Source organism: Dyella japonica (assembly GCF_040545895.1).
GTDB classification, from domain to species: Bacteria; Pseudomonadota; Gammaproteobacteria; order Xanthomonadales; family Rhodanobacteraceae; genus Dyella; species Dyella japonica_D.
The window spans coordinates 57,672-102,477 of the sequence record NZ_JBEPMU010000009.1; the positions used below are offsets into that span (position 1 = coordinate 57,672).

Annotated in this window: 32 protein-coding genes and 3 pseudogenes (1 of these 35 running past the window's edge); 11 read left to right on the plus strand and 24 right to left on the minus strand. The window is 57.0% G+C overall.

The genetic code is table 11. The features are described 5' to 3' along the window. From ABIC75_RS22325 to ABIC75_RS22345, 5 genes are all read left to right on the plus strand, one after another. A protein-coding gene (locus ABIC75_RS22325) for a hypothetical protein (protein WP_354016134.1) crosses the window boundary here: on the plus strand, positions 1-1,535 show its 3' portion. It extends 541 nt beyond the left edge of the window; the window shows 1,535 of its 2,076 coding nt (coding positions 542-2,076); its start codon lies beyond the left edge, outside the window; the stop codon is at positions 1,533-1,535. A gap of 11 nt (positions 1,536-1,546) precedes the next feature. Then, the gene (locus tag ABIC75_RS22330; RefSeq protein WP_354016102.1) at positions 1,547-2,497 is read left to right on the plus strand and encodes a DUF6708 domain-containing protein; all 951 of its coding nucleotides are present in this window, start codon (positions 1,547-1,549) and stop codon (positions 2,495-2,497) included. Positions 2,498-2,965: 468 nt separating this feature from the next. Further along, entirely contained in the window at positions 2,966-3,598 is a 633-nt protein-coding gene (locus tag ABIC75_RS22335) for a DUF6708 domain-containing protein (RefSeq protein WP_354016103.1), read from the plus strand. A 287-nt stretch (positions 3,599-3,885) separates the two neighbouring features. Continuing rightward, the gene (locus ABIC75_RS22340; RefSeq protein WP_354016104.1) at positions 3,886-4,140 is read left to right on the plus strand and encodes a PAAR domain-containing protein; all 255 of its coding nucleotides are present in this window, start codon (positions 3,886-3,888) and stop codon (positions 4,138-4,140) included. Positions 4,141-5,188: 1,048 nt separating this feature from the next. Continuing rightward, positions 5,189-5,557, plus strand: a complete 369-nt coding sequence (locus ABIC75_RS22345; RefSeq protein WP_354016105.1) for a contractile injection system protein, VgrG/Pvc8 family — start codon at positions 5,189-5,191, stop codon at positions 5,555-5,557. A 1,395-nt stretch (positions 5,558-6,952) separates the two neighbouring features. Here ABIC75_RS22345 and ABIC75_RS22350 read toward each other — a convergent pair. Continuing rightward, on the minus strand, positions 6,953-7,771 hold the full coding sequence (locus tag ABIC75_RS22350; RefSeq protein WP_354016106.1) for an N-acetylmuramidase family protein: 819 nt from the start codon (positions 7,769-7,771) through the stop codon (positions 6,953-6,955). 59 nt (positions 7,772-7,830) lie between these two features. Beyond that, positions 7,831-8,517 carry a hypothetical protein gene (locus tag ABIC75_RS22355; RefSeq protein WP_354016107.1) on the minus strand — a complete coding sequence of 229 codons (687 nt, stop codon included), beginning with the start codon at positions 8,515-8,517 and terminating at the stop codon, positions 7,831-7,833. Positions 8,518-10,304: 1,787 nt separating this feature from the next. On the opposite strand from ABIC75_RS22355, the gene ABIC75_RS22360 reads away from it, so the two are divergent. Further along, positions 10,305-10,604 (plus strand): hypothetical protein, encoded by a 300-nt coding sequence (locus tag ABIC75_RS22360; RefSeq protein WP_354016108.1) that lies wholly within the window; start codon positions 10,305-10,307, stop codon positions 10,602-10,604. 547 nt (positions 10,605-11,151) lie between these two features. Here ABIC75_RS22360 and ABIC75_RS22365 read toward each other — a convergent pair. Continuing rightward, positions 11,152-11,898 carry a hypothetical protein gene (locus tag ABIC75_RS22365; RefSeq protein WP_354016109.1) on the minus strand — a complete coding sequence of 249 codons (747 nt, stop codon included), beginning with the start codon at positions 11,896-11,898 and terminating at the stop codon, positions 11,152-11,154. A 402-nt stretch (positions 11,899-12,300) separates the two neighbouring features. On the opposite strand from ABIC75_RS22365, the pseudogene ABIC75_RS22370 reads away from it, so the two are divergent. Continuing rightward, positions 12,301-12,516: pseudogene (locus tag ABIC75_RS22370) on the plus strand (IS3 family transposase); the annotation flags it as partial. 254 nt (positions 12,517-12,770) lie between these two features. Here ABIC75_RS22370 and ABIC75_RS22375 read toward each other — a convergent pair. Together ABIC75_RS22375 and ABIC75_RS22380 are read right to left on the minus strand one after the other, a co-directional pair. Beyond that, on the minus strand, positions 12,771-13,973 hold the full coding sequence (locus ABIC75_RS22375; RefSeq protein WP_354016110.1) for a cation:proton antiporter: 1,203 nt from the start codon (positions 13,971-13,973) through the stop codon (positions 12,771-12,773). 327 nt (positions 13,974-14,300) lie between these two features. Further along, entirely contained in the window at positions 14,301-14,591 is a 291-nt protein-coding gene (locus ABIC75_RS22380) for a hypothetical protein (RefSeq protein WP_354016111.1), read from the minus strand. A gap of 828 nt (positions 14,592-15,419) precedes the next feature. Here ABIC75_RS22380 and ABIC75_RS22385 point away from each other — a divergent pair. Then, positions 15,420-16,220, plus strand: a complete 801-nt coding sequence (locus ABIC75_RS22385) for a hypothetical protein (protein WP_354016112.1) — start codon at positions 15,420-15,422, stop codon at positions 16,218-16,220. A 186-nt stretch (positions 16,221-16,406) separates the two neighbouring features. Here ABIC75_RS22385 and ABIC75_RS22390 read toward each other — a convergent pair whose 3' ends face one another. The 4 genes and pseudogenes from ABIC75_RS22390 to ABIC75_RS22405 all read right to left on the minus strand — a co-directional run bounded on the left by ABIC75_RS22390 (position 16,407) and on the right by ABIC75_RS22405 (position 19,558). Next, on the minus strand, positions 16,407-17,033 hold the full coding sequence (locus tag ABIC75_RS22390) for a hypothetical protein (RefSeq protein ID WP_354016113.1): 627 nt from the start codon (positions 17,031-17,033) through the stop codon (positions 16,407-16,409). Between the two features lie 38 nt (positions 17,034-17,071). Then, a pseudogene (locus ABIC75_RS22395) lies at positions 17,072-17,903 on the minus strand (integrase core domain-containing protein); the annotation flags it as partial. Between the two features lie 295 nt (positions 17,904-18,198). Next, positions 18,199-18,468 (minus strand): transposase, encoded by a 270-nt coding sequence (locus tag ABIC75_RS22400; protein ID WP_354016132.1) that lies wholly within the window; start codon positions 18,466-18,468, stop codon positions 18,199-18,201. A gap of 379 nt (positions 18,469-18,847) precedes the next feature. After that, a complete protein-coding gene (locus ABIC75_RS22405; protein ID WP_354016114.1) occupies positions 18,848-19,558 on the minus strand; it encodes a response regulator transcription factor in 711 nt (236 codons plus the stop codon). Between the two features lie 112 nt (positions 19,559-19,670). Between ABIC75_RS22405 and ABIC75_RS22410 the strand changes: the two genes are divergently transcribed. Next, positions 19,671-20,345 (plus strand): response regulator transcription factor, encoded by a 675-nt coding sequence (locus ABIC75_RS22410; RefSeq protein WP_354016115.1) that lies wholly within the window; start codon positions 19,671-19,673, stop codon positions 20,343-20,345. Positions 20,346-20,691: 346 nt separating this feature from the next. Here the strand turns inward: ABIC75_RS22410 and ABIC75_RS22415 are convergent, their stop codons facing one another. The 12 genes from ABIC75_RS22415 to crp all read right to left on the minus strand — a co-directional run bounded on the left by ABIC75_RS22415 (position 20,692) and on the right by crp (position 39,319). Beyond that, positions 20,692-24,078 carry a hybrid sensor histidine kinase/response regulator gene (locus ABIC75_RS22415; protein ID WP_354016116.1) on the minus strand — a complete coding sequence of 1,129 codons (3,387 nt, stop codon included), beginning with the start codon at positions 24,076-24,078 and terminating at the stop codon, positions 20,692-20,694. A gap of 714 nt (positions 24,079-24,792) precedes the next feature. Beyond that, complete coding sequence (locus tag ABIC75_RS22420) at positions 24,793-25,320, minus strand: response regulator (protein ID WP_354016117.1); 528 nt, start codon at positions 25,318-25,320, stop codon at positions 24,793-24,795. Between the two features lie 83 nt (positions 25,321-25,403). Beyond that, on the minus strand, positions 25,404-26,282 hold the full coding sequence (locus ABIC75_RS22425) for an OmpA family protein (RefSeq protein WP_354016118.1): 879 nt from the start codon (positions 26,280-26,282) through the stop codon (positions 25,404-25,406). Between the two features lie 101 nt (positions 26,283-26,383). Next, the gene (locus ABIC75_RS22430) at positions 26,384-30,394 is read right to left on the minus strand and encodes a YadA-like family protein (RefSeq protein WP_354016119.1); all 4,011 of its coding nucleotides are present in this window, start codon (positions 30,392-30,394) and stop codon (positions 26,384-26,386) included. Between the two features lie 64 nt (positions 30,395-30,458). Further along, on the minus strand, positions 30,459-31,325 hold the full coding sequence (locus ABIC75_RS22435; protein ID WP_354016120.1) for a hypothetical protein: 867 nt from the start codon (positions 31,323-31,325) through the stop codon (positions 30,459-30,461). Between the two features lie 1,229 nt (positions 31,326-32,554). After that, entirely contained in the window at positions 32,555-33,145 is a 591-nt protein-coding gene (locus ABIC75_RS22440; protein ID WP_354016121.1) for a YSC84-related protein, read from the minus strand. 878 nt (positions 33,146-34,023) lie between these two features. Further along, positions 34,024-34,587: an OmpA/MotB family protein gene (locus ABIC75_RS22445; RefSeq protein ID WP_354016122.1), complete on the minus strand. Its 564-nt coding sequence runs from the start codon at positions 34,585-34,587 to the stop codon at positions 34,024-34,026. A gap of 1,693 nt (positions 34,588-36,280) precedes the next feature. Next, positions 36,281-36,538, minus strand: a complete 258-nt coding sequence (locus tag ABIC75_RS22450) for a TraB/GumN family protein (protein WP_354016123.1) — start codon at positions 36,536-36,538, stop codon at positions 36,281-36,283. 775 nt (positions 36,539-37,313) lie between these two features. Continuing rightward, positions 37,314-37,523, minus strand: coding sequence for a hypothetical protein (locus tag ABIC75_RS22455; protein ID WP_354016124.1), 210 nt, complete (start codon positions 37,521-37,523; stop codon positions 37,314-37,316). 100 nt (positions 37,524-37,623) lie between these two features. Further along, positions 37,624-37,992, minus strand: a complete 369-nt coding sequence (locus tag ABIC75_RS22460) for an HU family DNA-binding protein (RefSeq protein WP_354016133.1) — start codon at positions 37,990-37,992, stop codon at positions 37,624-37,626. Positions 37,993-38,044: 52 nt separating this feature from the next. Next, a complete protein-coding gene (locus ABIC75_RS22465; protein WP_354016125.1) occupies positions 38,045-38,290 on the minus strand; it encodes a carbon storage regulator in 246 nt (81 codons plus the stop codon). A 264-nt stretch (positions 38,291-38,554) separates the two neighbouring features. Further along, the gene (gene crp, locus ABIC75_RS22470; protein WP_354016126.1) at positions 38,555-39,319 is read right to left on the minus strand and encodes a cAMP-activated global transcriptional regulator CRP; all 765 of its coding nucleotides are present in this window, start codon (positions 39,317-39,319) and stop codon (positions 38,555-38,557) included. Positions 39,320-39,653: 334 nt separating this feature from the next. Here crp and ABIC75_RS22475 point away from each other — a divergent pair. After that, positions 39,654-39,918, plus strand: a pseudogene (locus ABIC75_RS22475) (IS5/IS1182 family transposase); the annotation flags it as partial. A 2,933-nt stretch (positions 39,919-42,851) separates the two neighbouring features. On the opposite strand, the gene ABIC75_RS22480 reads toward ABIC75_RS22475, so the two are convergent. Further along, on the minus strand, positions 42,852-43,061 hold the full coding sequence (locus ABIC75_RS22480; RefSeq protein WP_354016127.1) for a hypothetical protein: 210 nt from the start codon (positions 43,059-43,061) through the stop codon (positions 42,852-42,854). 438 nt (positions 43,062-43,499) lie between these two features. Then, complete coding sequence (locus ABIC75_RS22485; protein ID WP_354016128.1) at positions 43,500-43,640, minus strand: hypothetical protein; 141 nt, start codon at positions 43,638-43,640, stop codon at positions 43,500-43,502. A gap of 398 nt (positions 43,641-44,038) precedes the next feature. On the opposite strand from ABIC75_RS22485, the gene ABIC75_RS22490 reads away from it, so the two are divergent. After that, positions 44,039-44,227 carry a hypothetical protein gene (locus ABIC75_RS22490; protein WP_354016129.1) on the plus strand — a complete coding sequence of 63 codons (189 nt, stop codon included), beginning with the start codon at positions 44,039-44,041 and terminating at the stop codon, positions 44,225-44,227. Positions 44,228-44,416: 189 nt separating this feature from the next. Here ABIC75_RS22490 and ABIC75_RS22495 read toward each other — a convergent pair. Next, positions 44,417-44,806: autotransporter domain-containing protein (locus ABIC75_RS22495; RefSeq protein ID WP_354016130.1), on the minus strand; the 390-nt coding region annotated here is incomplete at its 5' end.

The following is a 44,806-nucleotide window of genomic DNA, read 5'->3' on the forward strand; positions in this document are numbered from 1 at the left end:
GCAATCTGATTGGCGCTACCGATGTCCTTATCGAAGAGCTCCACGGTCGCTTTCCCGCCAAAACCAACGCCACCGACCTGATTACCCAGGACGTGTCTACCGCCGTACTCAAGAAAATGAACGGCAAGACCCGATGGGATGCCAACAAAACCCTGCGACAGCAGGTGGCCGCCGCCGCCAAGGATGCCGAAGCAGAAAAAGTCATCGGGCTATTGAATGCACGTTATGGCATCACCAGAAAAATACCCGCCCCCAACACGCCGGAGGCCAAGTTTACCGATGAAGTGCAAGCCTTCATCCGCTCTGGCATGGCCGAGGTCAAGAAAAGCAGTACGATCGAAGTGGTCGGCACGCGTACCGTCACCGTGCTAGAGACCACCACGACGCGCGTGGTGCCCAGCATCAAGTCACTGGGCGTCACAACCGGAGGTGGCGCATTCAATGTCCTGATGTTGCACTACAACCTGATCAACTTGCAGTCGGCCTGGAACGATCTGCAAACGACTCCCGACACTCAGCGGAAGGCGAACTTCGGCTCGGCGATCTTTGGCATCATGGCCGCTATCGCTGCTACGGCGGTCAGTGCGCGCACACTGTATATCGCCGCTGCCGCGCGTATGGCGGTCAATCTGTCCGGCGCGAGTTTCGGTGTCGGTATAGCGGGCTTTCTGGCCAGCAAGTTGTTTGCGCGATCGCTCGGCTATCCAGGAATTCTCCTTGCAGTAGCCGCCGACGTGATTAAGGGTAATAAGCAGTCCGACGCAGGAAACGAGGAAGTTGGGGCCTATACAAGGAGGGGCGGAATCGCTATTGGCGTGGGTAGTGCTTTCATGCTTGAAGGTGGCATCGCACTCGGCACCGCCATGTCGACTGTCTTTGGTGCAGCCGCGGCCGAAGCCACCGTACCCGTGGTGGGCTGGCTCGGAGCGGTTGTCACCATCCTGGTGGGAATGGCGGTGGTGGGTGTGGGCGTCTGGCTGCAATCCAGGGCAGCAGAGCAAAAGCATTCACCGCTGGAACTGTGGGCCGCGCGCAGCCTGTTCGGCACCCGCCAGAATGACGGCGAAGACCATGCCGGCATCTCGCTCGATGCGCAGAAGCGCCTGCCCGGCTACTCGGGGCCACGCGACGAAGTGCAAGGTTGGTACGAAGGTTATTTCGCTCCACTGGCGCTGGACGCAGACCAAGCCAAGTCGATCGGCTTGCCAGGCATAACCACCGACTGGCATGGTCACTGGCTCGACGCAGACACGGTGGAATTTGCGGTATTGCTACCTGGGTTTGTCCTAGGTCAGAGCACATGGAGCGGTGGCCTTAGTAGTGTGGGGACGACCGTGCCCGGTGCATTGAGGCCCGTGATCGTCTACGCCAATAAGCCTACTTGCCACGTCACGCCGCAGGGTCTGGTGTTGCATGTGCGGCGCACGATCAATTCTGGCGATGAAAAGAACATGGCCTTCTACCTCACTTACTTCCCCAACCAGGGTTTCGATCCCGGCGCCAAGGTGGAAGCAAGCATTGAGCTGATAGGTTAAGGAGAGTCGCCATGCCCGCCATCGACATGATCTGGAAGGCCAGGGAGACATCGAAGACACCACCTTTGATTGGCGATCAGTACATCGCGATGGGTAAACAGGTGTTGTGCTTGCGCAATCCCATGCCGGCGGATTCGGCGTTTATGGGGAAGATGTACGTCGTATGCAACACAATGTTTGTTCTTTTTTTCATTTGCTACTTATGGCCAGAGCTACTTGGCGGAAAAGACTCGGCTTGGAGCACCTTGTGGGATGTTTTGGCCTTCTATTTCATCATGGGGCTATTTGTCGCCTGGCGCACCTACCTCATCCGCAGCCAGTCCAACTTTGTCTTCAATCGCGAAACGCAGAAGGTCTATTACCGCAAACGTAAACACCTTTACGTCGGCGAATGGCGCAATGTGCAAGCCGGTATGGTCACGCAAACGGAGTGGTCTGGCGCTTCGTTCAGCACATCGTATGGGCTGATCATCTGCGCCTTCGATAACACTCCAGACAACCCCAGTAAGTCCGACACGCTTCACAACAAGATCGTAGCGTTGCCGGTGCGCTCCATCGTGATCGACAGCAACGAGCCCAATGACCCGCGTGTGGACTTTGTGGGGCAGGTGTGGTCTTACATCCAGCACTTCATGGCGCACGGCCCCGAAGGGCTGCCGGTACCCCAGGAGCCTCACTGGTGGCACGTGCCACACAACCGCATCTGCCTGACGCCGGTCCAGGCCTGGCGTCACTACGCCCCATGGTGTAGTGGCGAGCCTGGCGAGCGGCAGGGCAAAAAGTGGTGGCTGCTGCCGTTTTGGCTGATCACCTTCCCATACAACCTGTTTGCCGCATTGTGCTGGTGGATCACCTGCAAACTATTCCGTGTAAAGCCGATGGCCATACCGCCGGAGGCGATGGAGGGTGAAACGGGGCCACTAGTGACGCTAGAGATGGCGAGTCAGGGTATCAAGCCATAAGCGGACACGTACTCAGAGGAAAGTAGGCATTCAACTGACCGACTAATATGTCATGGGCCAAAGCCAGGGGGATGGCAGGCTTGCCGTGCCACCTCGACCTGGCGAGCGCTTGCCCCTCGCCCAGTACGAGCCGACGGAGTTACGCGTCACTCCCTACGGCCTACTGCTGTACTACAACCAGACGATCCGCTTGGGCAGCAGCGTGACGTTGGATCTAACCTATCACCCTAATCAGGGTCTGGACGAGCAAGCGAAAGTCACCGCTAGCTTGAGTCTTTCTAGTTAGCAAGGAAGCACAAATGGCTGGAACGCGAGCACAAACAATTTGGACACTCGCATCACCCGTCACCGGGGTAACGCCATGTATCGGCAACCAGTTTATTTCTATGGGGCGAAAAGTTCTTGGCCTACGCCGACCTTATGTCGAGGTATCTGTGCTAACGGCACAGATGTATATGGTCACATTGATTGGCTTGGCGCTGTACTTCGCTGGGGACATATGGGCGACGGCTCCATTGCCCCCCGATTTCGCCCCCCCGAAACGATTGGCTGGATGCCCTCCCCGATTTATTTGGAATTGGTGGTATCTCTCTCCTCATTGCCATACGCCTACGCCGCCTGAAGATGTCGCACATCTACTTCAATCGGCACACGCAACACGTGTACAGCCAGGAAGGCGGCTATCTGTGGGAAGGCGATTGGCGAGGTGTACAGGCGAGCCCGACATCTTTCGTGGACGCCAGCAACGTCGGCGCCGTCATGCGCTTTAGCTTGAACGTGCTGGTGCCCAAGGTCGGCCCCATGCCACCGCATCGGTTCTGGCAGAAACGCCTGCCGCCCGGCATGTTCCAGGTACGCCTTATGAGCAACCAGCAAGTCGGTCCGCGCGCCGAGTACGTGGCGCAGGTGTGGGAGTACATCCGCACCTTCATGGCTCACGGGCCAGACAAGCTGCCCATGCCCGCAGAACCGAACTGGTGGATGCTACCGTTCTACCAAGTGGTGCTGACCCCGCGCCGAGCGCGGCAGCACTATGTGCCGTGGCGCACGGGCGAACCGGGCGAGCGGCAGGGCAAAAAGAACTGGCTATTGCCCCTATGAGCGGTGTTGTTTCCCCTCACCCTGTGGGTATCGCTGTGCTGGTGGGTGCTGTGTTGCCTATTGAACATCCACCCACCGGCACCGCCGGCGGAAGCACTGCAAGGCGAGACTGGCCCTATGGTCACCATCGAGATGGCGCAGAAGGGCATACGGCCCTAGCCACAAAATGGATGGCCGTACCCGATGACGCCAATCTCGCTGACGTATCGTGATTACAGAACTGACGCTGACGGGCAACTCGCCAATGAGGCACGTCTAGCGATGACATTTCCAAACTGGAGACTTTTATGCCTGCCATCGTTCTTGTCGGCCATCGCCATTCCTGCCCCATCCACGGCGACGGCACCGTCACCACCGGTATCAGCGGTGTCACGGTCAACGGGCGGGCTGCCGCGTGCATCGGCGACCACATCAGTTGCGGCGCCGTTATCACCACCGGCTCATCGTCCACGTTTGGTGGGCAAGGCATTGCGTATGTCGGATGCAAATCCAGCCACGGCGGCACGTTGGTGGAAGGCGATGAAAGCTGGCAGCTCGACTGATCGCACGTCATCGCAGGCACCGCGCCCAAGGTGCATGGGGTTCCTGGTGCACACGCCACGCAAGGGGGCGAAGGTAGTTGCGTGACCGAGCACCTAGGCGTTGTTGCGCCTCTATAGATAGCTGACGCCAATAACCGTTAGACCTCACACGAAAGGCAGCTCCCGCGCCACGCAACGCCTCCCGAGCTATGCGCGAGACGCCCCCGGACGGACATGGCATGCGCCGCATGCGAAGGTCCCACGTCGGCGGCTGCGAGCCATCCAATTCGTCCGCCGACGCCTTGCTTCATTGCAAGTGCAATGGCGCGCGCCGAAAGGGCGCCCACCCAGACGAACCGCTGACCACAACCAACGGCGGAAAGTTGATCATGGGTATGGTCGAGCATACGACGGCCGCACATCCTTCCGCGCCCAACGGCATCACCCATTCCACCAATCCACTCGGCCGTCCGCTCTGGACTCTCGCTGGCCAAGGACAGCGCCAAGTTCCGCTCCGCCCGCATCGCCGGGCTGTGCATGGGCATCCAGGCGGTGACGCGCATCCTGGCCAATAGCGACACCCTCCGCGTGATCCTGTCGAAATGCGACGAGATGGAACCCGGTAACGGTCCTTGGATAGCAAGGTCACCGAGGGCATGTTCGCCGCGCTCTATTTCCTCAGTGAACAAGCGGAACTCCCCTGCAAGTTGTCCTTGGACAAACTGGGCTTCGAATAGGATTGGATGCTTGCAAGAGAGTGAAGCTAGGATCGAGCCCGCATTGTCACGTACCTCCCTGATTTCTACCTCGCGCTGCTGCGTTCGAAATGATGAAAACCATCAGGCCATTGCACGCCAACGCGAAAAGACGCGGGCGGCTTGAGTCATTTCTCGCAAGCCGCCTACAGGGGTTGCGAAAAACTCAACCTGAGCCTGTTCTGCGCCTGTCGGGATCGACGGGCCGTGCTTGCGTCAGAAAGGATGCAGTTGCTCATGCCCCGCCAGTCCGATCTTCATTTCACCTTCGCCTCCGCCCCGGCGGCATCGCCCAGCCCCCTGCGTTCGATGTCGTGAGCTTCGAGTTGCGCGAAGCCCTCTCCGAACCGTTCGCGTTGTCGCTGGACTTAGCCAGCGCCGATCCAGCCATCGACTTCGGTGCCGTGCTCGACCAGCCCTACCTGTTCACCCTGTGGCGCGACGACGAAGCCGTGCGTTACGTGCACGGCGTGGTGTCGTCCTTCGAACAAGGCACCACCGGCCATCGCCGCACCCGCTACCGCGCCGTGGTGGAGCCCCTGCTGGCCCGCGCGGGCCTGCGCTCGGACTGGCGCATCTTCCAGCAACAGACCGTGCCGCAGGTCAGGAAGACATCGGGCTTCCGCCCGCTGGCCACCAACCAAGCTTGCTCAATTTTTCAATTATTATCATTGCGCGTGTAGCCGAGGTGTCGGATCAAGGCGCGTTCCGCGCCCCCCAACGCCTCTTTACAGGTGGTATCGGCCCATTCATAGGGCGCCTTCCAAGCCTTTCGGTAGGCATGCCATGTAACGCCTAAACTTCGAGCACGAGCCAAATCCGAAAGCGGCACCACTCCATCGCCATGGCACACGGGGCAAGTGACGTGGATGCGATGATTAGTATGCTGCCCCGACCCATGGCAGTGAGCGCAAATCGCAGGAGCGGTGATCTCACGAAGGACGCTGTGGACAAGATTTCGATACGTAGCGCGCGGGGATGGCCATTTACGTTCGTTGGCGAGCTCCATGGCAGCTCTGTATTGGGCCAACGCGAGCGTGACCGCTCTTGAATTGGCTCTTGCAGTGACAAGCTCCACCTCAGCCATCGTATACGCGAAGCGCGCACCGATAGCATTCATGGTACGGGCCTTGCACTCCTCCATGAGTCGATGAAGGACCCTCTGCTCGATGTCCTTGAACGAGGAGTCCGATTGATCCGGCCAATATAGGTAACAAAACAGCTCACGGGCGAACTTATCCTTGATCATGCCCAATGCAGCGGCTATGTCTTGAGGTGAGAACTCCGGCCGCACCTGAGCAACGATTCCCCACGAGATAGAGCGTGGTCCCAATCGGGCCATTAGTGTTCGACTGTCCATAGCCCCTGCCCATTAGCCTTGCGCAAATGATCAATGCGAAATCAAAGACTCGATAGCATGGGCAGGCGGTAGGCGCCCGGCCCTCCTGGTCCCAGAAGGCTCCGCATTACGGGTCAAATCCCCTTGCTATACGGCGCCATTGGAAGAGCGTTTATCTCGATATATATCGCGACTTTTTTTCAATCGCTTTGGAAGCGCTTTCAGCGAAACTTCGCCAATGCAGGACCGGCAAAGCCGACCAATCAAAAGGTCCCAATGGATTCAATATGCAGCGACACAAATTCGCAGCTTGCCGACTCTGACCTAGTTGACACGACACGCCAATTCTTTCCCCAGCGAGTCAAATAGACTCAACAACACAGACTTGGATCGACTTGAGACGAACACTGGACAACGCGCTTCGTACCCGCATTGGAAAATGCTAGCTGTATATCTTCGTACGCTTCCAGTACGAAATGGTGTTAATGAGCTCAACACTCGCTACAGCAGCTGACGCGTGGCATGCAGCTTGCCTAGTCACGTCAACTGCATCTTAATGAATCAGAGAAGCTGCCGATCAACGGCTTAGAGCTGACCCACTCGTCGTATGAATCTGCGGTTCGTCGGATATTGATGATATCGGCCTTGCGTTTGCCAAGTCGCCATGCCTCATATCGTTAGCGACCGGTGCCGTCGCGGATGAGATCAAGGCATGGCAGGAACAAGCGAAAGAGGAACGCTATGCGCCGGGCGATGCGACCAGCCGTGCGTAGGCAGCAGCAAGCTTGCTGTCGTAACGATTTTTTGCATATCCCGGTCCGTTATATGCGGAGGCGAAAGCTTGCCAATTCCGGGCCCGCAATGCTGCCAGAAAACGCGGCTGAGCGATGAACTGGGCAAACGCTGTCAACTGTGAATCGGCACCACTCTTATGTGCATCGACAAAGGCCTCGACATCGCTAAACCCACACAGCGCATGGTTGAATCCCATCAGTTGGAACATGCCCCAACTGGCCGACTGAAGCGCGACATCACGATCCAAAGCGATGGCGGTGTTCAGTCGTGTCCATTCGCCAACGGCAGATCCGGCGTACTTTGATTTATCCCAATGCGGATAGCTCACGTTGGGTGCAATGGCATCGAATCGGCCGTCGGTTTGACGATGAAAGATGTGCCCTTCAAACAGCACCTTGGGTAGATCCGAGGGCGGAGGGAGGAATCCCGCACCCGACGACTCCACCTCGGCAATCGCTTGCAAGCAAGCCACTTCCACTCCTAGGGTGGCGGCGGAATTGGCCCAAGCTTGATCAGAAATGGTGCGGTTCATGTCAGTCTCCAGAGTGTTGGCTATAAAACCGGCGTAGGTCTGCGCGCCCGTCCGACAATGCGCGGACGTGACGGGGAGAAAGAACGTGGTGGCCGTGACGATGTCGATGATTTTGATCAGCGACCGTTCCAGGGGGGCCTTCAGAGATGGATGGCTCCCAGCGATTCCGGCAAGAGCCGGTGAGTGGTCGGGTCGGTTGCTGGCAATAGTCACTGCCTTACCGATCAGCATGCGTTTCGCTCAGCGAAGCGTGACGTTTCGTCACCACTTCGCTGCGATTGCGTCTTCGACTATGGGATGTCGTCGGTCGCAGGGATCCTCGGAGTCCCTGACGTGCTCGTCGTTGCTGGTACAGCGGGAACGCGAGAGGTGCTTCCCGGGGATAGCGTGGTCGCCCCCGGGGGCGACAAAATGCTGAACTGGGCCGGCGGCAGATATACGGTCTTATCCGGCAAGTTGAATTGGTAGCGGTGAAATAGTGTCAAGCACATCAGCCCACATCCCAGCGCCGCGAGCACAATGCCAGGGGATGAGGTATTCAGGGCTAGCTTGATGCCATGACCTTCCCCGCTCAACGTCGACTCGGGTGTTCGCAGTTGTCCCAGCACGAAGATCGCACCAACCAGGCACAAGACCATGCCGGTCAGAAACCCCAAATGGAGCAATGAGGCTTGACGCAGAATCACCGCGTTCAAGCTCTTGGTTCGGTCGATGAGGGTTTCGTGCTCCAAAGCAAGGAGGCCGTCCCAATGCAGCGCATCCGCGCTTGCCGTAGAACTCGCCTTCTCGGAGGCCGCAATCATCGATGGACCAACGATCGGATCGACCTTAAGCTCAAGGTACATTAAATGAAGTTGCAGGAAGCTACTCACAAAGAAGAGAAAGCCCATCACGGCGATGGATCGCGTAATAAACGGAAGGAGCTTTAACTGCCAACTCAGATCAGGTTGTTCTGAGGGCACAGATAGCGCGTTCATGTCTTCCTCACAAATGAAAAGGTCGGTGCGCCACAGCGGCCTCGGCCATAGAGGTCACAGGCTGCTCGGGATACGAAGCCCGTTTTCGACGCCACTGGCGTCGCGACTAAATATTTTTCGGTCAAGGCTTCTAGCCACTTTTCTCAAGAAAACATCGTCGCCAAAGAGCGCCGCATAGTGCCGACTGAACCGACCCTTCGAAAGCTATGCGTCAGGATTAGCGGCGCTGCATCGACGATGCACAGCCCACGCATCTCACGGCATCTCTCTGTACAGGTGCTTCTGGTAATACGGCGTCCTACGGCCGTAGCACCATGCATCGAGTAAGGGCAAAGGCTGACCGTCCGGCGGGGATCATTGTCGTTGGCCATCATTACTGGGCAGGAACGCATCGCGAATAACGCGCCGCACGCGCAATCACGAGCCCGCTAGCGATCTCGCTTTCTCAGGAGGCACATGTGTGCGTGTTGTAGAACGGTGCGACGTCATGGTGCTTCGATGAAATCGGCGATGCATTGTCCGTTGCCTCTTTGACTCCCACGGTAGGAAATCTATCCTTGTAGACTCGTACGACTCAAGTACCAGCAAGTCCGTTGTGCTGACCCAGACGACACTCCACTGATAACCAGGTGCGCCTTTGATTCAATTAGGAACCCTGATAGGGAGGGTGCCGGAATCCCATAAAATTCCGACGTCGGCTCAGACGCTACCATCCAACGGCGACGCCCTCAACTTTCGAGCAGGACGTTGATTTGGAGTCCAATCTACCGTGACAGCTCACGGCTTTGACGTCGCCAGCAGCGTGCTCGTATGGCACACGGTCAAGAACACCAAAGGCACGATTACTTCGGTCAAACTCGTCGAACTAAACACGGCTCGCCGCCGGTGTGGAGATCGTGCCCACTCGCGATCATCCGCAGCTGATCGATGCGCCGGCGAAAAACTTGCGCGAAAAGCTCCTGAAACAGCTCCTTATCGTCGCTTTGGTCTCTTAGCTGAGCTTGTGGATTTGCGACATCACGGCGCGTAAGCTACTGACGAAGCGTTGTTCGATGGCCACTAGCGGTTCGAAGCAGCGATTCATGGTCACCGAGACCGACCACTGTAAACGCCGCCCATTGCCAGGCCACCTCGCGCCAAGCCAGGCGACGTCCAACCATAGTCATACGCAATAGCGAGAGCCACATCCACTGACCGAGGTGTGCGATGGCGAAGATCGTATGATCAATCACCCCTGCGAACGCTAATTAGAGGACGCGCGGCAAGCATGGCACTCTCACGGAGAAATCAGACCACGCTCCTCCCAGAGCCACTCGGTAAGCTGTGCCTTTCGCCACGCAAGTCGGCATATTTCGGAAAAAGGATCGCACAAGTAGCTCGCGACATCGGACACATTACAGTGCTTGTAAATCCCGAAAGTGAGGTCTTTGTTTTGGCGGATGCAGATGCTGTCCTAGCCGTTCGCGGATATACCGATTGGTTGGTGGGTTGTTATACGAGCGCCGTAGAAGCCGCTGAGATCACCGAAGACTTGCGCATGCGCTTGATTGAGCTTCGTAGACCCTCTGCATGAATTCGTCCAAGAGCGATGCTATGCACTCAATCTCATCGCCGAGGCAAAGCACAGGCTGACCTTAGGCGACTTGCTACTGGCCGAGGCGTCAGGTGCTCATCAGGGATCGATGTGTATAATTCATAGCTAGGTCGCCTTCAATCAGCGTCTTCATTGCGGTGTCTCACATGCCCATGATGCCGCCGTCCTATAGGCGCTCATCGGAGGGGTATGCATGCGGATCAGTCACGGTCAGGCATTTCCTTTCGGCCGCTATTGGATCGTGGTGGATGCCCAAACTGTGTCGCGGCCATCTATGACAGGCTGGATAGGTCGGTGGGAGGTGTATCGTGGCAGGCCTCACAGCAACAAGGTGCCCTTGCGCACCGGTGAAACGGATGTCGAGGCTAGCAAAGACCTCGCAGACATCCTTGGCAGAGCGTTCGCAATCATGATTACCGAGAGCATGGCGCCCTTCCATGCCAAGAAAAAAGCCTCTAATTCATTCGTCGAGCATACGGCGATACCGAAATGATTGCGGCTCATGTTGGCTGCCGACCAATTGTGCGAATGGGCTATCGTCGCCCCTTTCGACGATGGAAACTAATGATCCGTACCGTAGTGCTTCAGAAGCATTGGATGTCCACACACCCTTGCGACGTGCTCAACCTGTGCGACATTGAACAGCCGCTGGGAGATCTCAAGCGGACGCCGACCGCCGAAGCATATATTCAGATCGTGCTGACTCGACGCTACTCCCACCTTTGAGTAGCACAGCGATTTGGTGCCATCAAGAAACTGCCGTGAGAACGGATTTTCGAAAACACGTTTCATGGTGTCGCTTCGGGCAGTAACACTAACCAGAACGTTCAATAGAGGGAGCCAGCGAACGACGGATCCCTCCACCGATTGTCGACGCAGACTATGGGGCATCCGATCATCACAAAACCTGTTATTCCAAAGAATCGATGCAAGCGCTTAACTCTCAAGTTCGCCGTAGCCACCCTGGCGACATCGGTTCCGAGGCTTCAGGCCTCATAGCAAGGCTGGCTGATGTCCTAAATCCCAGAACACTCCACCGCTCACCAGTATGCTTTAAGCTGCACGCCAATCTGATCCACATTAGCTGTAGGTGAGTGACTGTCATACTGGCGAGAGACATATGGCTCAAGACGCCAGTGGCGCGTAGCCTCGATCTCTATACCTGCTGTGTATATCTGCCGATTCCATGCGTTATATCGCGTGTCATAGAGCGTTTCGGCTCTGATGTAGGGAACAATAGTCTTGCCGTTGCCCCCTCGCATCTCCTTCTCGACAACGAGCCGAAAGCGGTAGCGCTTAGAAAATGACCCGCCAATATCACGAAAATCAACCCGTAACCTACTGACAATCCAGACCCGATAGAGCGTCGACAGTCTTGCCTGAGCTGTCCCCTCAACGACACCTCGGCGCTCGGTTGGGCCATGACCTTCGTCATCGGGACTGCCATAAACCTCATAGCCGACCCGCATCCATAGGTAGCGATCATGCTCCCAGTCGTCCGTGCGCAAATGTCGTCGGAAGATCGGTGTAAGCGTGATGTCAAAATTCGCTCCGGCTTCTGTTTGCGTGACGCCGTTTGGCCGGACGATCGTCACTTGACTATTCAGATATAGCCTCGAGACCTCGGATAGCTTCAGGAACGAGTCGACCTCGGGTAGAAATTCATATTCACGGGCATTGAGCCGGGATGAAAAAGGCAAGACAACAGCCGCAAGAAGCAATAGCGCTCGCGTGCGCTTCAAATGCTCTGAAGGTACCCCCCCAGCAATGCAATAGTCGTCGGACACTAGACATCCATAACGGGTCAAATGCGAAGGGCATTGAACACAGCGAAAATGTAAGGATTTGTTTCCGTTTTCTTTGTAGCGCGGATACCGGTACCGGCCCTTACATCTCGATACGGAACCTAAGCGATGATATTGGAATCATCGTCTACGGCTAAGCTGGATGCAATTAGCTGACGCTCGTTTCAGTTCGAACACCAAAGGTGTTGTGCCACAAAAGACCATGCGCCCAGTAGTTTTACGTACACGACTATCGGCAGTTCTACGGCCGACGCCCCCCCGTTTTTGAGTAGCACGGCGATTTGGAGTCCAATCCCCCAACCGACGGAGATTGGACGTGAAGAAGCGTTTTACCGAAGAACAGATCATCGGCTTCTTGAAACAAGTGGCTACCGGCACGACGGCCAGCCACGCCTGGTGGCGACAGCTGGCGAACATCGCCGATTCGGCAATCGGCGGCTGCACATCCTCGTCGAGCGTGAAGATTTCGTCGCCAACCACAGGCGAGTGCGCCGCCTATACTGCGAAGCTCGCATCGCGGCACGTAAGCGCCACAAACGTGAAGGTGTGACCGTCGAGCCTCGGCCGCTGCAGATCCCTAACCACCTCTGGCCAATGGATTGAGGTTTGCGATCAAGGAATCCGTTGCAACCCATCACTGAGCGATATGCTCCGAACCTTGGACTCTGCGAGATGGCTCTGGTTAAGCCTGGGGAAAGTCAAGGCGAGCTCTCTGATGACAATGTGATCTGGCGACGGCGAAGGGCGCCATAGGTACGTCTCTTCGGCCAATACCAGGGGAGCATGGCCGAATGGAGCCCACCCAATGATCCCATCTTAAGGGCTCAGTTATTGGACGATGCGCGTCGAGTGCTTCAGCCGCGCGATGTTTGAACCGTGCTCTCCGCTGTGCGGCTGCGTCGTAATAGCCATGCCAATACGGGTGGCGTCACCATGGCGGTCAGCAGCGACATGGCGACGATGATCGCATAAATGCGATCGGTGAATACGCCGGCGGTCAGGCCGAGGCTGGCGATGACTACGCCCACCTCGCCTCGCGGCACCATACCGAAGCCGACGATGGCGGCACTGCGCTTGCCGAGCGATAGCGCTCCGAAAAAGCCACCGATAAACTTGGAGACGATGGCGATCAGGGTCACTACTAGCAGCATGATCCCGGTTTCGACATTGGCGAGCTGATGCAAGTCGATCTTGCTGCCGGTGATGACGAAGAAGAACGGCGTAAGCAGCGAAAGCAGCGGCTGAGTCTGCTTTTCCAGCGTGTGTTGTTGACGTGTTTCGGAGGCGATCATGCCGGCAAGGAAGGCACCGATGATGGCAGCCAAGCCGAAGCGGGTGGAGATATAAGCCAGGCCCAGGCATAGCGCCAGCACGATGGCCAGCGCCGAGTGAGGGTTCTGCGGCTTGTCCAGCCAGCCAGAATTCCAACGCATCACGCGCGCACCACCGATGCCAACCACCAGGATGAAGCCTATCGCGCCTATCAGCACTGACAGCAAGTGGATAGGGTCGAAGCCTCCACCACCCTGCAGGGACACCACCACACCGAGCAGCAGCATGGCGAGAATATCGTCAATGACCGCCGCGCCAAGAATCACCTTGCTCTCGACGCGTTGCAGCGCACCCAGCTCCTGCAAGACGCGGGCTGTAATACCTGCCGATGTGGCCACAAAAGCCGCGGCGACGAACAAGGAACGGCCCCAGTCGAAGCTGCTGCCATGCGCCCAAAGCCCCCCCATGCCAAACGGCACCAATACGCCGAGCACGCCCACCAGGAAGGCCACCTTGCCGACCTTCTTCAAATCCTCCAGTCGCGTTTCCAGACCGACCGAGAACAACAGCAAGACCACGCCGATCTCTGCGAGCACGTCGAGTGGCGTACCTGCTGCAACCTGGTCGGGGACGATCCAACCAAGTACCGAAGGGCCGACCACACAGCCAGCTGCAATCTCACCCACCACGCCCGGGAGTTTCAGCCGTTGCGCGATCTCGCTACCAATCTGGGCGACGATGAAGACGATGAAAAGAGTAAGCAGGATGTCGCTCGCGTGATGCATGCGGGAAGCTCGGCAGCGGGGTGCAGCCCTGAATGTACATGATTGAGCCCAATCGCGCCGCTCAATTGGTATTGAGCATCTCCCGCAATAGACAATCACCTAGCCGACTGAAAGCCGGCTCATCCGTCGCAGTACGGAGGATATTACCGATGCCGATTTGATCTCGACGAGCAATAACCAGAGCCCCCTCCAAACGTATGCCTGTCGCACCACCTATCGAACCATGCGTGCGCGGGCCAGGACCAAATCAAAGCGAAACGCTCGGTTCTCGTGCTGGAATGACCGTCCGATCATCACCATACGCCCTAGTGTCCATCCTACGTGTCGCTACACGCCGATGGTAACGTCATGGATCGATGGTGGCCACGCTACCCAACGCCTCTCCACGCCATCACGGATTGCCGCCATCAACGCGCGCCCACCCGGGGATACGCCGATGTACAAATCATCCCGATGCGTTCCGGTGACGCGAGTGCCAGTCAGCGGGCTCAACTCTTGGACGTACTTCAGTAGATGAAGTCGCCCCGCAACCTCCAGGGGAATCTCGTCCACGGTGCCAAAATCGATCTTGAACAAATAATCAACGTCGGCCTGACTCAACGTCGTCATGTCATGCATGTCGCACCCCCTAAGGGTGGTTTGACGCGAGGCGTAGCCAGATGCGTCGGTGCTCTGGCAACAGATGTTAGGTCGCAACTACCCGACATCTGTTTTGATAATGTGCCACGACAAGCCCTTAATTTGACTCCATAACCGGATCGAGGGCGTGGGCCCTCCTGCAGTGGCACAACTGCACAGGCAAAAGCTATTGCTCCCGCTGGGCCAAAAGGATCTTCGCGAGGAGCCTAATTCCCTTAGGGCCACTGAGAAAGCCGGTGCTGGTATACAACCACTGGCGCCGGCATCCAAGTGCATAAAGCACAGGTGGATATGCCGATATCTGCCGATCTTCAGACGCCATGGTCCGCTGGCCCCCGCGTGATGAAAAATCTCCTGATATGCCCGTAGTGAACATGGGGTGCACTGCGGCATGCACCGCGCCTAAAACAACACAGATACCCATAGAACATCCGAGCAGTACTTATTGGATCCCAAGTTGCCCACAGCAATCCAACAGAGAGGGGGCGGCGTAGCTGCGGTACATGGCTTGATGCTTAAGGGCCATCTTCGCGCCCCATTGTCTTGCGCTTGCGATCGGCATTGAGCGTATTGCCCTGGACGTCGAGCGCAGGCCACTCATCGGCAAATAGTGATCGAAGATTGTGGACTGATATAACAGGACTACTGCGACAGAGAGATGTGTCTACGTATATTTGCTTACCCAGAACTCCGTAAAAAGACACTTGGAAAAAAATAATGCCAATCCCATTATGGCAGTAATCTAACCCAACGGCTCCCGCCATGGCTGTTCAACATTTTTCACGGGGATCCCGTACGGCTCTCCTTGTGAGCGCTGCTATCGCAGTCTCTTTCGTTGTACGGCCTGCGAACGCGGACACTCCTGATCCCTGGGACGGCAACTGGCATGGAAGTATCACTCCGTATGCCTGGTTGCCGGGCGTAAAGGCCACGACGCGCTTCTCACTGCCCAGCGGCTCTCAGGTGGTAACCAAATCCAACAAAGACATTCTAAATAACCTGAGCGGGGCTTTCATGCTAGAAGGAATCCTACGCAAGGGACGCTGGGGCCTATACGGCGATGTGGACTGGGTCGACTTTACTAACCAAAAAGGACGCATCACATCTATAGGCGGTGATCGCATTGGAGCCGGCGCCGATCTCAACACACGCTGGGGACTGAAAGGAGGCATGGTGACTCTGGCCGGCTTATATACCATTGGACACAGCTCCCAGGGTTACGTCGACCTACTTTTGGGTATGCGCTACCTTTGGACCAAAGGCAATCTCAACTGGAACTTTGGATTAACAGGCAACGGTGGCCGGGTCGACATCCAAGACAGCGGACATCTCCACAATCAAATGCATGTTACTGACGCCATCATCGGAGTCCGCGGCCATTGGACACCATTCCCTGACCGCCATTGGTATATGCCTTACTACATTGATGTAGGCACCGGCGACTCTGATAGTACTTATCAGTTAACGGCCGGTGTGGGCTACGCATTTCACTGGGGAGACATTGCGCTCGTCTACCGCCAGATCAAGTACAGGCAAGATGATAATAGTAAGTTTCTTCGAGACATTGAGCTGGACGGCCCAGCCATCAACTTCACTTGGAACTTCTGAATCTCTCGTTGACGAGCTGAGGCGCAACGCAGAGGGAGCGAGTGTGTGGACTGCCCGCCTCCAGGGCGGGGCCTTGCTGAGCTCGAGACGTGCCTGCAACTGGAGGCACGCCTCGCCACCTTTCACTCGACAGATGAGCGTGTCCCATCATCTGCCTACGTTCGTTGAAAGGTTTTGTTGGTGAATCTAAGCATCGACCAGCGCGAATCGCTTCTGAGAGCCACACAATTCACAGACGACGAGGAAGCTAAGATGCCCCTGAAACTGACCGGCAACCCGGCCACCGCATTGCTCGCAAGGGGCGCCAGTGATGTCGATATGGGGCGTCGTAGCTGAAGGTGCCTCCATCTTGCGCAGGTAGTCCGTCACGCACTCGCGAAAGCCAATGTCCCCGGAGCCTCCGAGCAGGTCGCTGAAGAAGATATGGCTTAGCGTGGATCGGACAAACCCCTTAGGCCGACGGAACGGCTTGTCGTTGTACTTTCCAGCCTTGCAGTTCTCCGTATGCATCTCGATGTTTCTTGGGATACAGTTAATGGCATGCGGGAGTCCTTTGCATTCGGCCGTACGCGTAAAGGCGGCCGCATTCTCCACTGACATGTAGATGAGCTTGAACACCCTCTCGGCCGACAGTGACCTCAGAGCGGACTCGATGACGTCCACGGCGCGTCGCCGCGGTAGCCGCTGGTAATCGAGACTGACGGTAGTCATACGCCCCTCAAGAAACTCGAAGCATTCGGCCCGCGCTATGTCGATCCAGATGGACGTCAGTTCCGCGATGTTTCCCGAAAGCCGTGAACGAAGCGTCGTCATGACCGGCCTGCATTGATTGGTCCAGATGCGAAGTTAGTTTACGCGGCGAGTCGCAGGTTGGGTTGAGTTCTCTGGATCAGGTTCGCTTCCGGTGCGGGTGGCCGATAGCTCAGTGCGCTGTGCGGCCGGATGGTGTTGTAGTGATGTCGCCATTGCTCGATGACGACCTGGGCTTCGCGCAGGGTGTAGAAGATCTCGCCGTTGAGCAGTTCGTCGCGGAACTTGCCGTTGAAGGATTCGCAGTAGCCGTTCTCCCACGGACTCCCCGGCTCGATGTAAAGGGTCTGCGCGCCCACTGCGGCGAGCCAGCGACGCAGGTTCTTCGCCACCATTTCCGGCCCGTAGTACATATCGAAGCATGATTCCGTGGGCAGCCACCGTCGGCCAGCCACAACCGGCCGCGCTTGGGCTGCTTGACCGGCACCTTCAGTCCCTCGCGCTTCCAGATGCGTTCGACTCGCGATCGGCTCAGCGACCAGCCGCGCGCCATCAGCAAGGCATGAATGCGCCGGTAGCCATAGCGGCCGTATTGCGCCGCCAGATCGACCATGGCAGAGGTGAGCGGCGCTTCGTCAGCGCGTGGTTGCGGGGCATAGCGCACCCAAGAGCGGGACAGATGCAGCGCCCGGCAGATCCGCCGTTCGGAATGCCGCAGGTGACCACGAACATGGGCCACGGCTTGCCGACGGCGGGCCGGGCTCAGAAGTTTCCCTTGCTGACCTCGCGCAGGATCTGGTTGTCGATGATGGCGTCCGACAACGCCCGCCGCAGCCGGGAATTCTCATGCTCCAGATCCTTCTGGCGTTTGGCCTGATCGATCTTCAGGCCGCCGTATTCCTTGCGCCATCGAAAGAACGTCTGCTCACGTATATCCGGCCTCTAACTGCAGCACCGCTTTGCGGTGCTGGAACATGATGGGCTAGTCGCTCGCCGGCTGCCAATCGCTTTCTCGCGCTTTTTTCGCACTTGGACATTTCAGGATTTTGCCAGCGCCGGTTCGCCCTCGCGTGGGTGGCTTCGCAATCGTGGATAAGGATGCTTTCGGACGTCGTCTCACTCAGGCGGCCGCCAGCGCTGGTTGGCAGCCAGTGTCGTGACGCAACAAGGCCAAGGCCAGGCGCGCCGCCCTGTTTGCCGGTGCCACGCAGGCCACGTTGGGATCCGCTCATTGGGCCAAACGTGTGGGCCATTGGCTCAACCGATCACCCTTGGTCGGGGCTGTTCGCAATGCCGAGTGTGCGCCGTGGATCAGTAGGCCGTGAGTGTAGGCATCACCGCGTTTGCTGATGCCTAGCAGGCGATCCATGCCGCCGGAGCTGTGCAGTCGAGGTGTCAGCTTCAGCGAAGCGGCCATCTGCCAGCTATTGGCACATTGCTTGGCGTCACCCACAGCAACGATCAGCGCCGTGGCCACCATGGTGCTGACGCCACGCAGTTGCTACAGTCGATGCGCCTCCGGACCGGCTTGCGCCAGGTCGGCGATCGTGCAGCCCAGTTCGCTGATGCGCTCCTTCCCCGCGTGGAGCAGCTGGGTACGCAGACGCAGAATCTCGCCTTAGCCTCAGCCAGCATGACGACTTGCTGCACGCTCTTGACTGGCCTCACCGTCTTGACCAGGACCGTCACGCTCACCCATCTCGACTCGCGAGCTGTATGTTCAACTTCAATACCCAGAGCGATTCTGGAGTTTGCGCTGCGCTCACTTTCGTTCGACGGGAACGTGCCGCGGCGTGTGCGGCACAAAGAGCGCACAGTGATCTATTTCTTGAATGCCTGTCACCGGGGCTACCACCACAATCGGCTATCCGGGGAATTCAAACATCAGCGCCTGAATCCAAAGCGTCTTTGAGAGAAGCTTGTGATGCCGGCACCAAGCCATGGACGATGGCGTATTTAAATATTTCGGCATCACTTGTCAGGTCTAGCTTCTTCATTGCCGACGATTTTTGAGCGCTTATTGTTTTGGGGCTACGGCCAACGCGAACACCAATCTCCTTAAGAGACATACCTTCGGCAAACATACGAAGCACTTCACTTTCTCTCTTACTGAGCGTGGGAGCCGCCTCCGTTACCTGGCGCCCTGCGGATTGCGCCAATAACTTGACCACTCTGGGTGACAGATAGGTATCGTTGGCGTAGGCAGCCCGAATCGCCGGTTCTAGACAAGCGAGGCTGTCGACCTTGCTGACAATCACCGACACCCTGATGTCAATGACACTTTGAAGCAGCGACGGACTCTCGACACCTGTGAAAAGGGCAAGCTTGATCTGAGGAAATCGTCGCTGCAAAAAACGAAGCAATGCGATTCCATCGCCAAAACGCCCATGAGGCATTGAAAAATCGGTGAGGACCACATCGACGAGCTGACTACCAAGGAGACGAACTAATTCCGTAGAATCACGGACAAGTCCAGCGATTGTCATGCCCTGCGCGCCCGCCAATAACTCCCCCATGCCGGCCAGTAGCACGGGATGGTCATCGAGGATAGCTACTTTAATACTCAAAAAATCGCCCCGCGAGCTCATCACGGGCTCCTTTGTCGTGGAGAAGACAGGCTAGTTCAACTTCACAGCCATGGGTGTATATTATCGCCCAGAAGACACGTCAAAACATAGCTTTACGGCCATAGGAGGGTCCATGGATAGCTCCCGCATTTTGGTCGCCGTTGCTGATGACCATCCGGTGATTCGCATGGGGATCGAGGCAACTTTGGCAGGGTTTCCCATGCTGCATCTGGTGGGGGCTTGTCACAATTCGACCGAGTTGATCGCATTGCTCGACAGCAAGCGTTGCGATGTTTTAGTAACTGACTACGCCATGCCTGGGGGAGAGTATGGTGATGGCCTGGAGCTTCTCAGCTTTCTCAAGGAACGTTATCCATCGCTTGCCATTGTGGTCATGACGGGCATAGACCGCTCAACGATCGTTCAGGCCTTACTGGCCCTGGGACTGGAAAATATTCTCAGCAAACTTGATGACATGAACCACTTACCCGCCGCGATCCAGGCAGCTCATGTACGGCGACGCTATCTATCGCCTGCGCTTACGGCCGCATCGTCGACCAGCCGCCCACGCCATACAGTCGCCAAACTTTCGCCCCGCGAATTGGAGGTGTTGCTTCTGTATATTGGCGGCGCGAGCATCAAAGACATCGCCAGCTTCTTCCAGACGAGCAAGCAAACGGTTAGCACGCAAAAGGTTAATGGAATGGCCAAGCTGGGAATTGAAAAAGATGCCGACCTGTTCAAACACGCAGCGGAACTTGGACTTGTAGGCCGCACTCTCGGACCTGAAAGAGGCGGCAAAGCCTGAGAGAAGGCTTGCCGCGCAGGTGCGAATTATCCCCGCTTCCATGCGAATCCCTGCGTTGGATCTGCGAACCAAAATATCACACGCGCCCTCAGCGGCCGCCCGCATGATTCATGCCCTCATGAGTCGACCTCATGCGCGCATCTAGTTTGCTCCGCCGGTGCGAAAGGTGGTGCGCCGAATGATCGCTGTTAGTGCAGGGTATTATGTTTGCGTCGGCTCTTAGTCAAGCTCTGGACTATCACCAAGGCGCAGGCCCACCGACTCACCACACCGGGAGAGTTCGGAGCGCATCTCGGAGGACATATCTCTGCGGGCAGCCGCCCCAGAACTGCAGGCCCATCGCTGCCTAAATCGACTCCTCTTTCAACTCAAGCTCGTAACGGAGCAGGACAGCATCAAGTGCCAAAGAAAGATCATGAAGATCCCTCTGAAGATGGTGAATTCCGCAATCCTCAAGCGATGCCTCTACCTTAGAGCATTGCGTGGCGACATCAACCTCACCCATCATAAGAAGAACCCCTTTGAAAGCGTGCGTGACGTGTACCAACTCGACGACATCACCCCGCTCCAAAGCATCAGTGAAACTTCGGTAATCACGCCTTCCGCTCTCCACAAAGGCATGCCGTATCCTTTGCGAGTATTTATGTCGCAAGCCGGTGGGCTCTTCCACCGATGTCGCAGCGTCCCGGCGCGCTTGCATAGCTGGGTTTGGCGGCGGGCCTAGATGGCGTTGCAATGCTCCATCCAGCAACTCAAGACCCAGCGGTTTGAACAGCAATTCGTCAATGCCGGAGGCTTTGCAACGTGCCTTTTCACTAATTAGCGCGGTGGCCGTTATCGCAAGGATGGGCACATCTACATTTTGAGCCCGCAAAGCCATGGCGAGCTCATATCCGTTCATTTCAGGCATATTGATATCCGTCAATACCGCAACATAGGTGCCCGGCTTCCACTTATGTAAAGCGGCTGCACCATCAGCGGCGACATCGACAGCAAAACCAAGCTCCTTCAACTGCTGCTCGATTAGTTCACGATTAACTGGATTGTCTTCGACTAGCAAGATTGTGCCGCGCTCATTGCTTCCCCAGAAAGGCCGGAGATTTGCAGAGCGCGGGGCAATTGGTACTGCTTGTATGGCGGCCAGAAGCATCTGGCTTGTATAGCAGGAGACATATATCCCATCCTGCCGAGCCTCTGGAATCAATGGACCATCCGTACAAGCATGAATGATCCTTTCATGACTCATACGTAGTCGAGCCTCCTCAGGGGCTGCCCAAGATCCCGCCTCCCCAAAGATGATTAGATGCCCGGCGCCGTTGGGCATCGCCACCGGGCGCGCCAAAACCGTTACTTCTGCACCCCAGCATCTCAATAGTTCGCCGATCTCAGCTCGCCACTCTGGCGCCTCCGATAGCAACGTGACCCGTCGACCCTCTAGAGGCCTCTGCTCATCGCACCGGCAGTGAACTGGCACCAATGGCAGCTCGAAGGTAAATATGCTCCCCACGCCCATGGCACTTTCAACACTAATACTCCCACCAAGCATGTTCGCCAGTTGGCCGCATAACGCCAAACCCAGACCACTGCCCCCGTAGCGACGGGAAATACTCACATCAGCTTGAGAGAACGGCTCGAACAGTTGCGCGACCTGGTCACCACTCATCCCGATACCCGAATCAGCGACGCGGAAACACAGATGGGCCTCAGTGTGCCTCCCCTGTGAAACCGACAGGACAATTTTCCCGGATTGCGTGAACTTGACGGCGTTGCTTAGCAAATTATTGATAATTTGCCGAATGCGATGGACGTCCGATGCATAGAATTGTTGCAGAGAAGAATCGATCGAGTAATAGATATTCACTCCTTTTCGAAGGGCTTCTGGAGCAAAGAGTAGTGCCGCCTGTTCCACTACCGAACGAAGGTCAAACGTAACAAGTTCGATTTCTAACTGGCCTGCCTCGATCTTCGAAAAATCCAACACGTCGCTAATAGTTACAAGCAAGGCATCAGCGCTTAAGCGGATGCGGTTTAGATGCTCCTTCTGCGCCTGCTCCAGCTTGGATCGGCTCAACAATTCCAAGTGCCCAAGCACCCCGTTGAGCGGAGTGCGAATCTCATGGCTCATGGTCGCCACGAAGGCCGTTTTCGCTCGACTCGCAGACTCTGCTGCTAACCGAGCCTCTTCGGAGTCGGACCGGGCCTTTCGAAGACTTCTTTCGAGCTCCGCTTGCGCCGACACATCTCGTATAGCACAGACCCAAACCGATTTGCTCCTGTAAGAGGAGAGAACCATCGCCACCCGAAAATGACGTCCACCCTCACCAGCATGAATCCAGTCGAACTCCTGCGAAGTCGCTGGAAGGTGCGTATTAGCTCGATCGACCAGTTGTTCGTAGAGCCCCGGCACTGCATCCGCGCAAGACTCCAGAGCCATACGGCGAGCTAGGTCATTTTCGACTATAGGGACGCCGTGGCTGGTATCTAGCAAGGACAAACCGACGGGCGAGGTGTCAATGATGATGCGACTTAGCTCCTCGCTTCTATAAACGAGTAAGGCGGTCGCCATAGCCGGCCCCAGGACTCGTCTATCAAGCCACCATATAAGCGCCCATATCAGCGAGAGGATCGTAAACGCTGTGCCAGTTACTAGCGCTACATACTTACCTGTCACCGCAAAAACATCGCCCCATGAATACAGATACACGAGATTCCAGTCCACAAGCTGCAAACCGCCGAGCAGCAAAAAGTTTCTCCCGAACCGCATTCGCGTAGGCGCATCGACATCTGTGGACATATGAATAGACGAGATCATTTGATGCTCGGCAGCCGATAGCGCCCTACTCGTACGTACGATTTCACCGCGGGACGTCAGGATCGCAAAGACACCACCATCAGCTTCGCCAGATACAAACTTTAGATTGTCGACAGGCTCAAAGACTACTCGGCGGAAGTATGGAACATGACCGGCGATTAATAGCTGTGTGCCAGCAAGTGAAGGCTTACGATCCAATGGGTCGATACCGTAGTAGAAGAACTGCCTCGTCACTGCATCATGTGCGTAGGCACCAATCGGCGGTAGCCTCCAGCGAGCTTCTTCGGCGCGAAACATCGCGAAGATCTGATCGCGAGTGGTAACGTTCAGCGCCCGCATAAGCTCCGATTCGTCGAGAACGCCAGTGACCACCAACAGTGATCCGGACGGATCGTAACCATAGGCGAATATCGGTTCGGAGTATTCCGCTGGTGTAATAACGGTGGCTGTGTGCGCTGAGATATCCTCGAACATACCGAGGTACGCGGCCAGCCGATCTGGCGGCATCGCAGCAGTTCCGCGCCCAAGTATCAGCCACGGAATTGAAATTCTACCCTCGGCACGAACCACCAGCTTCTCGCCCTGCTTATTGAATCTACCCCTCAGAGGGGTTCCTGCTTCAATGAGCATCCTTTGCCGGTTCGACCAAACCGATTCACTTCGGGCGACAGTCTGAGCATAAGCCCGCGCTCGATAGGTAAGCGCGTATTTTAGAGAGCTACCTTCGTCGTGGAAGGCATTAATTTGTTCCGTGTGAAACTTTTGGATTGCGAGCCAAACGAGAAGGAATCCTGCAAACAGGATGATCGAGGTCAGGAGTAAGCCGCCGCCAAACAGGAGGCGTCGTTGATATTGGCGCAACTCGACAATTTGATGGACGCGGGGACCATCGTCCGTCGACGTTGGATTATCGTGGTCCATGTAGCCTCCTCCATCACCCTCCGCACAGCGGAGGGAACACATCGGCCGACTAATTATTCACCTGCCTTGTCGACCATGGACTCCGGCGATGCAGCCAGTACAACTTCTGCGACGCACAAAGCAACAATCGAAAAACCTATCTTCTTTGGGCTAGTTTGGCATTCGTCACGTACGATGATCTTATGCCGAATTCATGCTAACCATCCATCCTCCATACCCGGGACTGAAAGAGGCGATCCAGAGCAAATACCGTGGCGTACGCGAAAAGCGTCGGCAGATGCCCGCAGGCTGTGGCCTGCTCGCAGAGAACTATTCAATTTCGCAAAGTACACCAGACAGTGAGAGATTGTGTGATCAGCCGCGGTGGCAGACTATTGGCGGCATCAGATGGTCTCGGTTCCTTGGCCCAAGGAAAAGTTTCGCCGCAGTAGCCACATATGCTGAGGTGCTGGAGAGTCTCGAACAGAACTCATGTACTCATCCGTCTGGGCTTTCGCTACTTTATTTCGCACGCTTGATCGATAGAGCAGTCCAGCCCACCGATGCAACTGGCCCTCCAGAAGAAGACCGAAGTAGTGCATGCTCATAAAGTGGCTTGTCACTCGCGGAACAGAGCTTGTATAAGACGTCGCGCTGCTAGCTCAAGCTCACTGATCGTCCGGCCCAATGCATACAACGGGGTCACTTTCACCCTCCATACGTGGATAACGCCAGCTAGTTGTTTTCGGCTGCTGTCAGCTTGATCAACTTCGCGCGTGTCTTGACGCAAAGAAAACTATTTTCTGAAGAAATCTTCCCAATGGCCAGCATTAGCTGATCGGTCGTCGCTGTCTTGTCGACAATACCGTGTGCACCGGCAGCGAGCGTGTCCTTTATCAACCTTGGGCTGCCCAACATAGTCAACGCCAAAACCAGCAAATTCGGCCGAAACTCACGGATGCGTCTGAGCATTGCCAAACCGTCTTCTGACTCGGGACTATCATCGACCTGAAAATCAACGATGAGTAGGTCACACTCTACCTGCGATAAAGTGGCGATTAGCTCCTTGTCGCTAGTTGCCTCGCCAACGATATGAATCTGGCTCCCCTCTGCTTGCAACATAGCCCTTAGACCTATCAGAACGATAGGATGTTCGTCAGCAATCACAATACGCATTTCGTGCCCCAGCAAGCGAAACCGGTGCCACAAACGAGCACCTGGAAAACCGACCGAGCACAGGAGATCGCTCGGCTTGGTGAACACACGCAACCGCCTGGCTGCAAACTCTTTAAGGTCTAAGATTGTTTGAACTGAAGAGGGGTTGATTATGACAGCTGCCCCACCACTTACCGGTCAGAAGTTGTACGCTGAGTGCTGATCAGAATTTCCACGCGCCGATTCGGCGCCAGGCAGGTAATAAGGCTTGGCTTACTGGTACCACCTACGCAATCTTTCACTGGATCGGCCCGACCGCGCCCTTCGGTGCTGAACAGAGATGCATCGATACCATGTGCGATCAGGTAGTCGCGTACCGAATTCGCACGCTTCTCAGAGAGCGCCTGATTGTAACCATCGCTACCCAGGCGATCGGTATAGCCGACAACCTGAATGTGTTTGATGTCCCTATCATACTGACGAACCTTGGCAGCAAACTGGTCCAGCTCGGCACGTCCATTGCCCAGAATGTCGGCCACAGATGAATGGTCGAAGGCAAATAGCGCATCAGCCGAGAAACTATAGCGCTCAGCCGGCATGGTCGCTGCAGCACTGATGACTGACGAAGATACCGGGGCTACCTGGGCTACCTGCTGAAACTGTGCGCACGACTCAGGAGCCCAGTAGAAACTCTGCGCAACCTTGTTATCGTCAAAGAACACCTTGAACTGGCAGGTGACAACTTTATTGCTACCGGCAGGCACTCTGAAATTAAATACGTAGTTCCATTCGCGCACACCCCAAACACCTTCGCTGAAATGGGGGAAGCCAATGAGATCGGAAATTTGCTGCTTGCTCATACCCGCACGAAGCCGAGCAAGGCTATTGGTATCCGGGAACGTGCCACCCTTATGCATCGGGGTGATGTCGGAGATCTTTGGCCAGACAAGGCTGTCAGCAGCTTGACCATCCTTGTGCACATTGCGACTTACATTGCCACAGGCACTAAGGGCGAACACGGACGCCAGTAGCAGCGGCGCCACCTTAACCAATGTGAAGTTGATACGCATGATATTGGACCTTGAAAATCGTTTTATCGGTTAGACCGGGAAGTTTGAAAGAATTGACGGCACTCCCTCCGTCCGAAGGCGGAGGGAGTGCCGTCAGTCGATTACCAGACCATACCGGCACCGACACCCACACCCACGCCACCCTGCTGCGAACCCGTGGCGCTAGCCTTGAAGATGTAGCGGCCGCTCTCGGTGATCGTGGAGACGCCAATCGAGATCGCACTCTGCCCCTGGTAGGTACCAATACCCACGCCTGCGGAGCTCTGGTTCGGCTGGTAAGCCTGGGGCAGGTTTGCTGCCGCCAACGCAGCGGCCGTACCGGCATAAGCCTTCTTGCCCATCTGGTTGATCTGGTTGTCGGTGTAGTTCTTCGCCCAGTTCTGCGTGTTATTGATAGCGTCGTTCAACTGACCCACGTTCACCGCATCTGTAGTCGCCGAGCCGGCTTGCACATTGTGGATCGTCGTGGGGCTGCCACCGGAATTCATCGTCACGGAGTTGTAGTTAGGACTGCCATCAACATTGGTGTCGTATTGCACACTGCCGGTCTGCACGGCTTTCAGCTGGCTCACATTCACCGCGTCCGTATTTTGCGTACCGGCGGCCACGTTGGTGATCTGGCGTTCACTGCCAGCTGCGCCGACGGACACCGAGTTCGCGCGATCGGCCACCGAGTTATTGCCGATAGCCACACTATTGTCGGCCACCGCCTGCGAGCCATTACCCACTGCCAGACTATTGTCGCCTGAAGCCACAGCGTTGGCTCCGCCCGCCGCGGAGTTCGCACCCGTGGTCGACGGCGGCGGTGTCGCCTGGTCTGTGTTGGTACGGAACATACCGGCCTGTCCCTGGTTGATATTCGTGATATCGCCGGCGATGTTGCTGAGCGTGTCCTCCACGTTAGTGACACGACCGTCCAGCTTATTCACCGCCTGATTGGTCGCATACAGCTGCGAACCATTGACCGCGTCAGTACTACCAGCGGAAACCTCACCCGCCGCCACGTTAGTAACGGTGCGCTTCTGGTCGTCTGAGCCGACACTCACCGTGCCCGTCGGCGTAGCGCCGGCAAAGCTGTATTGGTCGCCAGCAATCGTTGTGCCCGCCGTACCGTTGACCGGGCCCGTGGTGGAACCTGCGCCCAGTGCCACACTGTTATCGGTCGAGGCTACCGCGCCGTTACCGACAGCCACAGCGTTGGCGCCCGAACTCACCGCCGCCGGGCCCACAGCGACCGAATTGGCACCCGTTGCCTGCGAATCGGGCAGTGTAGAGTTGGCATGGAAGTACATAATGCCGCCACCACCGGCGATGTTGTTGACCGTGCTGTTAAGAACATCGACAGCCTGGTTCGTTGCGTACAGCTGCGAACCGTTCACCGCATCGGTGCTGTCACTCGACAGCTGACCGGCGGCCACGTTGGTGATCTGACGCTCGTTGTCCTTGCTGCCCACCGAGACCACGGAGATCGGGGCCGTACCGGCGAAGGTGTAGGCCGTACCTGCGATGGTGGCGCCGGTCGTGGCATGTGCCAGATCCGTCAACGAGTTGGCGCCCAGCGCCACATCATTGGGGTTGGTCGAGACCGCACCCGTACCAATAGCAACGGAATCAACACCGGTCGCTTGCGAGTCTGTACCTGTCGAATTGGCGTGGAAGTACTTCGTACCGGTGCTGTAGATGTTGTTGATCTGATTACCCAGGTTCGTCACGTTGTTGTTCGTCGTGGTCAGCTGCGAGTAGTTCACCGCGTCGCTGGGCGCCGAGCCGTCCGCCACATTGGTGATCTTGGTGCCGCCCGACTGGGTCGCCGGATCATAGGGATTGCTGCCGGCACCCAACGTGATCGTGTTGTGCGTGCTGTCGTCATACATCACGGCGTTGGCGGTCGAGGCCTGGAGCTGGCTGACGTTCACCGCATCGGTGGCGTCCGTGCCGGCCGTGACGCCGGTGATCTTGCCACTGTTGTTGGCATTGATCGTTACGCCGCCAAAGGTCGGCGCGTCGGCCATCTGCAGCTGGATACCTCCCGTCACTGGGTCGATTACGGTCTGGAGGTTGCCACCGGAATAGGTGCCAGCCGTGGTGGCCTCGCCTGTGATGGCCAGCGTGTCTCCCAGGTCACGGTGCACGGCGCCCGTGTTACCCGTGAAGTTCAGGCCCTTGGTCGTCAAATCGCTACTTTGCTGCGTGAGCTGCGAGTAGTTCACCGCGTCGCTGGGCGCCGAGCCGTCCGCCACATTGGTGATCTTGGTGCCGCCCACCTTCGTCACCGGATTGTAGGCGCCGCCACCCAGCGTGATCGTGTTGTGCGTGCTGTCGTCATACATCACCGCGGACGCGCTCAGACTGCCGACCGCCTGATTGGTCGCATACAGCTGCGAACCGTTCACCGCATCGGTGCTGTCGTCCAACAGCTGGCCAGCGGCCACGTTGGTGACCTGACGCTCCTTGCCCTTGCTGCCTACGCTAACCACGGACGTCGGGTTTACACCGGCGAAAGTGTAAGTTGTACCGGCAATGGTCGCACTGCCTGTAGGATGCGCCACGTCCGTCATCGAGCCCGCACCCAACGCCACGTCGTTGGCGTTCGTCGACACCGCGTTCGTTCCCAGCGCGAGAGAGTTCAGCTGGCCTGCGACGGCCCCCAAGCCAATCGCGGCACTGGTGGTACCCGAGGCCTGCGCACCGGCGCCCACGGCAACGCTGCTGTTGCTCGCAGTCGCGGAAAAACCCAGCGCCGTGGCTTGAAGGCCCGCAACGCTGTTTTGCCCGAGAGCCACGCCCTGAGCGTCAGTCACCGTGCTGGCTTTACCGATGGCAATCGACGACTGATTCATTGCAGTCGCGTCTTCGCCAACCGCAATGCCGCCTTTCGTATCGGCCATGGCATTCCTGCCGATCGCCACGCCACCAATGCCCAGAGCCTGCGCATTGGCACCGACAACCGTGGCGCCATCCTGGGCAGCTACCGAACCCTCGCCAACCGCCGTGCTCCAATTGCCGGCCGCCACCGTACCCATGCCAATCGCAACCGCGTCCTCGCCGCTTGCCGCAGCGCTGTCACCCATGGCAACCGCGCTCGTGTTCGTTGCTTGTGCGTTGTAGCCGGAGGCAACTGCCTTCGCTGCGCTCGCTAGGGCAGTATTGCCCAATGCGGTCGCCGACCCGCCATATGCATTGGAAAAACCACCGGCGCTAAAATTCCATGCTGTGGGGGAGGCGTTATTTGTATTATCTCCCAGAGTACCTGCATGGGCGCCCCGGCCGATGGCCACGTCGCCGGCCGAATAAGCCTTGGCTTGATTTCCCAGGGCGGTACTCCACTCTGCCTGGGCTTCGGCGGAGTACCCGAGGGCAACCGTGGCTCCGCCAGAGGCAATCGCAGCATTGCCGATCGCCACTGCGCTCTGGTGGCCAGTGGCTTGTGCCACTGCACCGATAGCAAGATTGCCACCGTTATCCGTAGGTCCATAAGTGGTTGCAAGCGCATTCGAGCCCAACGCAAAGTTCAGCCCTCTACCGCTGCTAACCGCGTGGTCGCCAATGGCGACCCCCCCCCCTGTCGAGGTCGCCTGAGCGTAATAGCCCATAGCAAGGGAGGTCGGGCCGCTGGCGTTTGCATAGGCCCCAAATGCGCTGCTGTAGTCCACGCCAGCCGTAGCCCATGCACCCACGGCGGTGCTTTCAGTGCCATTTGCTTGCGCGTGAACGCCCCCTGCGAAAGAAGAAATGCCGGAAGCATTCGCAGCGACACCAATGGCCGTGGCGGATGTTTGGGTGGCTTGGGCATTCGTACCAATGGCAGTGGCGTTATTCGCGTTAGCATTAGCTTGGAAGCCAAATGCATTCCCGCCTCCAGGGGAGTTCGCCGTTGCTTGAACGCCTATAGCAATATTGTTTGCGTTATTGCTATCGGCACCAGCGGCGGCGCCGCCTGCAACATAGGCAAAGGCCCCCGAGCTCATGCCCATGGAGAGCACGGAGCCGACAGCGATCCGCTTTACAAGGTCATGGCGCGAGGTCTTTTTGCCTTGCGCCGAGGTGTGCTCGCCCACCGCCACCATGGCGTTCAAGCGGGGATTCCAGACCAGTCGATAGATTTTGTTCACAATAGTTCTCCGTACCGGGCACACAGCCCGGCATTGGTTTCAGTTCAAGGGGGGAAAGAGAGACTTAAGGTGCGGCGATGGATTGCTGAATCAGCGGGCGCTCCACGGAGGCGCCAGACTGGGGCAGCTCACGGCTATAGAGCCGAGCTGCCGCTGATGCATCGCGCTGCACGTATTGCAAATAGCCGCCGGCAAAGAAGGCCGCTTCCGTTCGCGAATCACGCCTTTGCAGCGAACCGGCTGGCGTCGAGGCCTCAATGGCGGCAAATACCGTGTCGACATCGCCCTGGCCCGCGTAGAGGCGGAGCAATGCCTGTTGTTGAGCGTTGGCAGGACGCAGGCCCGTCACCGCCTTGGCCAGGCGATTGCGAAGTGCGGCAGTGTCTTCACTGCTGAAGGTACGTGCGTCCAGCCACAGCTGCCATAGTTGCGCATAACCGGCAACATACGCATCGGCGCTACCAGACAACCCCGCAAATGCCTTGCGGGCATCATCAAAGCGGCCCAACACCGCAAAATTTACCGCCGACGGCACCGCCATGGCATTCTCCATCGCCGTGCCGTGCAGCGCGTCATAGCGCTGGCGAGCCTGCTGTGGCCGACCCGAGGCGTCATCAACCAGCGCCTGTTCGAACGTCACGCGAAGGTCGCCCGGGGCCACGCGAAAAGCCTGCTCAAGATAAGGCTGGGCGGACTGCGTATCGCCAGCCAAGTAATACTGATGTGCCTGGTCGACCAGGCGGCCCGCCAAGTCAAGACACGCCGTCGAAGTTACATGAGAGATTTTGGCTGCGGCGGCGCAGGAAACAGGGGTGTTGTCTGCAACAACATCCGCATACGCACCACGCGCAAGAGCCAAAGCACCCCATACGGCAAGCGCAAACATTACCGGGACACGATGATGTACAAAAGATTGGAAACGGGCACTCATAACTAGCACTCTCGAAAAGGGAAGCGGGCACGCAGCCGTATCGATCTCAATGAAGTACTTCGTTGATGCCGTCATAGAAGGACTCAACGCGACACAGGCTGACCATCACTCCCGGTCACCGACGCGCCGGATCAGTCAAATTGCTGATCGAAGATCGTTGACATCCACCTTCCTGGTAGCGGGAAAGTTGCGAGAGCATCTAGCTGACGGGGGAGTCCGTTGCCCGCGCCTTCGCTCTCGACACTGCTAATTTGAAGCGCCTGCCGCATCAAAACTATCGGACAGCGCCTAAGTGAGCGACTATTTGAGGGGCGCAACGTTCGGCAAAGGCGTCCGGAAGTACTTTCGAATTCAGTAATGTGCCTGGAGCGAGCCGAGGGACGGGTCGGTTGATCGTTATGAAACGAAAGCGGTGAGTGCAGGACTATCGAATCGGACGGCACCGGTCTTGGTGAGGTTGACCTGGGCACGGCTAAACCCGCTGAAACGGCACGGACAGCGCAATACCGGTCTACGACTACTACGCTTGAGCTGACGATAGCCCAGGCCTTTGAACACCGAGATGATCCATGCCACGCGAGCATGGCGGTTCCCGGCAGGCGTTAACTCAAGTGTTTGAATGCCGTCAAGTACAGCAGACATCCGACCGAGGAGGCGGATTCGTGTTTCGTCCTAATCGATGATCATCCCGTCGATGATCAACCAACCCCGATTTCCTGCTGGCCATCAGGCTCACCTTCCCTTGGAAACGCGCCCGTCCAGGCTCAACCGACACTGCATGGCGCTGAGATGATTTTTAGCGCAGATATTCAGACAAGTCCGATGTCGCTTGAAGGGATCTGCGAGCACACTGAGCTCTTCGTTCGCCGCTCCTTGGGGAGGAGCGGCGGAGAGCAGGACGATGTGAAACATAGGCATCGGGCGCCTTTACCTGGGCCACGTCGCAAGCCCTCTTACGCCGCGACGCATCCTGGCACTGTCGTGAGACGTTGCATGCCGATGAAATTGTATGAGTAGCGACGTAGAGGCCCAAGGAATGGGCCTGTCGGCATACCTTCAACTTAGTGGCTGCTGATGTGCGGAACCGGTTGCGCTGGTTAACCATTCCCAGATGGCGCGATGACTCTCGCTTTCTTAGTGATCTATCCCATGGCGAGCCTATTTGGGCCAGCTCCCGGGGCGCTGCCCCGGCTTCGAGATAAACCGAACTACCTGCTGGTAGTTGCCGACTAATCGGAGAGTCTGCTGATTTTCTGGCCCTGAACGCCCAAGCCAGCCATTAGCCCCTGCTGTCCGAAGATGAATACATAGACGTCGGAATTGAGATTGTCCGTGGTCAAGGACTTCGCCATACCGGAATCCACGACTACCACGCTTGGCCCCACGCCCACCGACCAACCACCCGACTTATTGAGATAGTCGAGCGAGTAGTTGTTAGTGAGAAACATCACCTGGGAAAACTTCTGCGCACCGGCCTGAAGGCCGAATGACGCCGCTGAAATATTGTACTTGGCGGTGACTTTTCCATGCTCGATCAACACACCATTTCCGCTTAACCCGCCAACCATAAGGCCGGCTTTGACAATACTCGGAAAGATGAGGATAGCCCTGGCTCTTCCTGCGAGTGCTTTGGCCTTTGGCTCACTCACGTACAACGCGTTTAGCGCGGCGAAACTGTCGCGATCAAGCGACGGGTCATTCGAGCCTGATGCCTCCGAAGCATGGGCGCTGCCAGAGAAAAAAGCCCCCTCCCCCAAGGAGCACACGATGATCATGGCTAGGAAGGGAATGAGTTTAGAAAATCGCATCTGCTTGAACATGGCGTTGACTCCCTAGGCAATGTACGCAGCAAAAGCACTTTGACTCCTTATAGAACAACGGACAATCGTATTTCTACCTATGCGGCCAGCCCGTCATCCCTGCCATGCCACGCATTTCTGCTATCCAAAAACCGCATGGCAAGACGAGCAAACGGCCTCATCACAGCGGCATTCCTAGAGGCATTTTACGTTTGCGATGTCGTAAGCACGACCGATGAAAAAGAGGAAGTCGCTGCATCACACTGATCTGTTGTTCCCCGCGGTGGTGATCGGCCAGGCGACAAGGTGGCACTTTCGATTTCAACTGAGCCCGCACGATATCGAGAAGTTGCTGTTCGAACATGGCGTGGTCATCAGCTGCGGAACGATCCGGCACTGGTGTGACAGGTTTGGCGCAGGCAACGCTTCTCGCCGCTGACCCTGAGGCGGCCGCCCCTGAGGCGCCGCGCAAGATCGTCACCGACCAGCTGCGAAGCTGCCCGGCCGGGCCAGGAGCGAGATCGCGGCACTCGCCCCGAGAAAGCCAACAAGCCGTTCACGCAGCGCATTTTCGGTAGCTTCGCCCTGCCGCATACACTCTTGCTGGGTGAGACTACGCCGGGCTCCCCAAGCGGACAAATGCGCCTGCCTGCCACAGCGAGTCAGTGACCCGGCACCAGGGCAAGGAGAAGGAAGCCAATTTGGAAATCAGCGATGAATGTGCATGACCAGGCGCCGAAGGCTAATATCAAAGCGCCTGCCGAACTCGCAGGCGGCTGCCCGACAAAAGGGTGGCTCATCGCAACCTCCTGCCGCCGGACCTAAAACTCGGCTCGATTTTTGGCGAAATCCAATAGTTAGGGGTACACATTTCCGGTGCGCCCTGACTCCTTGCCATGTTACTTGCCGGAACTCGCTACCGTGAGCTCCACGCGACGATTTTTCGCCCGGCCTTCCTCCGTCTCATTGGAAGCAACGGGATCGTTCTCGCCGAAGCCATGAGCCGAAACAAGATCCGGCTTGACGCCCTGCGAGATCATGAACTGCATAACGTTGTCAGCTCGCTTTTGAGACAGTATGAGATTGGTCGTGATGCCCTGTTTCATCAATTCCGCACCTATTGGCGTGCTATCTGTGTAGCCATTCACGTTGATCTTGTTTTTCTGATGAGGTGCCAGGATTGCAGCCACCTTGGCAATACTCGTCTTAGCCTCAGGTGACATCTCCCATCCGCCCGAGGGAAATAGCAACTGACTGTTGACCGAGACCTTGATCGCGTCTTGCATTCGCGTGATGCTCACATCGCGGGACGAGATCTCGGAGTTCATGCTCTGATTGAGCTGCTGGTACTGTGCCTCGAGTTCAGCATTCTTTTGTTGTGATGCATCATATTTCTGCTGCGACACACAACCCGCCATCAGCACCGCTATACCTAATACGCACAGTGTCCGAAATTTCGTCATGGGGATTTCCCTCTGGTCGAGAAAGTTTCGCGGAGGCAATATCGGTTCCGAAAGAAATTTGCGGTCCGGCTCGATAATCTTCGCCGACACACTGTGAAGAAAGCAGCTATGAAATCACCTCAAGGGGAAAAGGAGCTACAGTTCCAGTAATCCCGCCGTTCGGTCAGTCGGTGGCAACCGCTCACTGTCGAGGCTGCGGCGGAGCAAGCTCGTATAGAGGCAGTCCGGCCAATTGCCCCCCCTGGCCCGGCTGCGAGGTGGCGGAGCACCGCATTTCTCCAATATGCATCGCGCTGAAGTAGTGCAGCACTACGCAGATGCGTCAAGGATCGTTTGGCGCATCGTTCTCGGCCATAGTGGGAAATGTGCAGGCATGCACGAGAGCTACGCGCCGCCCATTCCAGTAAATGGCGAGACGTATTACATACATGTAATTACGTAATAGAAGACGGTAGGGATTCGGTAAAGATTTCGGCTAAAGTTATGATTGACGGGGTTCTACCCCTGCTTGGGCCGTTTTCGTGATGGGTACCTCGCAAGTCAATACGAAAGCGAGGAAAACGCCCTGCCTGGGCGCATCCGCGATGACGCGACGTGCGATATCGACTTGCGTCGGTGTTCATCCGTGTACGTCGTACCGTTGGCGACGGAGGGGGTGCTTGGTCATCCGTAGGCGCGCGCAGTTCGGGCACCAGGTTTTCTGGTACAGAATATTGCTCGGCACCGCTTGCCACACGTGCCCCCGCTGGCATTGCCACGTCAACTTGGTGGCGGTGTTGACATAGGTATCACTGAGACAGTGGCCACCGTGATGGGCCGCGGCAACCTGCATGGTCTCGATCGTCAGCGCGTGCCGCCGGCCTGCGCAGCGCCGGCACCACACCCCGGCAACCACCAGCGCCCCGAGGGTATGCCACGTATGGTCGTTTGCGCACTGGAAACGGTATTTAACGTTGACGCCTTGATACGTATCGGCCAAACACCGGCCGCCGTGCGCCGCCGCAGCGGCCTGCAGCCGTTCTAGCCCGTATACATCCCGGCGCGCCAGTCCTCGTTGGTGATTGGCGCACCGCCGGCACCAGGCGCCCTGCAGCACACGATGGCCCCGTGCTCGCCAGCGGTGACCCGCGGCACAGACCCACGCATAGTCTGCTCGCCCGCCGCAATAGGTGGTATCCAGGCAGCGGCCGCCGTGCGCTGCGGCCGCCTGCCGCAGTCGCTCTAGCCCATCGCTCAAGGTCCGGCGCGCGGACTCTCGGCATCGAGCGCACACCGGACAGCCGCTGCCAGACCTCAGCACGTTGAGCCGGGTCGTCCAGGCATGACCGTGGGCACACACGAATCGATGGCGCTGAGTCAGACCATGCAAGGTGGTTTCGTCGCACGTGATGCCGCGGCGGTGTAGCTGGCCCAGTAACTGGGCCTTACGGGCCAACCATGCGCACTCGATGCACGCCAAGGTGCCACGTCGCACGGGGCCCACGCCTCGGCTCAGTTCGTGCCCTTGGGCACAGCGGAACCGGTACCTCGCAGCAGCACCTTTCCATGCCGGTGTGACCAGGGTGAACCCCAAGCGTTGCGCGGTCACGCGAAGTTCCCGAAGTGCACCCAAGCCACTCCGCTCAAGGAACGCCGGCTCCCGTGATGAGCCAGTGTTAACACCGTTGATCGTGCCGTCGCGCTCCATCCACCCTCACCGATCACCACTGGCGGTGCCGCCTGCCCGTAGCCAAATGGGCGAAACGCGATATCTGCGTTCCCGCAAGCCCGCGATCAATACGTCCTTGCCCGGCGAGTGCGCGGCACCCACGAGAACCAACACGCGCCCTTGGTCAAGCATTGCCGATATCCGCGCCATCCACCGCGTGTTACACCGGTGGATCATCACCTCGTGGTATGTGTCGACATCGATGCTGCTAGCCACGAGCGACGGGGCCAGCAGGTCGACCATTTGATCTCGCTCCGAGGTTCATCGCCTACACCAGGCGTTCGACCAGCATTCGTACCTCGGAAGAAAGAGTGAAGTGGGTGCTTTGCGCTTCCGTGACAGTGGATGGTAGAGGGCGTTGGCGCATCGCTTCCGCATCGGCTTCGAGATTGACTGCCGGGACGTGGTGAATCGAGGTCGCCTCTCAATGATGATGTGCTCACGCGAGACCGACTCGACATCGACAGACTCGTACGTATCGTAGACCACGTTGGTCGCACCTGCCGTTGGCTGATGCGGGACGACGCGTCGAACGCGGTCAAGCCTGGCATCGTCCAGGCGAATAGGTGCCCGTGTATCGAAGGGTAAGTTCGCTTTCACGGGAGCGTAGCTACCTTCGCAAGGAACCCCACTGCCAAAGCGGTGCGTCGCTGGGCCAGGACTAATTCAAGGCCCTGTTCGGAAAATACCAGCATCCTCAGTCCGCCCTCGGGCAGACAAAGTGCCATCTCGCGCTGGTGGTTCAGGGGTACGCATTGTCGAATGGAATGCAGGCCGACACTCCCCACGATACGCACCACATCCGACGCAATGAACCAGCGGCGAGCAGCCGAGCTCACCATCCGAACGGGATGCGTGTGCAAGTGAAACGCCATCGTCGCTTTAGGCGCCACCTTATCGTTACCGGCTATTACTCCACACTCATTCATACTGACTCATTGATCAGATGCCTATGACTACTAGTGCTTCCGAAAACCATAGATACGTCGATATGCACGAATGCTGGGCCGATCAGAGGCTATGGCATCGTATGGTCCTGGATATTCAACACTCGCAGGATGAGCCGACCGAAAAACAGTAGTACCGCATCCACGGTCACCGTGATCGGCGAAGCCAGCAGTCGCTGCCCATGGGGATGCCCAGCCCCTCCCATGCGCCAGCCAGCGACAAAGGCACTGACGACGTCGAGCACGATACCCAGCAGCAGACCAATGCCGCCACCCTTCATCCATTTGCCGGCGACCGGCTACCGCACGGATCACGATCCCGACCAGGGCGCCGTTCTCTATAGTCGACATCCTGTGTCAGCGGCGACGACAAATGTCCGATTACAGTGCGGCGTCCTTGAGCTTCTTCAGCGCGCGGATCTTGAGCTTCACCGTAGCCGGCTTGGCGGCGAACCACTGCTCTTCCTTGGTGAAGGGATTGATGCCCTTGCGCTTGGGTTTCGCGGGCACCTGCACGGCCGTGATCTTCAGCACACCAGGCATGGTGAACTGACCGACGCCATTCTTATGCACTGATGCCTGGGCCGTTTCCGCCAGGGCGCTGAGCACGGCACGGACGTCCTTGGCCGCGAGACTCGTTTCGGCGGCAATGTGCGCAACCAGGGCAGTCTTGCTGAACACCTCCTTGACCGGTGTCAGGAGGCGGGCGTTAGGAAGGGCGGGTTTTCTAGTCGAGGCTTTATTTGTCATGGCGTTTTCTCCATGGATGGGTAAAGCGTGGTTTGGCATGGCGACGGGGGTGCTAAGAATGGAAAAGCGCATCGCTCTCGTTTGGCGGTACACGGCGCTCGATCAACTCCTCATGAAGCACCGCAACTTCACGCGGCACTTGAATAGTAAGACGTACTAGGCCGTCGACCACGGACATCACTGTGACGATGATGGCATCGCCGATCATGATCTCTTCACCGGGTTGTTGGATGAGTTCTAGCATCAGCGAAGCGGCACCGTTTCCGTCGCGTGTGTCGTCGTGCTCACGCTGTCGCATCAACGACGTGCATTGGCGTCCGTAACAGGAGGAGATACTGGACTCTGATGCAAGTTCGAACCTAAGGAAGCCCCGATTTATTTGACAAGGATCATCGATTCTTTCGCTCGGTCGAAGATGGCAATGGATCGATTTATCCGAATTGGAGTAAGCGCGTTGGCTCTTGCCAGAGCGATTCGTACCGATTGCATCGCTAGATAGAACCGGTCACATTACGGCCGGACTGATATATACGAGCACAGTTTGCCATCAGCAGCCAGGCACTCATAGCGAGCAATGCTGATCAAGCATAGGTAACCAACTTAGATGGTTTCCTGGTGATGTGGGTGCACAGCTTTGGCGGGTGCCATGCACCACGATGTTCTTTCCCATCACGTCGATCATGCCGTGCTCCCTAAGCTGTTTGATTACGCGCCCAACCATCTCGCGGGAGCAGCCAACGATGCGACTCACTTCCTGGCGCGAGACGCGGATCTGCGTGCCCGCCGGGTGGGTCATTGCATCTGGCTCATGGCAAAGGTCAAGCAGTGTCCTGCAGATGCGGTTTGTCACGTCCATAAAGACTATGCGATGAGCCTGGCGGGAGGTACGCAGCAGGCGGTTAGCGAGCTGGGAGCCGAGCGCGAACAGGAGTTTCGGACATTCCTCGCGCAACGGACCCTCCATCAGTTGGAACAGGCGCTCGTAGCTGATCTCAGCCATCTCGCAGGCAGTGCGAGTACGGACGATTGACTCGCACTGAGTATGCTCAACGAACAACCCCATTTCACCAATGAACTGCCCTCTGCTGACATAAGCCAATATGAGCTCATTGCCCTTTTCGTCCTCCGTGCACACGGCGAGGGAGCCGTCGACGACGTAATACAGTCTATTGGCCGCATCGGCCGGTCGGACGATGACTGTCTTGCTCGGATAACGGCGACGCTGGCAAAGAGACAGAAAACGATCCATCATGATGGGATCAGGAGCGAAGTGCACTGGTGCCTTGGAAAGCTCAAAAGCTTTTTGTAACTGATATTTAAGTTGCATTCGAACGACTCTTCATTTCATTGTGACATCAACGCCGGATTTGGCGAGCTTTCGCTAGCGTCCATAAGCAATCTCTTCACAATTCGTCCGAAGCGAGATAAGCACCAGTGCATCGCCCACTGACTTCATAAGTCGGAGTCGTCAGTCACGCGATAAGTGCTATCAAGCTCCATGACGCCCAAAAGAACTTGGGCAGAGGGTCCTTGAGAAATACCTGCTTTATCAAGCCGCATCGTACACTTGGGCAAGTAGGCGAGATATCGGACATGCCCTAAAGATGGGCGCCATCCTCTATCGGCATGATCTGCTTTTCGTCGCTGGATGCCTCCTCGTCATGAAGCAGCGCTCGCTTGTATCGTTGAGTTTCGACGCCAAAAAGAAACCGATCCGGCGCGGGCGGCTCCTTGGCATGATGCATCGCATAGTGCCTGAACCGACCTACTGGTGCTGATCAAACCACACCATCACCGCGATGGTCGGCGAGATCGCCCGCCGATGGTCATGTCGATCAAATTGCGTGTTCACCTCATACAGAAAACGGTATCCGCTGGGTGACCAGGCAATGGAGGTTGCCCTCTATGAGATCGCAGTCCATGCGTTGATTCGCTGATCTTGAACTGAGCGAGGATGCGATTCCCGACGATGAGACAAACCTGTTGTGGAACGCGATCCAATCATCGACCACACCGCTGGTGTCCAGCGATTGACCTGTTCGCCCATCATGTTATTGATCGGCATCAACACCCGAGCACGTGCTCGCCCCGTCTACAGCCCCCAAACATGACCAAGTACTTGCCGAGTTGAACGACTACTCCTGCGCTCCGTGCCGCAGGATTCCTGCAGCGCGAGCTGCCATGCGCGACAACGACAAGATGCGGTCCTGAGCAACAGAAGCCCGCATAAGCTGATGATGTTGACGTCATGCCCGTCATAGGACAGAAGCGATCCTCTCTCAGCTCATCTCTCGCATGGCTTTGTCATCTAGGGCCCGGATCAAAGATGGCTTATTTCGGCCATTGATGCGATCTCGTCAATGCACCTGAACGCCGGGCCAAGACTACACAGATGGATACCATGTGGTCGCGATAGAAACTCCGCTGCAGAGCGCAACAATCTTGGAAGATATAGGACCTTCCGACAGCACAAACAGTGTCGTGCCATCTCCTCCAATCCATGCTGCAAATTGTCGATCCAATCCAAGATAACTTTTTCGCTTGATGACGGCCCACTGCCTTCTTGTCGCATATCCGTTTGATGGGCAATATCCGAGAGGCGTAACAGCTCTCACCGCCCCTCCTCATCATGGACGATAAATAGGTTTGCGATGGGAAATATGTCTTGGTCAAGAGCTCCCCAAAAAAACCCGGCGCCCTAAGGGGAGAGAAGGGGCACCGGGCGCTACGAAACATTTGCGGTGATTTACACCCTCACCCGTACAGGACAGGTGAATTCCCAACATCAAAGCCAGGGCCGAATGCCTGGAATACGCAAACTGTTCGAGTGGAACGACTGAACCCTCAGAAGCGTATGAACCCAGGAACATAACCCCTTGTCACATGCCTGGCTTATAAAGCCATAGTCGACCGCAACCGCGAAGACCGCGTCGGCGGGTCGTGGCTTGTTCGCGACGAAATGCAACCAGCGGCTCGCGGATCAGAGCAGTGTTCGCCGGCCGTTTCGTTACCAAAGCTGGCGGGAGCACTGAATGGCACCGGCGACTGATGATGACATCGTAGCCAGGTCGCCGATGTCTATCCCGACCATCACTCTGTGCACTCGCTTCCATGACCACATGATCGCTAGCAGTATAAAAAAGACGGAGCCGTATGAACTATGCACACGACTTCGCACGCTTTAAGCCAATGCGAAATCGACTCGCGTATGAATCTAGATGGCATTGATGCCGAGGCTTATCTGTCCAAAGCGCGCGAAACATGAGCCTGCACGAAGAAAGCCATTCGAGGCCAGTTGGTCATCGATCAGATGATCATCGATTCGGATGAAACACGAATCCGTACCCTCTAACAGGTGCATGCCGCACTCAAGCCGCTCACTGGTCAAACGCCGTTGATCTATTCGGTGGACTCTAGGCCGCATGCATCACCCCGCGGCGGCACACGGGCGTTCATAACGACATAGTCGATTCTTTCGTCAAGGAAGGCGTTCAACTTCGCCACCTCTCGCAATAAAGCTTTCGTAACTTTCGTAGTGGCGTCTTTTCGCGACGCGCTTCCCAAGCCGCGCCCAACGAATTTCGGCATACATCTGATCCATGGCTTGATGGATCGGGCGTAATTTTCTGCCTTCTTGGGGTGCAGTTGCACGCGTCTTTGCGGGTGGCACTTTCATGTTTATCGAATTCACAGCTCGAATCTTGTATGCGTCAATACGCCCCCCCGGGTGTATTTGCTGCGCCCGTAGGGCGCTCGCGCTCTTGCCGCCACAGCTCTTGGGCCGGCTCGTGGCCTCTGTAGTGCGTGACAATGGGCCACGGAACACCCACGCCAAACCTAAAGCAACGACCATCGGCTGCACGCCCAGGCCAGACTCTTTGGTTGTCTTTGGGACCATGCCTATCGTGCCCTGGAATAACGGTTCGACTGGGGACCTTCGCCCCACAGGAGCGATTGTCGTCAAGCGACCTCTGCAAATGAATAACATAGCTGTATAGATCGCCGTCGACCATCAGACAAAGCTCATTTATGGATGATTGCAGAGAGGCGAGGTCAATCGCTCGAAGGGTCGCCGGGCAGTTGCCTTGGTCCGTCCCGTACCTTCCAATTCCGAAATGAGCCTGAAGCAAGCCGAGGGATCGGGTCGGTTGATCGTTAGGAAAATGGTGAATCCGGGAGTATCAAATCAGGCGGTATCGGCCTTGGCGAGGTCGGCAGCGCCTTCGTAGAGTGGGCGGGTTTCGATAGATTGCGATGCAGGATGGCCTTGGGCTCCTTTCGTACCTGGCGTACCTCCCCGGATCAGTCAGGCCACGCGCCTGCTGTAACGGGCTGTCCAGCGTTATGCCTTGTGCAGAAGGCGGACGAAGGTTGCAAGGCTGGCCAGCTTTTCGAGTGACATTTTGATTGCCTCCTGAGATGTATCCGCCGCAGATGGCTTGGCTTTCGCGGATCGGGAGCTTCGATGCCGAACAGGTAGGGCAATGCAGTTGAGGAAAAGATTGAAATGGTCTTCGCAGAACGCGTTGAAGTGCTCGGCTCGACAGCTCAGCGGAGCACTTGCACCCCTAGCCAAGGGCGATTCGTACAACTACGGCGACGCCCGTTTTCAGTAGCGCAGGGGCGTCAACTACATGGCAGAGATATATAGAAGGCCGCAGTTCAAGGAGTGCCCCCCCCTTAGTTGGGGCGGCAATGCCAGGCGAACGGAATAGACGCACAAGGGGCGGCTAAGAATGATATGAACAAGCCAACCGTCCAGACGTACTCGGCGTACCGGCATGGCTACTCATGCCCGGCCGAGCCGATAGGTCGACATGAAGTCGCCACTGGCGTCATTTTGAGGGTCATTTCCTCGATCACAGATCCAGCTCTCCCGCCATGGCAAGCAATCGTCGCCGAGTCACACATAGACTGAACAGCGCAACAGCATCCACAGCTACGCCGTGTTTTTTTGTCAAGCCATTGACGCGCGCCGCCTGGCAGCCAAACTGCCGCCTAATCACCTGGAACGGATGTTCCAACTTCGCACGTACCGCCCCCGTCAGGTAATCAACGTACTTCGTCACCGCCTTTCAGTTCGTCGTCCGCCATCGCCTTGATCGCGCCTCGCTTGACCACGACGTGCCAGCGCAGGTGCCCTTCTCTTCAGTGCAGCACACTCGTCAGTACCGGTGTGGCTCGCATCAGCCCAAACACCGGGCTCTTCGCCGTACAGCATCTTTTCCGTTTTGGTGACGTCCGCGAGGTTGGCGGGCGTCGTTGTCACTGTGTGCACCGGCCACGATTCGACATCCCCACCGATGTGCGCCCTCATCCCGAAGCACCACTACCTCCCCGTTGTCGTCTGATGTCTGTCTGGATCGCGTGCTTTGCCGCTGCTCTTTGTCGGCGACGGAACATGAATGATCGTGACATCCACTACCGCACTTTGAAACAACAACAGACCTCGCCGGGCCGGATCACTGTTGAACACTTCGACATCATCTCCTCCAGGCCCTGCCGCTTCAGTAGGTGCCTGAAGCGGAGCATGGTTTCTCGTCGGGCATCACATCGAGCAACGACAACTGCACAAACTGGCGCAACGGTTCGATCCAGTACAGCGCCTCCTCCATCGTCGGATCGCCGTAACCAAACCAACACCGCATCAAATGGACACTCATCATTGTCCGCGGGTACAGGCGGTGACCGCGACCAGGCTTTGGGTAGTGGGGCTCGATCAAGCTCAGCAAGGCCGGTCCATCTCCGACAGGAACGCTTCACGCCGGATTGGTAGCGCTTGCCCGCGCACTCGGCATGGAGAATGTCAACTGCGCCATCGAAGCTCATACCTATCAGAAAGTCCGGCCTCTGAACTCAGTGACGAGAACAAAAATTTTCCAGTATCTATCGATGACTCAGACGCGCCCCAGATTCGCAGTCGAGGGTAGCGTTCATTAACCAGAAAAATTGAGGCGAGTCCTATAATTTCTTCCGGTCGATGGCAATACCCTTCAGACTCCAAATCTCTCTAAGCGAGTTACAGATCGAACAAGGACACAACGTAATGAAAGAGATCGCAAAGCCTTTTGTCGAACGGTTGCTTTATGAATTCAGCGCCTTAAGCAAGGAGCAGCAAGATCAATTTCTTGTCGGCGTCGACAATTACATTTTCGCCTCACCTGTTCAACGCAAGGGACTCCGTGAGAGGTGGCAACGACGCCTGCCGCCAAAGGACTTTCTGGCCAATGAGTAAATGTGTCAGGCGGGTATAAAAGGGAAGTTCATTGCTAACGACAGAGACCGTCATGCTAGCTAACGGTCTAGCTCAGGGCATCGAGCAGATGCTATGAATGACTGCTCATTCCCGACAAATCTGGCCCAGCACACCTCACTCATTGCCAGATGTGGCGTATCTCGCCCCACCTGTACATTCACCGCTGCCCTACCACCGCACTTTGATGCCGAGCGAGGCCTCCATCGAGGACTTCACCCTGGCATCGCCGCCGATATTCCACAGGTAACCGGCCTCCCCGTAGAAGCTCACTTCGGGCGTCAACGTCAATGTCATGCCCACTGCCGTTTCGCCCGCGCTGTAATCACTTCCGCTGCTTATGGCGGTGGTTCCCGTCGGACCGATGAAGGTGGCAATGTCATCGCCGGTGTTCGAGCGATACACGTTCACGCGCCCATAGGGTTGCAGCAGTCCCGAGCCGATGGCGAGATCGCCCTTGACGCGTACGCCCAGGCGAGCGATCCAACCACTGGCCGCCTCTTGTTGTACGCGCGCACCACTGAGCATGAGGTCGTCGATGCTGTTGTGCTGATAGGCCAC

Coding starts and splice junctions, on each gene's coding strand:
- ABIC75_RS22350 (WP_354016106.1), bottom strand. CDS start 7,771: ATGCTGATCGGTAAGGCAGTGACTATTGCCAGCAACCGACCCGACCAC.
- ABIC75_RS22465 (WP_354016125.1), bottom strand. CDS start 38,290: ATGCGACAGCGTGAGCACGACGACACACGCGACGGAAACGGTGCCGCT.
- ABIC75_RS22355 (WP_354016107.1), bottom strand. CDS start 8,517: ATGAACGCGCTATCTGTGCCCTCAGAACAACCTGATCTGAGTTGGCAG.
- ABIC75_RS22390 (WP_354016113.1), bottom strand. CDS start 17,033: ATGACGACGCTTCGTTCACGGCTTTCGGGAAACATCGCGGAACTGACG.
- ABIC75_RS22360 (WP_354016108.1), top strand. CDS start 10,305: ATGCGGATCAGTCACGGTCAGGCATTTCCTTTCGGCCGCTATTGGATC.
- ABIC75_RS22490 (WP_354016129.1), top strand. CDS start 44,039: ATGAAAGAGATCGCAAAGCCTTTTGTCGAACGGTTGCTTTATGAATTC.
- ABIC75_RS22415 (WP_354016116.1), bottom strand. CDS start 24,078: ATGGACCACGATAATCCAACGTCGACGGACGATGGTCCCCGCGTCCAT.
- ABIC75_RS22405 (WP_354016114.1), bottom strand. CDS start 19,558: ATGAGCTCGCGGGGCGATTTTTTGAGTATTAAAGTAGCTATCCTCGAT.
- ABIC75_RS22455 (WP_354016124.1), bottom strand. CDS start 37,523: ATGAAGGGTGGCGGCATTGGTCTGCTGCTGGGTATCGTGCTCGACGTC.
- ABIC75_RS22410 (WP_354016115.1), top strand. CDS start 19,671: ATGGATAGCTCCCGCATTTTGGTCGCCGTTGCTGATGACCATCCGGTG.
- ABIC75_RS22485 (WP_354016128.1), bottom strand. CDS start 43,640: ATGCGGTGTTGGTTTGGTTACGGCGATCCGACGATGGAGGAGGCGCTG.
- ABIC75_RS22440 (WP_354016121.1), bottom strand. CDS start 33,145: ATGTTCAAGCAGATGCGATTTTCTAAACTCATTCCCTTCCTAGCCATG.
- ABIC75_RS22375 (WP_354016110.1), bottom strand. CDS start 13,973: ATGCATCACGCGAGCGACATCCTGCTTACTCTTTTCATCGTCTTCATC.
- crp (WP_354016126.1), bottom strand. CDS start 39,319: ATGCAACTTAAATATCAGTTACAAAAAGCTTTTGAGCTTTCCAAGGCA.
- ABIC75_RS22330 (WP_354016102.1), top strand. CDS start 1,547: ATGCCCGCCATCGACATGATCTGGAAGGCCAGGGAGACATCGAAGACA.
- ABIC75_RS22435 (WP_354016120.1), bottom strand. CDS start 31,325: ATGAGTGCCCGTTTCCAATCTTTTGTACATCATCGTGTCCCGGTAATG.
- ABIC75_RS22450 (WP_354016123.1), bottom strand. CDS start 36,538: ATGGTCGACCTGCTGGCCCCGTCGCTCGTGGCTAGCAGCATCGATGTC.
- ABIC75_RS22460 (WP_354016133.1), bottom strand. CDS start 37,992: ATGACAAATAAAGCCTCGACTAGAAAACCCGCCCTTCCTAACGCCCGC.
- ABIC75_RS22425 (WP_354016118.1), bottom strand. CDS start 26,282: ATGCGTATCAACTTCACATTGGTTAAGGTGGCGCCGCTGCTACTGGCG.
- ABIC75_RS22445 (WP_354016122.1), bottom strand. CDS start 34,587: ATGACGAAATTTCGGACACTGTGCGTATTAGGTATAGCGGTGCTGATG.
- ABIC75_RS22340 (WP_354016104.1), top strand. CDS start 3,886: ATGCCTGCCATCGTTCTTGTCGGCCATCGCCATTCCTGCCCCATCCAC.
- ABIC75_RS22380 (WP_354016111.1), bottom strand. CDS start 14,591: ATGCATGACATGACGACGTTGAGTCAGGCCGACGTTGATTATTTGTTC.